The organism is Dyadobacter beijingensis DSM 21582, from assembly GCF_000382205.1.
GTDB classification, from domain to species: Bacteria; Bacteroidota; Bacteroidia; order Cytophagales; family Spirosomataceae; genus Dyadobacter; species Dyadobacter beijingensis.
In genome coordinates this window covers 461,374-519,044 of sequence record NZ_KB907786.1, presented here as the reverse complement: position 1 = coordinate 519,044, position 57,671 = coordinate 461,374, and the positions used below count along the sequence as shown (strand labels likewise).

The 57,671-nt window shown below is 51.3% G+C and carries 57 protein-coding genes (2 of these 57 only partly in view); 30 read left to right on the top strand and 27 right to left on the bottom strand.

Annotated features, from left to right (window positions below):
* The 4 genes from H144_RS0102220 to H144_RS0102205 form a co-directional block, all read right to left on the bottom strand.
* Window positions 1–668, bottom strand: partial view of a PQQ-dependent sugar dehydrogenase gene (locus tag H144_RS0102220; RefSeq protein WP_019940398.1) — the 5' portion only. 589 nt of this gene lie to the left of the window's left edge; 668 of the gene's 1,257 nt are visible here — the first part of the coding sequence; its start codon is at window positions 666–668; the stop codon falls past the left edge of the window.
* 88 nt (window positions 669–756) lie between these two features.
* A complete protein-coding gene (locus tag H144_RS0102215) occupies window positions 757–1,194 on the bottom strand; it encodes a DUF6841 family protein (protein WP_019940397.1) in 438 nt (145 codons plus the stop codon).
* A gap of 59 nt (window positions 1,195–1,253) precedes the next feature.
* Window positions 1,254–1,808 carry a DUF2911 domain-containing protein gene (locus H144_RS0102210; protein ID WP_019940396.1) on the bottom strand — a complete coding sequence of 185 codons (555 nt, stop codon included), beginning with the start codon at window positions 1,806–1,808 and terminating at the stop codon, window positions 1,254–1,256.
* Window positions 1,809–1,893: 85 nt separating this feature from the next.
* Window positions 1,894–3,447, bottom strand: a complete 1,554-nt coding sequence (locus H144_RS0102205) for a serine hydrolase domain-containing protein (protein WP_310588725.1) — start codon at window positions 3,445–3,447, stop codon at window positions 1,894–1,896.
* A 144-nt stretch (window positions 3,448–3,591) separates the two neighbouring features.
* Here H144_RS0102205 and H144_RS0102200 point away from each other — a divergent pair, with 144 nt between their 5' ends.
* Entirely contained in the window at window positions 3,592–4,749 is a 1,158-nt protein-coding gene (locus H144_RS0102200; RefSeq protein WP_026350349.1) for a DEAD/DEAH box helicase, read from the top strand.
* Window positions 4,750–4,752: 3 nt separating this feature from the next.
* Here H144_RS0102200 and H144_RS0102195 read toward each other — a convergent pair whose 3' ends face one another.
* From H144_RS0102195 to H144_RS0102175, 5 genes are all read right to left on the bottom strand, one after another.
* Window positions 4,753–5,868 (bottom strand): sialidase family protein, encoded by a 1,116-nt coding sequence (locus tag H144_RS0102195; protein WP_026350348.1) that lies wholly within the window; start codon window positions 5,866–5,868, stop codon window positions 4,753–4,755.
* Window positions 5,869–5,925: 57 nt separating this feature from the next.
* Window positions 5,926–6,933, bottom strand: coding sequence for an NAD(P)H-dependent glycerol-3-phosphate dehydrogenase (locus H144_RS0102190; protein WP_019940392.1), 1,008 nt, complete (start codon window positions 6,931–6,933; stop codon window positions 5,926–5,928).
* 133 nt (window positions 6,934–7,066) lie between these two features.
* The gene (locus H144_RS0102185; RefSeq protein WP_019940391.1) at window positions 7,067–8,500 is read right to left on the bottom strand and encodes an efflux RND transporter periplasmic adaptor subunit; all 1,434 of its coding nucleotides are present in this window, start codon (window positions 8,498–8,500) and stop codon (window positions 7,067–7,069) included.
* 50 nt (window positions 8,501–8,550) lie between these two features.
* A complete protein-coding gene (locus H144_RS0102180) occupies window positions 8,551–10,044 on the bottom strand; it encodes a TolC family protein (RefSeq protein WP_019940390.1) in 1,494 nt (497 codons plus the stop codon).
* A 116-nt stretch (window positions 10,045–10,160) separates the two neighbouring features.
* Complete coding sequence (locus H144_RS0102175) at window positions 10,161–11,396, bottom strand: spore maturation protein (protein WP_019940389.1); 1,236 nt, start codon at window positions 11,394–11,396, stop codon at window positions 10,161–10,163.
* 136 nt (window positions 11,397–11,532) lie between these two features.
* Between H144_RS0102175 and H144_RS0102170 the strand changes: the two genes are divergently transcribed.
* Window positions 11,533–12,009, top strand: a complete 477-nt coding sequence (locus H144_RS0102170) for a hypothetical protein (protein ID WP_019940388.1) — start codon at window positions 11,533–11,535, stop codon at window positions 12,007–12,009.
* A gap of 55 nt (window positions 12,010–12,064) precedes the next feature.
* On the opposite strand, the gene H144_RS0102165 is transcribed toward H144_RS0102170, so the two are convergent.
* The 7 genes from H144_RS0102165 to H144_RS0102135 all read right to left on the bottom strand — a co-directional run bounded on the left by H144_RS0102165 (window position 12,065) and on the right by H144_RS0102135 (window position 18,807).
* Window positions 12,065–12,577, bottom strand: a complete 513-nt coding sequence (locus H144_RS0102165; protein ID WP_019940387.1) for a hypothetical protein — start codon at window positions 12,575–12,577, stop codon at window positions 12,065–12,067.
* Window positions 12,578–12,728: 151 nt separating this feature from the next.
* A complete protein-coding gene (locus H144_RS0102160) occupies window positions 12,729–13,448 on the bottom strand; it encodes a Spi family protease inhibitor (RefSeq protein WP_019940386.1) in 720 nt (239 codons plus the stop codon).
* Between the two features lie 26 nt (window positions 13,449–13,474).
* Entirely contained in the window at window positions 13,475–15,061 is a 1,587-nt protein-coding gene (locus H144_RS0102155; protein WP_019940385.1) for a T9SS type A sorting domain-containing protein, read from the bottom strand.
* Between the two features lie 19 nt (window positions 15,062–15,080).
* Window positions 15,081–15,812 (bottom strand): hypothetical protein, encoded by a 732-nt coding sequence (locus tag H144_RS0102150; protein WP_019940384.1) that lies wholly within the window; start codon window positions 15,810–15,812, stop codon window positions 15,081–15,083.
* A gap of 92 nt (window positions 15,813–15,904) precedes the next feature.
* Entirely contained in the window at window positions 15,905–16,486 is a 582-nt protein-coding gene (locus tag H144_RS0102145; protein ID WP_019940383.1) for a Crp/Fnr family transcriptional regulator, read from the bottom strand.
* Window positions 16,487–16,617: 131 nt separating this feature from the next.
* Window positions 16,618–17,541, bottom strand: a complete 924-nt coding sequence (locus H144_RS0102140) for a sugar phosphate isomerase/epimerase family protein (protein WP_019940382.1) — start codon at window positions 17,539–17,541, stop codon at window positions 16,618–16,620.
* Between the two features lie 6 nt (window positions 17,542–17,547).
* Window positions 17,548–18,807, bottom strand: a complete 1,260-nt coding sequence (locus H144_RS0102135) for a Gfo/Idh/MocA family protein (RefSeq protein ID WP_019940381.1) — start codon at window positions 18,805–18,807, stop codon at window positions 17,548–17,550.
* A 255-nt stretch (window positions 18,808–19,062) separates the two neighbouring features.
* Between H144_RS0102135 and H144_RS0102130 the strand changes: the two genes are divergently transcribed.
* A complete protein-coding gene (locus H144_RS0102130; protein WP_019940380.1) occupies window positions 19,063–20,658 on the top strand; it encodes a Na+/H+ antiporter in 1,596 nt (531 codons plus the stop codon).
* Window positions 20,659–20,682: 24 nt separating this feature from the next.
* Here the strand turns inward: H144_RS0102130 and H144_RS0102125 are convergent, their stop codons facing one another.
* Window positions 20,683–22,209 (bottom strand): S8 family serine peptidase, encoded by a 1,527-nt coding sequence (locus H144_RS0102125; RefSeq protein ID WP_026350346.1) that lies wholly within the window; start codon window positions 22,207–22,209, stop codon window positions 20,683–20,685.
* Window positions 22,210–22,375: 166 nt separating this feature from the next.
* Here H144_RS0102125 and H144_RS0102120 point away from each other — a divergent pair, with 166 nt between their 5' ends.
* From H144_RS0102120 to H144_RS0102070, 11 genes are all read left to right on the top strand, one after another.
* The gene (locus H144_RS0102120) at window positions 22,376–23,668 is read left to right on the top strand and encodes an aminopeptidase P N-terminal domain-containing protein (RefSeq protein ID WP_019940378.1); all 1,293 of its coding nucleotides are present in this window, start codon (window positions 22,376–22,378) and stop codon (window positions 23,666–23,668) included.
* A gap of 57 nt (window positions 23,669–23,725) precedes the next feature.
* Window positions 23,726–24,121, top strand: coding sequence for a DUF5618 family protein (locus H144_RS0102115; RefSeq protein ID WP_019940377.1), 396 nt, complete (start codon window positions 23,726–23,728; stop codon window positions 24,119–24,121).
* Between the two features lie 78 nt (window positions 24,122–24,199).
* Window positions 24,200–24,829 carry an MgtC/SapB family protein gene (locus H144_RS0102110; RefSeq protein ID WP_019940376.1) on the top strand — a complete coding sequence of 210 codons (630 nt, stop codon included), beginning with the start codon at window positions 24,200–24,202 and terminating at the stop codon, window positions 24,827–24,829.
* Between the two features lie 200 nt (window positions 24,830–25,029).
* Window positions 25,030–25,953, top strand: a complete 924-nt coding sequence (locus H144_RS0102105) for an EboA domain-containing protein (protein WP_019940375.1) — start codon at window positions 25,030–25,032, stop codon at window positions 25,951–25,953.
* Window positions 25,954–25,957: 4 nt separating this feature from the next.
* Window positions 25,958–26,986 (top strand): TatD family hydrolase, encoded by a 1,029-nt coding sequence (locus H144_RS0102100; RefSeq protein ID WP_019940374.1) that lies wholly within the window; start codon window positions 25,958–25,960, stop codon window positions 26,984–26,986.
* Window position 26,987: 1 nt separating this feature from the next.
* Window positions 26,988–27,857: a UbiA-like protein EboC gene (gene eboC, locus H144_RS0102095; protein WP_019940373.1), complete on the top strand. Its 870-nt coding sequence runs from the start codon at window positions 26,988–26,990 to the stop codon at window positions 27,855–27,857.
* 165 nt (window positions 27,858–28,022) lie between these two features.
* Window positions 28,023–29,183 (top strand): 3-dehydroquinate synthase, encoded by a 1,161-nt coding sequence (locus H144_RS0102090; RefSeq protein ID WP_019940372.1) that lies wholly within the window; start codon window positions 28,023–28,025, stop codon window positions 29,181–29,183.
* The gene (gene eboE / locus H144_RS0102085; protein ID WP_019940371.1) at window positions 29,180–30,382 is read left to right on the top strand and encodes a metabolite traffic protein EboE; all 1,203 of its coding nucleotides are present in this window, start codon (window positions 29,180–29,182) and stop codon (window positions 30,380–30,382) included. Before H144_RS0102090 ends, eboE begins: the two co-directional genes overlap by 4 nt.
* The gene (locus H144_RS0102080) at window positions 30,375–31,739 is read left to right on the top strand and encodes an alkaline phosphatase family protein (protein WP_019940370.1); all 1,365 of its coding nucleotides are present in this window, start codon (window positions 30,375–30,377) and stop codon (window positions 31,737–31,739) included. The genes eboE and H144_RS0102080 overlap by 8 nt, the downstream gene beginning before the upstream one ends.
* Before the next feature lie 63 nt (window positions 31,740–31,802).
* The gene (locus H144_RS0102075; RefSeq protein WP_019940369.1) at window positions 31,803–32,993 is read left to right on the top strand and encodes a PQQ-dependent sugar dehydrogenase; all 1,191 of its coding nucleotides are present in this window, start codon (window positions 31,803–31,805) and stop codon (window positions 32,991–32,993) included.
* Window positions 32,994–32,996: 3 nt separating this feature from the next.
* Window positions 32,997–34,253 (top strand): saccharopine dehydrogenase family protein, encoded by a 1,257-nt coding sequence (locus H144_RS0102070; RefSeq protein ID WP_262485415.1) that lies wholly within the window; start codon window positions 32,997–32,999, stop codon window positions 34,251–34,253.
* Between the two features lie 36 nt (window positions 34,254–34,289).
* Here the strand turns inward: H144_RS0102070 and folB are convergent, their stop codons facing one another.
* From folB to H144_RS0102055, 3 genes are all read right to left on the bottom strand, one after another.
* Window positions 34,290–34,640 (bottom strand): dihydroneopterin aldolase, encoded by a 351-nt coding sequence (gene folB / locus H144_RS0102065; protein ID WP_019940367.1) that lies wholly within the window; start codon window positions 34,638–34,640, stop codon window positions 34,290–34,292.
* A 9-nt stretch (window positions 34,641–34,649) separates the two neighbouring features.
* A complete protein-coding gene (locus H144_RS31320; protein WP_019940366.1) occupies window positions 34,650–35,696 on the bottom strand; it encodes a DivIVA domain-containing protein in 1,047 nt (348 codons plus the stop codon).
* Window positions 35,697–35,803: 107 nt separating this feature from the next.
* Window positions 35,804–36,703, bottom strand: coding sequence for a WD40 repeat domain-containing protein (locus H144_RS0102055; RefSeq protein ID WP_026350345.1), 900 nt, complete (start codon window positions 36,701–36,703; stop codon window positions 35,804–35,806).
* Between the two features lie 31 nt (window positions 36,704–36,734).
* On the opposite strand from H144_RS0102055, the gene H144_RS0102050 reads away from it, so the two are divergent.
* The gene (locus tag H144_RS0102050; protein ID WP_019940364.1) at window positions 36,735–37,364 is read left to right on the top strand and encodes a 4'-phosphopantetheinyl transferase family protein; all 630 of its coding nucleotides are present in this window, start codon (window positions 36,735–36,737) and stop codon (window positions 37,362–37,364) included.
* A gap of 2 nt (window positions 37,365–37,366) precedes the next feature.
* On the opposite strand, the gene H144_RS0102045 is transcribed toward H144_RS0102050, so the two are convergent.
* The gene (locus H144_RS0102045) at window positions 37,367–38,215 is read right to left on the bottom strand and encodes a transglutaminase-like domain-containing protein (protein ID WP_019940363.1); all 849 of its coding nucleotides are present in this window, start codon (window positions 38,213–38,215) and stop codon (window positions 37,367–37,369) included.
* A gap of 146 nt (window positions 38,216–38,361) precedes the next feature.
* Between H144_RS0102045 and galE the strand changes: the two genes are divergently transcribed.
* Genes galE through H144_RS0102010 form a run of 7 tightly spaced genes read left to right on the top strand, consistent with a single transcriptional unit; the run spans window position 38,362 to window position 45,480 of the window.
* A complete protein-coding gene (gene galE / locus H144_RS0102040; RefSeq protein ID WP_019940362.1) occupies window positions 38,362–39,381 on the top strand; it encodes a UDP-glucose 4-epimerase GalE in 1,020 nt (339 codons plus the stop codon).
* The gene (rfbB, locus tag H144_RS0102035) at window positions 39,378–40,433 is read left to right on the top strand and encodes a dTDP-glucose 4,6-dehydratase (RefSeq protein ID WP_019940361.1); all 1,056 of its coding nucleotides are present in this window, start codon (window positions 39,378–39,380) and stop codon (window positions 40,431–40,433) included. Before galE ends, rfbB begins: the two co-directional genes overlap by 4 nt.
* A gap of 35 nt (window positions 40,434–40,468) precedes the next feature.
* Window positions 40,469–41,335 carry a glucose-1-phosphate thymidylyltransferase RfbA gene (rfbA, locus tag H144_RS0102030; protein WP_019940360.1) on the top strand — a complete coding sequence of 289 codons (867 nt, stop codon included), beginning with the start codon at window positions 40,469–40,471 and terminating at the stop codon, window positions 41,333–41,335.
* A gap of 39 nt (window positions 41,336–41,374) precedes the next feature.
* The gene (locus tag H144_RS0102025) at window positions 41,375–42,016 is read left to right on the top strand and encodes an O-methyltransferase (protein ID WP_019940359.1); all 642 of its coding nucleotides are present in this window, start codon (window positions 41,375–41,377) and stop codon (window positions 42,014–42,016) included.
* Window positions 42,017–42,048: 32 nt separating this feature from the next.
* Entirely contained in the window at window positions 42,049–44,553 is a 2,505-nt protein-coding gene (locus H144_RS0102020; protein ID WP_019940358.1) for a LysM peptidoglycan-binding domain-containing protein, read from the top strand.
* An 11-nt stretch (window positions 44,554–44,564) separates the two neighbouring features.
* Window positions 44,565–45,164, top strand: coding sequence for a DUF3109 family protein (locus H144_RS0102015; protein WP_026350344.1), 600 nt, complete (start codon window positions 44,565–44,567; stop codon window positions 45,162–45,164).
* Window positions 45,148–45,480 carry an MGMT family protein gene (locus tag H144_RS0102010; RefSeq protein ID WP_019940356.1) on the top strand — a complete coding sequence of 111 codons (333 nt, stop codon included), beginning with the start codon at window positions 45,148–45,150 and terminating at the stop codon, window positions 45,478–45,480. Before H144_RS0102015 ends, H144_RS0102010 begins: the two co-directional genes overlap by 17 nt.
* A 50-nt stretch (window positions 45,481–45,530) precedes the next feature.
* On the opposite strand, the gene H144_RS0102005 is transcribed toward H144_RS0102010, so the two are convergent.
* The 3 genes from H144_RS0102005 to H144_RS0101995 form a co-directional block, all read right to left on the bottom strand.
* Window positions 45,531–45,929, bottom strand: a complete 399-nt coding sequence (locus H144_RS0102005) for a hypothetical protein (RefSeq protein WP_051100033.1) — start codon at window positions 45,927–45,929, stop codon at window positions 45,531–45,533.
* Window positions 45,930–46,179: 250 nt separating this feature from the next.
* Window positions 46,180–46,752 (bottom strand): Cif family virulence factor, encoded by a 573-nt coding sequence (locus H144_RS0102000; protein ID WP_019940354.1) that lies wholly within the window; start codon window positions 46,750–46,752, stop codon window positions 46,180–46,182.
* 198 nt (window positions 46,753–46,950) lie between these two features.
* Window positions 46,951–48,417 carry a sodium:solute symporter gene (locus H144_RS0101995; protein WP_019940353.1) on the bottom strand — a complete coding sequence of 489 codons (1,467 nt, stop codon included), beginning with the start codon at window positions 48,415–48,417 and terminating at the stop codon, window positions 46,951–46,953.
* Window positions 48,418–48,523: 106 nt separating this feature from the next.
* On the opposite strand from H144_RS0101995, the gene H144_RS0101990 reads away from it, so the two are divergent.
* From H144_RS0101990 to H144_RS0101980, 3 genes are all read left to right on the top strand, one after another.
* A complete protein-coding gene (locus H144_RS0101990) occupies window positions 48,524–48,799 on the top strand; it encodes an ATP-dependent Clp protease adaptor ClpS (protein WP_019940352.1) in 276 nt (91 codons plus the stop codon).
* A gap of 79 nt (window positions 48,800–48,878) precedes the next feature.
* Complete coding sequence (recR, locus tag H144_RS0101985; protein ID WP_019940351.1) at window positions 48,879–49,493, top strand: recombination mediator RecR; 615 nt, start codon at window positions 48,879–48,881, stop codon at window positions 49,491–49,493.
* A gap of 23 nt (window positions 49,494–49,516) precedes the next feature.
* A complete protein-coding gene (locus H144_RS0101980) occupies window positions 49,517–50,230 on the top strand; it encodes a superoxide dismutase (RefSeq protein ID WP_026350343.1) in 714 nt (237 codons plus the stop codon).
* A gap of 133 nt (window positions 50,231–50,363) precedes the next feature.
* On the opposite strand, the gene H144_RS0101975 is transcribed toward H144_RS0101980, so the two are convergent.
* On the bottom strand, window positions 50,364–51,827 hold the full coding sequence (locus H144_RS0101975; protein WP_019940349.1) for a tetratricopeptide repeat protein: 1,464 nt from the start codon (window positions 51,825–51,827) through the stop codon (window positions 50,364–50,366).
* A 20-nt stretch (window positions 51,828–51,847) separates the two neighbouring features.
* Between H144_RS0101975 and H144_RS0101970 the strand changes: the two genes are divergently transcribed.
* On the top strand, window positions 51,848–52,381 hold the full coding sequence (locus H144_RS0101970) for a redoxin family protein (protein ID WP_033402349.1): 534 nt from the start codon (window positions 51,848–51,850) through the stop codon (window positions 52,379–52,381).
* A gap of 56 nt (window positions 52,382–52,437) precedes the next feature.
* Here H144_RS0101970 and azu read toward each other — a convergent pair whose 3' ends face one another.
* Window positions 52,438–52,935, bottom strand: coding sequence for an azurin (gene azu / locus H144_RS0101965; RefSeq protein ID WP_019940347.1), 498 nt, complete (start codon window positions 52,933–52,935; stop codon window positions 52,438–52,440).
* A 96-nt stretch (window positions 52,936–53,031) separates the two neighbouring features.
* The gene (locus H144_RS0101960; protein ID WP_229207828.1) at window positions 53,032–53,538 is read right to left on the bottom strand and encodes a hypothetical protein; all 507 of its coding nucleotides are present in this window, start codon (window positions 53,536–53,538) and stop codon (window positions 53,032–53,034) included.
* Window positions 53,539–53,737: 199 nt separating this feature from the next.
* Here H144_RS0101960 and sucD point away from each other — a divergent pair, with 199 nt between their 5' ends.
* From sucD to H144_RS0101940, 4 genes are all read left to right on the top strand, one after another.
* Window positions 53,738–54,616: a succinate--CoA ligase subunit alpha gene (gene sucD / locus H144_RS0101955; protein ID WP_019940345.1), complete on the top strand. Its 879-nt coding sequence runs from the start codon at window positions 53,738–53,740 to the stop codon at window positions 54,614–54,616.
* Between the two features lie 56 nt (window positions 54,617–54,672).
* Entirely contained in the window at window positions 54,673–55,854 is a 1,182-nt protein-coding gene (locus H144_RS0101950) for a DUF4271 domain-containing protein (protein ID WP_019940344.1), read from the top strand.
* Window positions 55,855–55,895: 41 nt separating this feature from the next.
* On the top strand, window positions 55,896–56,678 hold the full coding sequence (locus H144_RS0101945; RefSeq protein ID WP_019940343.1) for a uroporphyrinogen-III synthase: 783 nt from the start codon (window positions 55,896–55,898) through the stop codon (window positions 56,676–56,678).
* A gap of 138 nt (window positions 56,679–56,816) precedes the next feature.
* On the top strand, window positions 56,817–57,671 hold the 5' portion of the coding sequence (locus tag H144_RS0101940) for a PorP/SprF family type IX secretion system membrane protein (RefSeq protein ID WP_169409361.1). It continues 123 nt past the right edge of the window; 855 of the gene's 978 nt are visible here — the first part of the coding sequence; it begins with the start codon at window positions 56,817–56,819; the stop codon falls past the right edge of the window.

Below are 57,671 nucleotides of genomic sequence, written 5' to 3'. Positions count from 1 at the left end.
ATATTGGCCCTGCGCTTCTCTTCATCGATCCCGTGATCGGCCACATTGCTTGCCGAACCCACGGAAATGTAAATCTTGCTGCCATCCGCATTCGCCAGCAGGTTGCGCGTCCAGTGGTTGTTATACCCTCCCGCCGGCAAGTCCACGATTTTCGCGCCTTTGGAAGTGATTTTGGTTTCGCCGGTTTTGTAGGGATAACGGTACAGGCCATCGGTATTGGCCACATAGAAGTAGTTTTTCAATATCAGCATCCCGAGCGGCTTGTTGAGCTTTTCGATGAAAATCTCCCGCATTTCAGGCGTGCCGTCCTTGTTCACGTCGCGCAGGAGCGTGATCCTGTCCGCACTTTTTTTGGTTGCCGATTCGGCCACGAAAATGTCGCCATTCGGAGCGACGTACGTCCAGCGGGGGTTATCGAGCTTGTCGGCAAACTTGCTGACGGTGAATCCTTCCGGCGCCGTGGGCATTTTGCCGTCGGGCCAGCCGGCCTCCTCGGGCCTGTTTTCCACAGATTCAGTGGCAAATGGAGCAGGTAATGTGAGGCTATCGGTAGCAGTAGCCACGGAATCGGGACCGCTTTGCGCCGCTTCTTCTTTTTCCTTCTTATTACTATCGCAGCCGGAGCCGATGGCCAGCATGCTGAGGATGATCAGGTGGTGTTTGTTCATATTGATGAATATTAATGTAAAAAAGCTGGTCGGGAGCGCTACACTCCGGACCAGCTTTCACAATAATAATGCCAATATGCCGGGGCGGTTACACGAGCCCCCGTTCCTTCAAAACCGCCTGCTCGTCGCCCGTGACGTACGCGAACACCTTCAAGGCACCATCGCGGTGCTGCAAGAAATAGATCACGCTGAACTCGATGGAATCCTCCCCGCCATCCTTTTGATAAAACGACTCCCAGTAAACTTCAACCATGTAATGCAGCTCATTCAGCTCGCTGATATCGATCTGCCTGATCTCCATTTTGGTAATCCCGATGGACCGGTAAAAATCGTAGCCTTTCGGGACCTTATCAAGAAAACCCTGGTCGTTTTTACCACCTATAATGCCCGTCGGACTCGCTTCCACAAAGTAATCGGCAAAAGCTGTCGCCGTTTCCTCCGCTACGGGATTGCCTGCAAGGCCTTCGGTGAAGCGCTTTTCATATGCTTCAAAAAACTGTTCGATCTGATCATTGATATCTGCCATTGTGATAAACGCATTGGTTCAGACAGCCATGTGGGAAAGAACTGTGCCAATTTGGTGTATTAGAACGAAACAGGTACTTCCACGACCGTCGTTTCCCAGCCCAGGAACATTTTCGCAGCGGTATCGGAGACCTTTTCAAATACAATTGAGAAATTCTCGATCGGCGCATCCGATTTTTTTACCGGCGCCATTACGCGCAGCACGTCATTCGCCTCCTTATATTTGAATGCACCCCAGTAATCCACATCAGAGCTGAGAATGATCGTCCATTCCTTTTCATTTGGAATAGCAAACAGCGAGTAAGTACCGGCTTTCACCTTTTTGCCCCCGAACGTGGCATCCTGGTAAAATTTGATCTCCGTCGATTCATCCGCACCGAGGCGCCATACTTTGCCGAAAGGCTCTTTTTTGCCAAAGATCTCACGTCCGTTCAGGAACGGACGGCTGTAAGAAACTTTAACCAATGCTTTCTCGCCATCCTTGCGGTCATGCGCGAAATGGTCCGGGAAATAGGCGATGTCGCGCGGGCTTTTATCCAGTCCCCGGAACTTCTGTGCATACGTACCAAACGCGATGACCGTCATCAAAAGGGCCAGGAAGATGTTTTTTTTCATAAAAGTGGTTCGTTGTTAGAGTTTTGAATGCTAATGATATAAAAAAACAGCCGCGATTCGTAGTCCCGGCTGACAGACTTTGCGATCACGCAATCACTTTCCCGCTCAGCACCGGCCGCGGGTCTTTCGTGTTGCCGATAATCGCGAGACTTCTTTTGAATTCGACCTGCACATTGTCCCCTTCGAATTTGCACCGTACCGTTTCATAATGCGCTGTTTCGATGAAGCGCCAGGTCATTTCGAATGTCGTATCGTCGATCCAGGCGCCGTTGGCGGCGATTTTAGTCTTTTTTTCGCCGGGAACAGGCGTTAGTACCAGTTTGAGCGGCATGGTAGAGAGGTCCGTCAAACCGATTTTCCAGTTGCCCAAACCATTTACCACGAGGTGTTCGCCCTTATCGTCCGTCACGCGGAAGAGGCACCAGCCTTTGTCGAACTCGAAAGATACTTTATTGATCTTCAATTCATTTTCAGCAAGTTTAAAGCTTTTACCATTCATTTTGGTCGCCAGCTCAGAGGCCGGCTTTCCGGGTGTGAGCGGCAATGCGAGCGAGCCGAGTTTCTTCTGCATTTGCGCCTGCACGTCCTTATCGGCCGGTACGCCGGTGGCCTTTACAGTCGGCAGAATGTGGTTCCAGACGTGGTTGAGAATGGCCTGCATATCGCCGGTTTCGCTCGTAATGGCTACCACCATATCCTCTTTGGGCATCACAATGCAGTATTGCCCGAAAGCGCCGTCGCCGCGATAGGCGCCGTTGCGGCACCGCCAGAACTGGTAACCGTAGCCTTGCTGCCAGTCGTCGTCTTCCGGCTTGCGGTTGCTGCCTTTGGACATGATATGCGAGCGCGTCGCCTCCTCTACCCACGCCGCAGGCAGGATACGTTTGCCGTTATACTCGCCTTTTTGCAAATAGAGCTGGCCGAATTTGGCAATGTCCTCCGTTTTGACCCGCAAGCCCCAGCCGCCGGTATTAATACCTTTCGGATCGACCTCCCAATCCACATCTTCGATGGCCAATGGCTGGAAAAGGCGCGGTTTCAGGTATTCGAGCAGGGTCTGGCCCGTCAGTTTCTGGATAATGGCCGAAAGCATGTAGGTAGCCCCGCTGTTATAGACGAAGAATGTCCCCGGTTCGTGCTCTACCGGCTGCGCCAGGAATGCTTTTACCCAGTTGTCCGCACCCGATTCGCGCAGTTTGCCGGTCGTATCCTTGTCGTGGCCGGTGGACATGCTGAGCAGGTCGCGCACGCGCATCGCCGCGAGGTTGGGACTAATGGTGGCAGGTTTATCCTCCGGGAAAAACGACACCACTTTGTCATCCACTTTCAGCTTTCCTTCGGCCACGGCGAAACCGATGCCCGACGATGTGAAACTTTTGCTCAGTGAATACAATGTATGCTTCAAATCGGGCGCATAAGGTGCCCACCAACCTTCCGCCACCACTTTTCCCTGGCGGAGGACCATCAGGCTGTGGAGGTTCAGGCGGTCGTTTTCGATCGCATTCGCGAAGTCGAGAATGCCTTTCGCCGACATACCCTGCGACTCGGGCGAGCTGCGCGGCAACTGCCCGTAGCTGATCGACGACGCCCATACCGAGGCCGGAATGGCGCTGATCACACCCAGTTGTAAGGCACCCAAACCTAATTGTTGAAGGAATTCCCTGCGTTTGTACGACATGATTGTATAGAAATGCTGGTGACTGAAAATTTCTCGCTCGCGGCCGCGACAGTAGCTTTTGCACAGGTAGTCCTATCTTTGCACCGATCATTAACCAAAAACCGCATGACGGAGACCGTAACTTCCTTTCAATCGCTCGGACTGTCCGAACCATTACTAAAAACCATTGCTGAACAGAATTATACTCAACCCTATCCCATTCAGCAAGCGGCCATTCCGGCCATTTTGAAAGGAAATGACGTGCTGGGCATTGCCAAAACCGGCTCCGGCAAGACGGCGGGCTTCGTATTGCCGATCCTGGAATCGTTCCAGAACCGGGCGCATGCCAAAAACCGGCATATCACGGCGCTCGTACTCGTGCCGACGCGCGAGCTGGCAATGCAGATCGGCGCTGTTTTTCAGACATTTGGAGAAAAATTACCGCGGAAGGTCAAAACCCTGGCGGTATTCGGCGGGGTGTCCATTAATCCGCAGATGATCTCGCTGCAAAATGTGGAAATCCTCGTGGCGACGCCCGGCCGACTGCTCGAACTCATTTCTTTCAAAGCGCTCAGTCTTTCCGAAACCCGCATTCTCGTGCTCGACGAGGCGGATAAGATGCTGAATATGGGTTTCGCCGACGAAATGCGTGACATATTTTACCTGCTTCCCAAAAACCGCCAGAGCATTCTGTTCTCGGCTACCTTAGGTGATGAGGTGGACCAAATTAATAAAAACCAGCTCCGAAACCCGGTCAGAATCGAAATTGAAGAAGAAGAGCTTGACATTGAACTCATTAAACAAACCGGGTACTATGTTGACCCTGATCGCAAGGGCCCGTTGTTGAGATATCTGATTAAAAGTAGGGAAATGAAACAAGTGCTGGTATTCGTTTCGGCGACGCGCACGGCCGATAACCTCGTAGAAAAGTTGCGAAAAAACGGCATTGATGCCACGGCCATGCATAGCAAAAAAAGCCAGGGTGCGCGCACCGAGGCTTTGAATAAGTTCAAATCGGGAAAATTGAATGTCATGGTCGCGACGGACCTGGCCTCTCGCGGGATCGATATTCAGTTTCTGCCGTTTGTGATCAATTTCGAATTACCGAGGTCTCCGAAAGACTACGTGCACCGCATTGGCCGCACCGGCCGGGCCGAAAATCCGGGCGAGGCCATTTCGCTGATCTGCCCCGAAGACGTCCATCATTTCAACATCATCCAGAAAAAGATGGGCAAACGCGTTGAAATGATGGAGTCTTACGATATCGAGCTGCGGGGCTTTTGAGTGTTATTTCTTGTTTTTCGCCGCCAGATCGACGATATCTTTCTTGCTACCCGTCCAGAATGCAATTTTGCGGCGGTTAAATGTGTAGGTAACGGCCACCGAATCGCCCCAGCTGATCACGGCCGGGTAAGAATATTCGTCCTCTTTTTTGCCGGTAGCAATATCGATTTTATCCGTCCAGTTCTGGCCGTCGTCGTATGATAGGATCAGCGACAGCGGCGAGCGGGAGCCCCAGTTATGATCGTCCGGGTTGTAGGCGAGTACCAATGTGCCGTCCGGCAGCCTGGTCAGGTCGATACCGCTGTTCGGGTTGGGCAATGCAGTCTTTTTAATTTCAGACCATGTTTTACCGTTGTCTTTGGAGTCGCTGCGCCCGATGACGCCGCCCGTCGTGCGCACGAGCATATGCACCTGCCCCGGCTCGGATTCCCACAAGGTAGGCTGGATCGCGCCCTTCCCTTTGATCTCCATCGTATCGATCTTGAAATACGGGCTGGCCGTCCAGGTCTTACCTTTATCGGTACTACGGTCTACAAACACTTCCCAGCGGTTCACCTCGTTGGAGGCCCCCGCGAGCCAGTCGCCGTTCGATAGCTCGATCAGTTTATCTTTTACCGGTCCGCGGCCGCCCTTGTCACCCTTCACGAGCTCATAAGCCTCCGACCATGTTTCACCATTGTCGGCAGAAGTTTTCACCCAGGTTTCCCATTGCGCGATCTCTTTCCCTACTTTGAAATACAATATCACCTTTCCATCGGCGGTTTTTTGCAAAACCGGGTTCCAGTGCGCATCCTCGCGGATTTTGGCTACTTCAATAGGCGCGCTCCAATGGCCGGGCCTGCCTTTCGAGAGCCAGATGCCCACGTCGGGGTTCTTTTCTTCGGTACCGCCAAACCATGCTACGAGAAACTGTCCGTCGTCGAGCTTTACCAATGTGGATGCGTGACATTGCGGGAACGGGCGCTGGTCGCCGAACACAAATTCCTTGTCGTTCGCGAGCGAGTCGGCCTGCTTGTTTTCAGCCGTTTCCGTCTTTTTAGAGCCGCAGGACGTCATCACAATGGACCCCAGCAGTAGTGAGGCCGCGAGCCGGATAGTTTGCTTTCTGTTTGTTAACATGGATTAAAAAAAGGTTGAACGTTTTGCAAAATACCCGCAGGAACGGAAAAAGGGCTACTATTTGAGCAACTTCTTCAACTCGTTCATCACCGCGGCAGGTGCCTGCTCTTCGTACAGAATGCTGTACACCGCGCTGGTAATGGGTAAATTGACGTGATAAGTCTTGTTGAGCTCGTGGATACTCTTCGTGGCATAATACCCCTCCGCGATCATCTTCATTTCGAGCTGGGCCGCCTTGACGCTGTACCCGCGGCCGACCATATTTCCGAACAGCCGGTTGCGGCTGAATTGCGAATAGGCTGTTACGAGCAAATCACCCAGGTAGGCGGAGGAACTGAGGTTTCGTTCGCGCGGGTCGAGGGCCGTCACGAGGCTGCCGATCTCCTGCATGGCGTTGGATACGAGTACCGCCTGAAAATTATCTCCATACCCAAGCCCGTGCGTGATCCCGCACGCGAGCGCGACGATATTTTTCATGATCGCCGCATACTCCACGCCGTAGAGGTCGTCGAGCGCATTGGCCGTGACGTAACGGCAGGTCATCAGCTGGGCAAAATCTTCGGCCGCGGGGCATTCCGTAGACGCGATGGTGAGGTAGGATTGTTTTTCCAAAGCCACTTCCTCGGCGTGGCAAGGTCCCGCGATCACGCAGGTATCCTTCATTTCAATGCCGAATGCTTCGGCGGCCCAGTCGGTTACGAGGGCGTTTTTCTCGGGTACCATTCCTTTAATGGCCGATACAATGCGTTTTCCCTGCAAATGCTTCGCCGAAAGATGCTGCAACGATTCCTGGATGAATGCGGCGGGCACTGCCAGGATCACATAATCGGCACCTTTGACGGCGTCTGCCGTTTTTTCAAAAACCTTCACCTTTTTCGGGGAAAGCACGACGTCGCTGAGATAGCTCGGATTGTGGTTGAACTTGCGGATGTGGTCGATATCCTTCTGGTTACGAAGCCACCAACGGATCTGGACGTTGTTTTGTTCGCAAAGGATCTTGATGAGCGCGGTAGCCCAGCTGCCGCCGCCGATCACAGCGATTTTGATATGATTGAATAAACTCATTCGGAGGTAATGTCAGAATTTAGCGGAAATATGGGGCCAAAATCGATGAAAATAAAAAATCCTTGCAGCAAAGCCGCAAGGATTTTCCTTTTTAACCTAAACTAAATCGAACTTATTACTTTTTTACAACGCATCAGTTCGGGTTTTCATTTGATTTTTTCGAATCTTTTTTCGGTTCTTCCTTCTTTTTTTCCACCAGGTCACCGTTGTTCAGGTTTTTGGATACAGCTATATACGGCCCTGAGATAATCTTGTCACCGGCTTTCAGTCCGGAGAGTATTTCAATGTTTTCAAAGTCGCTGATACCGGTCTTCACTTCCTTCATTTCCGCTTTGCCGTTCACATCGATGAATACCACTTCCTTGATCACTTCCTGTTTTTTGGGCTTCTTATCGTCGTCCTCGTTCGCCGGTGCATTGTTATTGCTGCCGTCGCCCGAGCCGGGAATTACCTGCGCCGTGCCTCCGCGCGTGGTTACCGCCGCGATCGGCACGGATACCACGCCGTTTTTACGCTCCGTAATGACTTCCACCGAGGCCGTCATACCGGGTTTGAACGGATAGGACTTTTTGGAGCGCGCGCTCATGAGGTCTTTGAATGACTCGTTCAGGATTTTCACTTTGACCTGAAACTCCGTCACCGCATCCGCCGATGTGCTCGCCGCCGCGGTCGATGAGGACGATAGCGAGGCAAGGCCCGCCGCGGTGTTGGCAATCTCCTTCACCACACCTTTGAACTTGCGGCCCGACGAGCTGTAAGCATCCACGTCGATCTCCGCCGTATCGCCGATCGATACCCGCACAATGTCGTTTTCATTCACATTCACCCGCACTTCCATGTCGGCCAGGTTGGCAATGCGCATCATTTCCGTACCGGCCATCTGCGAAGTACCTACCACGCGTTCGCCGGCTTCTACATTCAGCAGGGAAACAATGCCGCTCACCGGCGCGTAGATATTGGTTTTACGCAGGTTTTCCGCCGCATCCCGCATACTTGCCTCTGCACTTTTGATGTTGAAAAGCGCCGCTGCCACATTGGCTTTTGCCGATTCCACGTCCTGCTGCGCCACGCCAAAGCTCGACGCGAACGATTCGAAATCGGCCGATGAAATGACTTTATCGGCAAAAAGTTTCTTGTTTCGGTCGTAATTGGCTTTCGCCTGCACGAGGCGCGCCTCGGCCTGTGCCACCATCGCCTTGGTCTGCTCGTAGTTGGCCTTGCTCGAATTGACCGAAGCCTGCGCACGGGCCATGAGCGATTCATAGTTGTCCGGGCGGATTTTCAGCAGCAGCTGGCCCTTCACCACCGAATCGCCTTCGGCGACGTTCAATGCGATGATCTCCCCGGAAACGTCGGGGCTGAGCTTCACTTCCACTTCGGGCTGCACCTTGCCCGACGCGCTCACGCGCTCGATAATGTCCGATTTCTTGACTACCGCATACTCCACTTCCGTTGTCTTGGGTTTACCGATGAGGCCTGCCTGTTTTGCCCCAAACAAACCAACCAAGAGCAACACCACCACACCTCCCGTTATCCACCAGATCTGCTTCGAAGATTTACGTGCCATATTTTTTTGATTACGATTTTTAAGATTGGTTGCTGATAAAACGGAGAATTTTAGAAATCAGAAAGTGGGCGGTTCATATAGAAATCCAGGATTTTGGTCCTGAAAACATAATCGTACTTGGTTTGCACCAGGTTACCATTGGCCCTGTCGAGGTTTGCTTTCGCGATATTGTACTCCACGGAGTTGATCGCGCCGACGTCGAAACGTACCTGCGATACGCGGAATGTTTCCGTCAATGCGCGCACCTGGTTCACGGTGGCGGAGTAGCGTTTGGCGGCATTCGTCATGTCGATGTAGGCTTGCTCCACGTTTTTGCGGATCGTCAGCTGCACTTGCTGGGCCTGGTATTCGTAGGTTTTCTGCTGCAATTTGGCATTGGCCACATTGTATTTCGTCCTGAAATTGTTGAAGATCGGGATCGAGAGGTTCAGGTTGATGGCCGAGTTACGGTTAAAATCGAGCTGGTTAAAATAGCGGAAACTCTGTATGGAGCCGTTCGGCGCGGTAATGCGCTGTACAATGGGCACCTGTTTGTTGTCAACAATCACATACTCGGTCGTGGAAGGGACGTCGATCGTGGTGTTGCCGGAGCCGTCGCCCACGAATCGTTCTTTCGGTGCCGCGCTCGAATAGGCCGTGTAAACGCCACCGTTCAGTGTCAAGGTAGGCATTCCTGCTCCTTTCGCCAGATCGACATTGATTTTCGAAGCTTCAATGCGCAGGTTGGCCGCTTTCATTTGCGGCAGGTTGTTCAATGCGGTTTCATAAATTTCCTGGATGCTCGCATCGTATGCCTGTAAGGTCGGGTCTTTCACGGGGATCTTCACGACGTTGATCACCTCGCTGCCAGGCATGTTCATGTATTGTTTTAAATTCAGCTTGGCCGTTTCCAGGTTATTCTGGGCATTTACGAGTGCCAGTTCATCGTTTGCCAGCTGCGATTTCAAATCGAGGAGATTGCTTTCTGCCAATGTCCCTGCTTCCACCAGCTTGGCGGTACGGTCCACCTGCAAATTGGAAGCATCCACCTGACGCTGGGCGACGATAATCAGCTCTTCGTTACTCACAACCTGCAAATAGGATAGCGCGACGTTGAGCATAATGTCATTGCGCGACGCTTCCAGGTCTTTCGCGCTCGCCTGATAATTGGCGTTATTGAATTTGATATTATTACTGATCTGAAAACCGCTGAAAAGCGTCACCTGGCCACCGAGCTGGTAGTTGTTCGAGCTCACATTCTGCTGAACGAACTGGTTGGTGAAGGGATCGATGTTACGGCCGGACCGGAAACCCTGGCTGGCGCTGAAACTGATACTCGGCCACCGCTGCCATTTCGACTGCTCGTAAGTGTTGCCGTTGGTTTGAACGGTGATCTCCGATTGCTTGACCTGCGGGTTAGTTTCAAGGGCGATCCGGATGCAGTCTTCCAGCGAATAGGTGTTGGCCGGCTGGTCTACATTTTTTTGCGCGCAAACGGTTCCGGGCACGGTTACACCCCAAAACAAAGCCAAAACCAGTGCGGAATAGCGTAAAGAATGAAACATAAGCGGTTTAGAGTTAGATGATCAATATTAGTGGTTACCTCAAAATGCGACCATCCATTTGGTACGGACGGTTGCATTTCCGTGGTAAAGGGCGATTTCCGGCATATGCCTTCTAATCAGTGAAAAAACAGGTAGCCAAGCCATATTCCGGCGATGACACCGATCAAATCAGCGATCAGGCCTGCTACAATGGCATACCGCGTGTTCTTGATACCGACCGAACCGAAGTAGAGTGCGACGATATATAAGGTGGTATCGGCCGAGCCCTGGAAAATACAAACGAGCCTTCCGATGAATGAATCGGGCCCGAATTGCTTCATCGCGTCGATCATGAGCGCCCGGGCGCCGCTGCCGCTCAGTGGTTTCATCAGTGCAACGGGCAATGCGTCGGTGAAGTCGGTATTGAAGCCGGTGGTCGCAAAAAGCCATTTCAAGCCGTCGATCAGGTAGTCCATCGCGCCGCAGCTGCGGAATGCGCTGATCGCCACGAGCAATCCCACTAGATAAGGTATAATGGTCACGGAAGTAGTGAAGCCGCCTTTTGCCCCTTCGATAAATGCTTCGAATACATTGACTTTTTTATACATCCCCCAACCCAAAAACATCGCCACCACACCCAACAGCACCGAGTTGCCCGCCAGGATCGATACCGTTTCGATCTGCTCCTTCGGCAAGCCGGATAAATACCACAATATCAATGCGATCATTGCCGTCACGCTCCCGAGGCCAAGCATCACGGTGCGGTTGAACAGGTTGATCTTTTGCCATGCAGCCGTGATGATCATACTTACAACGGTGGTCACATACGTTCCCACCACGCACGGGATGAAAACGTCCGACGGGCTTTCCGCGCCCAGGATTGCGCGCTGGGCGATGATGGACAGCGGTATGATCTGCAAACCGGAAGTATGCAGGACGAGGAACATGATCTGGGCATTGGAGGCGGTATCCTTGTTGGGGTTGAGCTCTTGCAGGCTTTGCATGGCCTTCAGGCCGAATGGCGTCGCGGCATTATCAAGCCCCAGGAAGTTGGCGGAAAAGTTCATGATCATCTGGCCGTTGGCCGGGTGATCTTTCGGGACTTCGGGAAAAAGTTTGTTGAAAAACGGGCCGATAAAACGGGCGATCACGTGGATAATGCCTGCTTTTTCACCGACATTGAGAATACCCAGGAAGAACGTCATCACGCCCGTGAGCGGCAGTGCGATGTCCATCACGGCCGTTTCCGCCATTTTGAGCATCCCTTCCGTAATGGCTTTGAAAGTTTGCACATCGCCTGTAAAAATGAATTGCACGAATGCAATCAGAAAGGCAATCACAAAAAAGGAAACGAAAATATAGTTTAAAGCCATGTCTGTTTAAGGGGTGCAAAAGGCAGGTTTGGTAATAATTTCTTGATCATACATTGAGTAAAATATTTCTTTTAATGCAAATAACAAAGGTATATTGCAAACAGGTAGCCCTATCAACAAACCTCAACGATTTTCCATGAAGCATTACAGCTTTTTACTTCTTTTAGCATTATTGTGCTGCAATAAACCTGAAAAAAGCAGCGAAACCACGTCGGGCAGCGACGATTCCGGCAAAGCCATCAACGACACGATCCCGCTCACACGCGACAAAGTCGAAAACAGCCCCGTCGCGAGTTACAGCGAAAAGGTCAAAGACGACCTCAATGACTGGCGCCTGGCCGTGGACATTTACGAGACAAAGGAGACCTTCAAATTCCTGATGAAGATCGAATACATGGTACAGGAAGCCGAAGACACGCTCACGATCCCCAACTTCGGCATTATGCCCAAAGTGGAAGTCCGCAAAGGTCCGGCCAAGGAATCCTGCGTGGTCGGCTTTTTGGATAAGCAGGGGGAATTCAAGGAATACAAGCTGATTGCATTGAAAGACAAGCAGTTGAAGATTTCAACTTTAAAATACTACGCCCGGGCGCGGTATAAGGTGAGTAAATAAATTTCCGGATGCCGCGAGCAATCCACTGCGGCATCCGGAAATAGCCCATGTGCCGCTAGTTGAATTTCATGCGATAGATATACCGGATTGTGTCCAGATCTTCCCGGTAGGATGTGCTTTTCATGATGTTACTAATCATCAAACGCGTTGTAACACCCCGGCCTGAATCCCTTTCGAGCACTACCAGGATGCCTGTACTATCACTGATAGTTAACCATTGACTTTCCTGATAATGTTTCTCATCGTACCCCACACCACCAGGCGCCGCTTGAAAGGATAGCGTTTCATTCTCGTTCACATCATAGAACTTGAACCGATAGAAATAAGATTGGTCCAGAAAGACGCTGTCGTAATTGTTAATCGAATCTGTCGGTATCCAGGTAATGCGTACCAACCTTTTTTCCGCGGCTCGTTCAACGGGTATAGCTCTTCCTTGCGTTATATCTATCAGCGCAGTCATGATGTAGCGGCCGTCTGCATTGTTTAAAGCGAAGTTGTGATCATGAAGAGGCCCTACGCAGCCTTTGAGGAACAACCAATAGGTTAAGAATAAACCAAGCTTTGCCATACTAGTTGGGGATAATAATATATGCTTTCATATTACCGCTGTTATATATCATCCGTTTTGCCAGGCTCCATCCATGTCTGACAACCTGAACCTGACATCGGTATTCCAAAAGCCGGGATTATGGTGTTGTAAGTTGCACCCGTTGCTTTTCCTATGTCACGGAGCAGATGTGCAAGATTGCCGCACCACAGGGAAAAGTGCCTGACTTGGTACAATTAGGGACCGTGATCCCGGCCGGGCAATGCGCATTATATGCTTCCCATTGCCCCCACCGTGCCAGATTATGCGTCAAATGCTGCACCGTCACATTCGGTGGAATGGGATGCGTTACAAAGTATTCGCAACTCGCCTCCGGCGTCCACACTGGTTGGTCTGTCGTATGGAAACCTGCCCCTTCACCCGCCTCAAATTGCCGCCATTCGTTGATGATATTAATGTGTGCTTCTGTGTTCTGCCTCACGCCGGCTGCATTTTCGGCGATCAAATCCTTCCAGAGCTGAATGCCGGGGTTGTCCGTACCCAGGTCGAATGTGCCGCTTTCGGAAAAGGCGAGAACGGGTTTCATGCGCTTGTCGGCGGAAAGCAGCAGGAACCCCAGGTCGTTTTTGCAGGTAATCACAAAAAATATCAGACGGCCCTGCCTGTCGGCGAAAGTTTTCATGCCCTCAGCCTCCTTCGGAATGGCTTCCGTCGTCCGCGCGTTGCGCTGCGATTTTCCTATCAATGCGAGGGCTTCGCTTTGGGTGATCAGGAATTTGTCTTTGGAAAGACGCGACTGGTCGGAACCGACGTTCACGTCTTTATCTTTCGAGCAGGCGAAAACGCACAGAAATAGTGCGCACAGCAATGCGTAGCGTTTTAAATGCTTCATAAATAGTGTGTTTAAATGGTTGAAAATCACTCCAATACTACGCGAACTTCATCCCAAGAACCGTCCCGATTCAACAGCATCAGGTAGTAAGTTCCCCGTGGCAAATCGCTGACGGGTATTTCAATCGTTCTATTCTGTTCAAATGCCGCAGTGCCGTATAATTCGGCTATTTGGATAACCCTCACTTCCTTAGCGCCGACCTCGCTTAGCAATCGGGCTACCTGCGGCAATTGATCCGTTGCCCGCCCTTTGTCAAATTGAATTTTCACCTGATCTTTCGCCGGGTTGGGGAATACCTTGTAAATCGGCATTCCTTTCGCGCAGTTATCCACGCAAATGGTGATTCCTTTTTGCACAGAACCGAAGCAGTTGCTGACGGTAATGTCGATGCCGTAACAGTTGTTGACGTAAGAATTGAAATAGGCAGTCCCGCCATTTGCATTGAGGATCGTGTTACCAGGGTCGCTCGACGTCCATATCCCAAACTGCGTCCCCGGCTCGGCCGTGTAGGCGCTCAACAAGACGCCCGCGCCGTTACACATAAAATCCGGCGAACCACCACCGTTGGCCGTTACGAGCAGCGAAGCGGGCTGCGGGGCGCTTCGTTTGACATTGATGGGGTTGCTGTTTGCTGTCGTCATCGCGCATACAGACGATGTCGCCGAAACCATTACGGTCCCATCCGAGACACCGGTAATCTGTGCGGAATTGGTGTTACCAGGAGAATTTGCAGTAATTCCCCCCGTAGATGTCCAGTTGTAGCTTGTTGCATTGCTCGCACTGGCGGTGATTGTTTGGGGGTTGCAAAGCAAAATGTCCGGTGAATTAATCACTGGCTTCGTCGGCAGGGGCCTCGTGATCGTGATGGAAATTTTGGTTCTGAAATTATTACTATCATTCCGTTTCGCCTCCACTTTAATCGTGCCTCCCTGGTTAACGTGCGTGGTGACCGTTACAGATGGTACATTAGAGGTTGCTGGCCCGGTCCAACCGTTGGGATAGAAGAAGTAGTAAGTGACTGGTGCATTCGGATCGGTTGCAACCCCTGGGATGGAGATCGTCTTCTGCGCCGCGCCGCACGCATAGAGAAGCGTGTTGTTATTGCTAAGGGTCGAGCCATTAAAAGTGATCGTCGTTGGGTCGCTGATGTATTTCACCTCAATAGGTTGCGCTTCGTTCACACCGTTTGACCGGATGCTGGTGATGACTTTGGTCTGTTTTGAACCACCCATCGGCGTCCAGGTATAGGTAACCTTCAAACGAAGTGTTTTTGTCGGAACTCCACTGCTATAATTGACGGTGTTGTTCCACCTTGCACTAAAATTTTCCACCGTTTTTGAACTCACGGCAGTCCCGCCCACGATTATCCATTCGTAAGTTACAGCAGCATTTTGCGGTACGCTACTGTTTTGAAGATCGACAACAATCTTTGGAAAGTAGTAGTACTCGTTATGATAGGTGCCTCCGCTCGGTTCCAACCCATAAAAATCAATCCCATCGAAAATAGAGCTCGCCTTTGTCCCCTGAATGTAAACTATCGGGTCAACCAACGCGAATGCACAATGAGATGCGAAAAGCAGGAAGAAGCACGCAATAACTTTGAAAGGTTTCATAATAATAGGTTGTATAATGTTAGAAATTGTAGCCTAAATTGATCGTGTACAATGGTATCGGAACCACCCCGAGTGAAGTGGTTGCACTATATGAGATTCGCCTTTCATTGAAATGGCTGCTAGCTATGTCTTTGGAATAGGTAAGCAGAAAGTGACTCTCGATAGACAGGCTAATGCGATGATTTAAAGCAAGCCTGGCACCTGTGAAGGCACCAAGCCAAACCAAGTCATGCCTTAATTTGAGAACCTGAGTCCCTCTCATGGAAACACCGTTCTCGTCTTCAAAAAGTTGATCATGCAATGTCACCTTACTTAGGCTAAAATGCGTAGCGAGATCGCAGCCGGTAAACAGACTCGTTCGCCCGCTCGTGTACTGCCATTCGTGCCCAAGGGCAAACATGGGTTCCCAAAAAACGTTGTCAACCTTACCGTGTGAGCTATTCACGGTATCGGGAATCGTACTCTGTTGGATGTGATTCACATAGGGGCTTGCAAGAAAACGCCATGCTCTGTTTTTTGGCAGCGTTCCGTAATTCAGCTTCAACAAAAAAGGATATGTGGCCCTTCCGTTCGCATTCTGGACTAGGATTGAATGAACATTGACATTCAACTCCCAACGATGCCTTTTCACATCCTGATCAATATATTCTTTCACTTTCGCTACGGCGGCGACAGGCTGGCCTCTTGCCATTCCACGAGCCAAAATCAGGGCGAAAAACCCACATGTAAGTGCGTGTATAATCTGTTTCATAACTAAGTGTGCTTTTGAATACAAATAAAACTACTCTTTACGACACCCATTCTGGGAAAACCCAGGATCGGACCTGTAAAAAGGAAGGAAATTCAGCGCCGGGCTTTGAGTTTGCTGACGTAGTTCTCCGAAATGCCCAGGTAGGAGGCGATGTACTTCTGCGGGACGCGGCGGAATAGGTCGCCGGAGCGGGTGCGAAATGCTTCGAGCCGCTCCGGGGCGGAGAGTGTGCGGAGTTCGCGGAGCTGCTGCATGTGCGACAGGCAGAAGTGTTCGGCGATCATCCGGCCGATGCTGTTCGTCTCAGGGTAATGCTCGTAAAGACTGTAGAGATCTGTGCGGGAGATGTAGATGACCTCGGATGCTTCCAGGGTTTCGATGCACTCGCGGGCCGGTGTTTGCCGGAGGAAGCTTTCGGCGCTGATAAAGAATTCGTTAGGGGCTGCAAACCATTCCGTAAAGTCGAGTAAGCCGCCGTGACCGTCGTCTATGGCATGAAAACCCCTGACCAGGCCGCTGCCCAGAAACCAGAGTTTATCGCAGCAATCGCCTTCCGATAGCAGCAACTTACCTTTCGGGACGCGGATGATTTTCGTGTATTTCAAAAAACCGGCGAGTACGCATTCGGGCACGGGCAAGACGCTTTTCAGCGAATCGATCACTTCGTGGTACATATGATATAGTGTGTTACAATGTGCTGATGTTACCGCAAGTTGAAAATTTCCAACCACATTTCTATGCTACAAAACAGGCACAAAAAAAGCCCGGAAGAACCGGGCTTTATGACGATTTGTAACAACCGTAATTACGCATTGAAAACCAAATCCATCTTCTCACGGATGGTCAATAAACGTTTGCGGTCGCCGCCTGAAACTTCGGCGGATGCCCAGCCGGAATAGCCGATTTTCTGCAATGCCTTATTCACTTCGGCCCAGTTACAGTCGCCTTCCATGAATTCCACATCGAAGCCTTTCCAGAGGCCCAGGTCGTTTTGTTTTTTAAAGCTGAATTCCTTCAAATCCAGTTTGAGAATGCGCTTGTTCAATGCTTCGATCCACGAAACGGGCCAGCTGTAACGGAGCACGTTGCCCACGTCGAAATACCAGCCTACCATCGGGTGCTTGAACTCGTCGACGTAGCGCGCTGCTTCCAGCGGGCTGAGCAAAAACTGGTTCCAAACGTTCTCGAACGCGATTTTGACGCCTGTTTTTTCACACACAGGTAACAGCTTCCGGATTTCCGCCTGCGAGCGCTCGTACGCTTCCGCGTAGGTGACGTTCGCATTCACGACGCCCGGCACTACGAGAACGGTCGTCCCGCCGTACTGTTTCGTATCGTACAATGCCTTTTCGATGGACTTGACGCATTCTTCGCGCTTTTTTGGGTCCGGGTCCGACAATGGGAGCTTCCAGTGCATGGAGTTGACCGTCCCGGGCAGTTCGAGACCGGTTTTATCGCGGGCGGCCAGCACTTCCTTCATATCCAGCTTGTCGGGCGAGTCGAGTTCGACGCCGTCGTAGCCGAGGTCTTTCAGGAGTTTGAATTTATCCATGATCGACAAATCCTCTTTAACCATACCCCATTTCAAGCTTTTTTTCACCATCGGGCGTGCCGCCGCAGGCATAGCAGTCGCTTCGGTCCCTGCGGCAGCAGCCGGCATGACCGAAGAAGCCACCGCCACGGCAGATGCTGCCATGGCGGTGTTTTTCAGAAAATCTCTTCTTTGCATGAGGTATCAGGAGAATGCAGTGATACCTGGCTTGGCCACCTCTACAACCGGTGGCTTCATGTCGAAACTGTAAGTATCGGGCCCCAGCTTCTCGGTGGAGTTTAATGCCTCATTCCAGGTGACGCGCTTGCCGGTATAGGCTGCCATTCTACCCATGATGGCGGTCAGTGTGCTGTGCGCCATGAACTCGCCGTCGTTGATGAGCTTGCCGCTCCGGATCGACGCAAACAGTTCGTTGTGCTCTGTCTGGTACATATCGTTTTGCGGGCCATCGTATTTCCAGGGATTAGCACCGGTGATTTCGTGTACGTTACGTGCACAGTTCACCATTGCCTGGCCCTTGGTACCTAATGTTTGTACGAGGTAGCTGTTTTCGCAGTTGGCCTGCTGGCGTGAGTGGTGGAAGCCTTTCACGCCGTTGTCGTAATCGTAAACGACCGAGAAGTGGTCGAAAATGTTACCGAACAATGAGTCGGTACGCACCTGGCGACCGCCCGTTCCTACTACCGAAACCGGCAGTTTACCGCCCATTGCCCAGGCCATCATGTCGATGCTGTGCACGGCCTGCTCCACGATGTGGTCACCGGCGAGCCAGGTGTAGTAAGTCCAGTTGCGGAGTACGTATTCCGCGTCCGTCCAGCCGGATACCCGTGGGAACGACCACAATGTACCCGTATCATAAGTATTATAGATTGCCGTGATGTCGCCCACCGCGCCGTCGAGGATACGTGCGAAGCTCGCGCGTTTCGGCTCGTGGTAGCGCCAGCAGAAGCCCGACATCAGGGATACATTCTTTTGTTTGGCCAATTTGGCAGCGTCCAGTACCTTGCGAACGCCGGGGGCGTCAACCGCTACGGGTTTTTCGCAGAAAACGTGCTTGCCGGCATTGATAGCGGCAGTCAGGTGCTCGGGACGGAAATGGGGAGGCGTTGCCAGGAGCACTACATCCACACCTGATTCCAGCACTTTCTTGTAAGCGTCGAAACCAATGAACTTGCGTCCTTCATCCACTTTCACTTTTGGACCGTGCACTTTGGTCAGGTTTTCGAGCGACGCGTCCATTTTGTCTTTGAAAATGTCGCCCATAGCCCACAGCACCACGTTAGGGTCTGCTTTCAAAGCCTGGTTGGCTGCACCGGAACCACGGCCGCCGCAACCGATCAACCCTACTTTCAGGGTATCTGCGTTCACGCCTGCGTAGGCGCGGTTAGGGTTCAGGATCGCGAAGGTTGGCAGCGCGCTGCCCGCCAGTGCTACTCCCGCCATTTTCAAGACATCTCTCCGAGAAGTACTCATTGCAATTAAAGGATTAGGTGATGGAATGACTGTTTTTATCGATTTTTGGATTTCTAATACCAGTGATTCAGGTTCTTAAAGGCATTAAAGATAAACAAAACCGCTATTTTTTCTGCTAATATAAACCAAAATTTCCATTTGCGTGCTCGACCACACACAAAAGTTATTACATGTTAAAGTTACAATTTATATACTTTTATATCTTCTTTCTACGGATTTTTAAATATGGTTCTTGAAAATATACTGCTCATTATCTCGCTGCTTTTTGTCGTATCCATGCTAACGATGCTGAGCGAAAAAGTGGGCATCTCCTACCCGATTTTCCTTGTCATCGCGGGCCTGCTGATCAGTTTTATTCCCGGCATGCCGCATTTCCAGCTCGAACCCGACTGGGTATTCCTGATATTCCTGCCGCCCCTGCTCTACGAAGCCGCCTGGAACACTTCCTGGAAAGAATTCTGGGCCGCGCGCAGGCCGATCGGGTTGCTTTCCATCGGGCTGGTAGTGTTCACGGCAACAGCCGTCGCCTACATTTCCCACGCGATTATCCCCGGCTTCACATTAGCGATGGGCTTTGTCCTGGGCGGCATTATCTCCCCGCCCGACGCCGTTGCGGCGACCTCCGTACTGCATGGGATCAAAGTCCCGAAACGTGTGGTAACCATCCTCGAAGGCGAGAGCCTGGTAAACGACGCTTCGTCGCTGATCGTATTCCGCGTGGCACTGGCGACCATCGAAACGGGCAATTTTGTTTTGTGGAAGGCCGGTGTCGATTTTCTGATGGTGGCTGTCATGGGGGTCATTATCGGCCTTGCGATTGCCCATGTACTGTATGTTGTGCACCGCTTTTTCCCGACCACGCCAAGCATCGACACTGCGCTGACATTCATTTCGCCCTATTTGATGTACATTACCGCCGAGCATTTCCACTATTCGGGCGTGCTGGCGGTCGTGAGCGGCGGGCTGTTCCTGAGCTTCCGGGCGCACGAGCTCTTTACCTATCAGTCGCGGATGCAGACGAATTACGTTTGGCAAACGGTCGTTTTCCTGCTCAACGGCATTGTTTTCATCCTCATCGGCCTCCAACTGCCCGAAGTGATCACCGGCCTGAACGACTACACCGTGGCAGAGCTGATCTCCTATGCGGTCATTATCAGCCTCGTCACAATCCTTATCCGCATTATCTGGGTTTACCCTGCTACCTACATTCCCAGGATGTTCGCTTCGGTGCGACGGAAGGAGCCGCAGCAGCCGAAATGGCAGCCCGTATTCATCGTCGCCTGGGCCGGTATGCGCGGCGTGGTGTCGCTGGCATCGGCATTGGCCATTCCGCTGCTGGTCAACGGCAGCCCATTCCCGCACCGCGACCTGTTCCTCTTCATCACATTCGTCGTGATACTCTTTACGCTCGTTTTCCAGGGATTAAGCCTTCCATATTTGATCAAATGGCTGAAAATAGAAGACGACGGCAACAATGCCGACCAAGAGAATGCGCTGATCAACTCCCGCCTCGCGACCGTGAGCCTGGACTACATGAAATCCAACTACGACGGCGAAATACAGGATTTCGAACCATTCCGGCTATTAAAAGACCGCTATGAGAAAATCATCGAAATGGCCGACTACAAACTGCTGCATTCGGAAGATAATGCGTCGATCGGCTATGTGCGGAAATACCGCGCGATGCTGCTGGAGATTATTGAAGTAAAAAGAGAGGAGATTGTTAAGCTAAGGCAGGAAAGAGCCTGCTCCGACGCATTGATCCGTGCCAAAGAACATGAGCTGGACCTGGAAGAAGCAAGGCTCCGAAGATCACCATAACCGGGAATGCATTCACCGAATGCCTCAATCCCATTCAACTTCCACCACATAATCACGGAGGTCGATGGTGGTAAATTTCTCGTTATTCTGGCGTTTGAGCGACACTTTGCCGTTCTGCACTTTTGCCACCTGCTGCGCGATCACGTCCTTTTCGTTTTTCTTGCGGTAGATCGCCACCATCGAATCCTGGCTCGTCACATCCACTTCGCAGGTGCGGCCTTTGGCGGTAATGAGTTTGGAATTGTTGGGCAAATAAGGCGCCTTCGCGAGCGCCAGCGCACGGGACGCCTGCGGTACGCCGTAGCCTACAAAATTGTTTCCGTAAGGATACAAGTGCGATGATTTCTCAATGAGCGAGATCAGCTCTTTGTTCGAAAGCTGGGGATTCGCTTGGAGCAGGCATGCCGCGAAACCGGTGATCACCGGTGCCGAAAGCGACGTTCCGTATAGTGAGAAGCAGGAAACATTCGGCTTCACGTAAGACAGAAACTCCGGCCCTACGCTGCTGTAACCAATGCGGTTCCAAAGCTTGCCGTTGGTAGCGCCTACCGAAAGTACGCCCTTCGCGTCAGCCGGTGCCGACACGATGCCCCAGCTCTTGTCGTCCCCCTCGTTGCCTGCGGAAACGATGATCATAATGCCTTTTTTATCGGAAGCGATCTGTGCCGCCTTCGAAATAGCGCTCGTTTTACCGTCCATTTGCGACGGGGTGTAATTTTCTTTTGGATCGGAGAAACCTTTGGCATAACCCAGCGAAGTATTGATCAGACGCACGCCCAGACTGTCCATCCACTCCATCGCCGCAATCCAGTTATCTTCCTCGCCCCGGTACTCGCGCATCGAATAGTCGGTGCGGGCGAGGTAAAACTTGGCATTGGTAGCCATGCCATACTGCATCTGGTCCTGGTAATCGATACCCGAAATAGCGGCAAGCACTTCGGTGCCGTGCATATCGGAGAATGACTCGGCGGTGCTGAACAGCAGGTCGCCGGCGCGGCCGGGCTTCACATAATCGCGGATACCGAGTATTCTTTTATTGGTAAAAACCTGTGAAAGCGAGAGCGAAGAATCCGCCCCGTAGAAACCGGCGTCGATCACGCCGATAGTAACGTCCTTCGCGGTGATATTTTCTTTCAAAAATGCATTAGCCTGTACCTGCGACATCACCGGCGCCATTTGCGCTTTTTCGATCGGCTGTGTTTTGGCTACATAAAAACCGGGATCGATCATCACGACGTCCGCCACGAAATCCAGCCCGCGCACTTTCATCGCCTGCTCGCTCGTGAGGTTCGCGGAGACGGCATTCAGCCATTTGGAACGATTGATGATTTTAACGGATTGCCCCTGCAATGCCGATTCATATGCTTTGTTGACGGGCAAATCGGTTTCATCGGAAATTGCCAGACCCAGTTTCTGACGGTTTTCGAGCGTCAGCGGGGATACGGCCGGACCGGCTGTCAGATCTTTGTTTTTCAGATAAATCCAATATTTCGGGCTTGCTGACAACACCATCGGCACCAACGCAAACGCAAGCAAAAGCAACCTTCTCATCAAGGATATTAGTTAGGTATTTGTAATCAATTTGGTATAATGAAACTATTAATCCTGCATTTCCGCCGCCATTTACGCATTTTGCATCACTGCGGAAGTTTAGAATTTTTGAACAAGATAAACGTAATTTTACAAATTAAATTACCTGATCCGAAAAAATACAGACATGCGATATTCCCCCATCGACCAAAAGCTTTTTATTGAAAACAGACGCCGTTTAACGACCCTACTGAAACCGAAATCGCTGGTGATTCTTAATGCCAACGACATTATGCCGACCAATGCGGACGGCACGATGGGCTTCAAGCAAAACAGCGACCTGTTTTACCTCACGGGCGTCGATCAGGAGGAAACGGTGCTGCTTATTTTCCCCGATCATCCCGATCCCAGGTTCCGGGAGGTGCTTTTCCTCCGCGAAACCAATGAGCTGATCGCCGTTTGGGAAGGTGAAAAACTGAGCAAGGAACAAGCCCGTGCCCTCACCGGCATTCAGAGCATTTACTGGACGCACCAGTTCGAAACGGTGTTCGGCAACATCGTTTTCGAGGCGGAAAATGTGTATCTCAATACGAATGAACACACCCGCAACGACTCGCAGGTGCAATCGCGCGACGCACGGTATATTCAGGATTTCAAGAACCGCTACCCGATCCATACCCTCGTGCGCCTGGCTCCGCTCATGCACCAGCTGCGCGCCGTGAAGCAACCGGAGGAAATTGCACTGCTGCAAAGAGCCTGCGACATTACCAAACTCGGCTTCGAACGCGTGCTGAAATTCGTCAAACCAGGCGTACACGAATTCGAGATCGAAGCCGAGCTGCTCCACGAGTTCGTCCGCAACCGTTCGAAAGGCTTTTCCTACCAGCCGATCATTGCCTCCGGCGCGAATGCCTGCGTGCTGCATTACATTCAGAACGACCAGGTTTGCAAGGACGGCGACATCATCCTGCTCGACGTGGCCGCCGAATACGCCAACTATGGCGCCGACCTCACCCGAAGCATTCCCGTGAACGGCCGCTTCACCAAGCGCCAGCGCGAGGTATATGACGCCGTACTCCGCGTTTTCAAAGCGGCAAAAGGCCTGCTCGTACCCGGCAACATCTGGGACGAATACCATCAGGAAATCGGCCGGATCATGGAAAGCGAGCTCATTGGCCTGGGCCTGATCACAAAAGAAGATATTGAAAAGCAGGACCCCGACTGGCCCGCCTACAAAAAATACTTTCCCCACGGCACCTCCCATTTCCTCGGCCTGGACATCCACGACGTCGGCAACAAATACCGCCGCTTCGAACCCGGCATGGTCTTCACCTGCGAGCCGGGGATTTACATCCGTGAAGAAGGCCTGGGTATTCGTCTGGAGAACGATATCCTGATCACGGAGAATGGAAATACAGACCTGATGGCCGGTATTCCGCTGGAAGCGGAGGCGATCGAGGAGTGGATGAATGGTAAGTGATTCTTTGTAAATTTGTTGGGTAGTATTATTATCCAACAAATTATACACACTTAAAATATGGCTAAACAACTCTCCGCGCAAGAAGCAGTAACTGAGGCGAAACGCTACCTGAACAACGCAAAGGAAATCCTGCGCGACAAAGGCGCTAAGGAAGATGGCTTTTATCAGGACTCCAAGTACGTGAAAATGGCCGGGCATACCGCTTATTCCGGCGTGCTTTTTGCGCTGGACCACTATTTCGGCAAGAAAACGAAGGGCCGGAAGGATGTGGACTGGTACAAGTCGAATCTGGCGCAGCAGGATCGGAAAATGCTGCAAACGTTCGTATCCGTTTATGAACTACTGCACCTCGTGATGGCCTATGACGGAGTAGGAGATGCCGACGTCGTAAAGGTCGGATTTCAACGGGCTGAGATCATCATAGACTGGGTGGAGTTGCGCTCTGCCGCCTGAGTCATTTGCTTACCCCCACCCACAAAGCCGGGAGATTCAGCCTCTGCCCGGCTTTATGATGAATACAAACCACATTGAATGGAACTGCTTCCCGAAGATATTTTCAAACTCCTCGTTTCCTTCACCCTCGGTGCGATTATCGGTGCGGAGCGCGAATACCGGAGCAAATCGGCCGGGCTACGGACGCTGATACTGATTGCGATGGGGTCGACCCTGTTTACGATCCTTTCTATTAAGATCAGTTCCGATGCGGGGCGTATCGCGGCGAATATCGTGACGGGGATCGGTTTCATCGGCGCGGGGATCATTTTTCGGGAGAATAACCGGGTCGTAGGGATTACCACCGCGGCGATCGTATGGGTGACTGCGGCCGTGGGAATGGGTATCGGGGCCGGGTTCTACGAGGTGACGATCATGTGCTTCGTCATTTCCGGCATGACGCTCGTGGTGCTCGCGCCCGTCCAGAAGTTTATCCGCCGCAAAAGCCAGATTCGCAATTACCGGATCATGTGCGTGTACCAGAAGCGCACCTTGAAAACCTACGAAAATCTGTTCAAAGACTTCGACCTGAAAATCCTCCGTGGCGAGCAAAGCCGTATCGGTACGCACATTACCGGTAACTGGACCTTGCAGGGCTCGGAAAAAATGCACGAAAAACTGACCCATCACCTGCTTAACGATACCGATATCCTCGAACTTGACTTTTAACCATCAGTTACAAATGATATTAGTTTTTCATTAAAACTGACATCAATCATGCGGCTTCGGGAGCCAAAAAGCCGCTTTTCAACGTTATAAATGGCCGGCCGGAAACTTTATACCGCTAAACAGGCATTATACCAATAACCCAGCGTTCAGAAAGATTTGTGTGGTGATGCACCGCGTGAATAGGAGCACAGACAACCGTTATGTCCGACATCATTAAACAGAAAATTTGGGAGATCATCGCATCGCACACATCCCCGGCCGAGGTCGAATGGTTGCAGCAAAAAAGCGTATCCACGCCGGGCGTATCCACGCCGGGCGTATCCACGCCGGGCGTATCCACGCCGGGCGCATCCACGCGCGGATCTTCCGCCCCCATTGAACTCATGACCGCCTTCGTGGCAGCCCCCAGGTTCTTATCCAAAAAAATCATCAATACCTCCGAAGCCGAACAGGCTGCATTGAACCTCGAAATCCCCGGATTTTCGGTGAATGGATGGTCGCTCGTGCGCCTGAGCCGCGTGTGGCTGCTCACCCAGCTTGACCCTTCGGATAAGGAAGATTATACTAAAAGCATTGAAACGCTGTTCGATACGGCAGAAATGAATGAGCTGGTGGCACTGTATTCGGCATTACCGCTCCTGTCCTACCCCGATCAATGGCTTTTCCGCGCGACGGACGCCGTGCGGTCGAATATGGGTTTCGTGTTCGACGCCATTGCATTGCATAACCCGTTCCCTGAGCAATATTTCAGCGAGCTCGCCTGGAACCAGCTGGTGCTCAAAACGATATTCAACGATAAACCCATCCATTTCATCGAAGGGCTGGAAAACCGTATGAATGAAAAACTTGCCGTAACGCTCTCCGACTTCGCGCACGAGCGCTGGGCGGCCGGGCGCAGCGTACCGGCGCAGGTGTGGCGCCTCACAGGCAAGTACCTGAACCCCGCATTGCTCGCCGATATGCAGCATCTGTTTGATTCGGAAAAAGAGGAAGACCGCCAGGCAGCCGCATTGGCCTGTGGCGAAGCGACACTCCCCGCCGCCAACTACCTGTTGGCGAAATACACCGATCTGGAAAAATCCGTAAAATCCGGCGCATTGACCTGGGCCGACCTCGAACACTGATATTATGTGCCTTAACCATAACGAATTAGCCCAAAACCCTTCGCATTTCGAAGACAGCGAAGAGGCTACCCAGGCGCCCGCTCACCGCGACATTGCCTGGAACGACTATAAAGACCTGATCAAGGGAATGCGTTTTTTCGACCCGCATATCCACATGGTTTCCCGCACGACGGACGATTACCAGGCCATGAACCAGGCCGGCATCGTGGCACTCATCGAGCCCGCGTTCTGGGTAGGCCAGCCGCGGACGGGGTTATCGACATTCAAGGATTATTACAGCAGCCTGGTAGGGTGGGAACGCTTCCGTTCCTCGCAGTTTGGCATCAAACACTACTGCACCATGGGCCTGAATTCGCGCGAGGCCAACAACGAGCCGCTCGCCGAGCAGGTGATGGAGATTTTACCGTTATATATTTATAAAGAAGGCGTGGTAGGCGTCGGCGAGATCGGCTTTGACGACCAGACGCCCGCCGAGGAAAAGTATTACCGCCTGCAACTCGAACTCGCCAAAGAGGCGAAGTTGCCCGTGCAGATCCACACCCCGCACCGCGATAAAAAGAAAGGTACCGAGCGCAGTATGGCGATTGCATTGGAGCATGGCATCGACCCGTCGTGGGTGATTGTGGACCATAACAATGAAGAAACCGTGAAAAGCGTGCTCGACCAGGGTTTCTGGGCGGCATTCACCATCTATCCCTTCACCAAAATGGGCAATGAGAGAATGGTGAAAGTGGTGGAACAATACGGCCCCGAGCGCATCATGATCAACTCCGCCGCCGACTGGGGTATTTCCGATCCGCTCGCGATCCCTAAAACGGCTGCATTGATGAAAATGCGGGGCATTTCGGACGAAACCATCCGCCTCGTGACTTACCAGAATGCGATCGACGCATTCGGTAAGAGCGGACAGATCGACGTGACCGATTTCGAATCCGGTTATGCGGTCGATCAGACGGAGAAATTTCATGGTAACAGCATTCTCAGAGGCGGCCAGCAGCCTGCACCGGTGAAAGACTTTTTAGTGATCAATTAAAGTGAGCGCTCTCAAACCCTATTTGCAGCTGACGCGCCCGGCCAACCTCGTTACCGCCATTGCGGACATTCTGGCCGGTATGGCCATCGCGCAGTTTACCTTCTCGGATTTTTCACCCGCATTGCTCGTACTTTCTACGCTAGGCCTTTACGGCGGCGGTGTGGTGATGAACGACGTTTTCGATGCCAGACTCGACGCCGTCGAGCGACCAGAGCGGCCTATTCCCAGCGGTAAAGTGCCACTCGCGCAAGCGGCCACGATGGGCATTTCGCTTCTGTTACTAGGCATTATCGCAGCCGGTGCATTCAACCTGCAGAGCGGCATGATCGCCATCGTGGTGGCGATGCTGACCGTTTTATACAACCGTTTTGCCAAACACCATGTATTCTTCGGCCCGCTCGTGATGGGCATGTGCCGGGGCGGTAACCTCATCCTCGGGATGAGCGTATTGCCCGAATCGTTCCAGCAATGGGCATTCATCGCCATTTTCCCGATCATGTACATCGGCGCGATCACGCTCATCAGCCAGGACGAGGTGCATGGCGGGAAGAAACGTACCTTATATATAGCCGCATTCCTTTACCTGGCCGTGCTTGCGGCGCAGCTCACGATCGCGCAGGGAAAGGGTAATCTGCTGTTTACCATCCCATTTGTAATGCTGCATGCCTGGTTTATTTTCCGGCCGCTGTGGAATGCGGTGCAGAACCCGATCGGTCCGCTGATCGGCAAGGCGGTGAAAGCGGGCGTGATCTCGCTGATCGTCATGAATGCTTCCTGGTGCGCGGCATTCGGGCTGCTCCCTATCGCCCTTGCGGTGCTGGCATTGCTGCCGCTTTCGATGTATCTGGCGAAGGCGTTTGCCGTTACTTAACAGAAGAATGGAGGAGGGAAGAAAGGGAGGATCGCCCGTGGTTTCGGTCTAATAATTAAATTGGACGATGACGGGACGGGGAAAACCTGTTAATTTTAGTCTTTATATCAATGATTTTGAGCTTCATATTCAATACCCACTTTTGCTAGTGTAATGCAGAATTCAATGCAAACTATAAAACAACGTTTCCAGGTGGAATACAACTATGCTGTATTTTTCACCCAAAACCTCTTTGACACCCAGAACCCGTTACTGAAAGATTTTTTTCAAGAATATACCGAACAGGGCTTTCAACGCAAAGCGCTGGTGATCGTGGACGAGGGATTTGAACAGACACAGCCGGATTTGAAAAACAATATCCGCGCCTATTTCGCACAAAATGTAGCGCACATCCAGCTCTCGCCGGAAATCATCACGGTACCGGGCGGTGAGGCTTGCAAAAATGATCCGTCGCAATTTGATAAGCTCGTAGAAGCCGTCGATGTGTTCGGTATCGACCGCCATTCTTTTGTTATAGGGATCGGTGGCGGCGCCGTGCTCGACCTTGTGGGTTACGCCGCAGCCGTTTCACACCGCGGTATCAAGCTGATCCGCATTCCGACGACCGTTTTGGCACAAAACGATTCGGGCGTTGGGGTGAAAAACAGCATCAATTTTCACGGTAAAAAGAACTTCCTAGGCACATTCGCACCGCCGGTGGCTGTTTTCAACGACCTTACCTTCCTGCGCACACTCGACGACCGCGACTGGCGCGGCGGCCTGGCCGAAGCCGTAAAAGTGGCACTGATCAAAGACCAGGCATTTTTCGAATGGATTGAAGAACACGCGACGGCATTGGCAGCCCGCGACGAGGAGGCGATGGCCTACCTCATCCACCGCTGCGCCGAAATGCATACCGACCACATTGCCGGCGGCGATCCGTTTGAATTCGGTTCTTCCCGACCTTTGGATTTCGGTCACTGGGCAGCGCATAAGCTCGAATTCCTGACGAATTTCGAAGTGCGTCACGGCGAAGCGGTAGCGATCGGCATCGCGCTCGACTGCGTGTATGCCCATAAAACAGGCATGCTGGCGGAAAGCGACCTCCACCGCATTATAGATGTGTTGACGAAAGTCGGTTTTGAATTATACCATGCCAAACTGGCTGAAAACGACAAAATCAACCTCCGCAACGGCTTGCAGGAATTCCGCGAGCATTTGGGCGGCCGGTTGACGATCATGCTGCTGGAAAAGATTGGAAAAGGAGTGGAAGTGCATGAACTGGATGCCGACATCATCGCCCAGTCGGTGGATTACCTCGAAAGTTCAAAAATTATCCCTGCATGATTACGCCTTACGGACACCTTACCTATTGCAGCAATATCCATCCCGGTGAAAAATGGGAAGACCATTTCCGGTCGCTGCGCGAAAGTATTCCTTACATCCGCGAGCAACTGGCTCCCGGAAAGCCATTCGGGCTTGGCTTGCGCGTCGCTAACGAAGCATCGATCGAGCTGAGCAAGCCGGAGGTTTTGGATGAATTCAAAACCTGGCTGGCCGGACACGGCATTTACGTATTTGTGATCAACGGCTTTCCTTACGGCGGTTTTCACAACACCCGCGTGAAGGACGACGTGCATACGCCCGACTGGACGACGCAGGACCGCCTCGATTACACGAAACGTCTTTTCAATATCCTCGCTGCATTGCTGCCCGCCGATATGCACGGTGGTGTTTCCACACCGCCATTGTCGTACAGATTGTGGTGGAAAACCGAAGCCGACAAGCAGCACGCTACCGAAAGAGCAACCGGTCATATTCTCGAACTCCTCGATGAACTGATCCGCATTGAAAAGGAAACGGGCAAATTCCTGCATTTGGACATCGAGCCCGAACCGGACGGCATTCTCGACAACACCGGGGATTTTGTAACCTGGTACACCAACGTTTTGCTGCCCAAAGGCACTATTTATTTAGTGGAAAAATACGGGATCGACGGAGATGCGGCGCAGGCGCTGATACTGAAACACATTCAGCTATGCTACGACATTTGCCATGCAGCTGTTGGTTTCGAGAAACCGGAAGACATACTCGATTCGTTGAACGAATATGGCATTCAGGTCGGCCGCATTCAGGTGAGTTCGGCTTTGAAAGTGAATTATACCAGTGAGAAAGAGGTAAAACGCAAGGCCATCGAAACGTTTGACGAGCCCGTGTACCTCCACCAGGTAGTGGCCCGCCACGACGACGGCCATTTTACGCACTACCCCGATTTGAAAGAAGCCTTGACCGACTGGGACGAAACCCACGAAGAATGGCGCGTGCATTTCCACGTTCCGCTGTTTGTGAACACCTACGGCGTGCTCGATTCCACTCAAGGTGATATTGTGCAAACATTGGCATTGCAAAAAGAGGCACCGTTTTCCGCTTACTTGGAAGTGGAAACCTACACCTGGGGCGTACTGCCCGAAGATATGCAGAAACCCATCGGCGAATCCATCGTCCGCGAACTGGAATGGGTGAAGAAAGTACTGAATTATGAATAAGACCGTAGTTATCGATATTGTAGGACTGAGCGCCAACCTGATCGGCGAGCATACGCCGTTTCTGGACGCTTATGTCAAAAAGCGGCACTTGACGCCCATTAAACCGGTGCTGCCGGCCGTTACGACCTCTTCCCAAAGTACTTATGTGACGGGAAAATGGCCTGCGGAGAACGGGATCGTCGGCAATGGCTGGTACGACCGGGATGATTCCGAAGTAAAGTTCTGGAAGCAATCGAACAAGCTCGTGCAGGGCGATAAGATTTGGGATAATGCACGTAAAGCAGACCCGGATTTTACCGTTTCGAAGATGTTCTGGTGGTATAATATGTACTCTACCGCCGACTGGTCGGTGACGCCGCGCCCGCAATACCATGCCGACGGCGTGAAAGCGCCCGATTGCTACACCTACCCGCCCGAGCTGCGTGACGAACTGCAAGCTGAGTTAGGCCAATTCCCGCTGTTTAACTTTTGGGGGCCAAACGCAAATATCAAATCGACCCGCTGGATCGCCGATGCGTCCATGTCTGTCGAAAAACGGCATGACCCCACGCTTACGCTCATCTACCTGCCGCATTTGGACTATTGCTTGCAGAAATTCGGGCCGGATTTTTCCAAGATCAGCAAGGAGCTGAATGAAATCGATGAAGTCGTGAAAGACCTCATTCAGTTTTATGAAGCGCGCAATGCGAAAATCATCCTGCTGTCGGAATACGGTATCAATGCCGTCAGCAACCCGATCCATATCAACCGCATTCTTCGTAACGAGGGCCTGATTTCCGTGCGCGTGGAGCGCTGGTACGAGCTGCTGGATGCGGGCGTTTCCAAAGCATTCGCCGTTTCCGATCACCAGATCGCCCACGTTTATTTAAATGACCCTTCCGTGAAAGAGCGGGTGATGCAGGTTTTGAAAAAAACACCGGGCATCGACCTGGTGCTCGATAAAGAATCGCAGAAAGAATACCATATCGATCACGAACGCTCGGGAGATATTGTGGTGGTGGCGAAACCGGATAGCTGGTTTACCTACTACTACTGGCTCGACGACGCCAAAGCGCCGGATTACGCGCATCTGGTAGACATTCACCGCAAGCCGGGCTATGATCCCGTGGAGATGTTTATGGACCCGAAAAATCCATTGATCAAACTACGTGCAGGTTATAAACTGGCACGTAAGCTGCTTGGATTCAGATATTTGATGGACGTCATTCCACTGGATGCCACACTCGTCAAAGGCTCGCACGGGGGTATTAACATTCCCAAAGAATATTACCCGGTCATCATCACCGACGAAGCCGCCGGAAAACCCGAGCTGGAAGCGGTAGATGTATACGACGTGATCTGGAAACACCTGATTTAAAATCATTTCCAAAATTAAATTGGCTTTCGTGACGTTGTCTTAGAAACTTACTACTACGACCTCATGAAAGCTATCATTCGCCTGACGCTCGTCCCTATCGCGATCGCCATTGCCGTTTTGGCCTGCAAATCCGACGATCCGCAAACACCGGAAGATCCCGAGCTCCCGGAAAATACCATCGATTCCAAAGACGTTTTCCCCGCACTGACATTCAGCCAGCCGGTAGACCTCGTACAGGCGCCCGGCGATAGCAGCCATTTCTTCGTCGTGGAGCAGGGCGGCGCGATTAAGGTGTTTTCCAATGCGGCGAATGTCTCCACAAGCGCCACTTTCCTCGACATTAAAAGCAAAGTACGCGCCGGCGGCGAGCGAGGCTTGCTGGGCGTCGCATTTCACCCCGATTTCAAAACCAATGGCTATTTCTTTGTCAACTACACCGCCGGAACACCGCTGAAAAGTGTCATAGCACGGTACAAAGCCACGAGCGCAACACAAGCAGATGCGAGCAGCGAAGCGGTTTTACTGACATTCAACCAGCCTTACGATAACCACAACGGCGGTTCGATGCAGTTCGGGAAAGATGGTTTGCTGTACATCGCCACCGGTGACGGCGGCAGCGGCGGAGATCCGCAGAACAATGCACAAAACCTGAAAAGCCATTTGGGCAAAATCCTGCGCGTGGACGTGAATGGAACGACGAAAGGGAATTACAGCATTCCGGCCGATAACCCCTACGCCACCGGCACCACGGGAAATTTACCCGAAATATATGCGTATGGCCTTCGTAATCCGTGGCGGATCAGCTTCGATACGGGCAGCGACAAGCTCTTTGCGGGCGATGTGGGCCAGAACGAGCGGGAAGAGATCGATATTATCGTCAAAGGCGGCAACTATGGCTGGCGGCTGAAAGAGGGCATCGATTGCTACAACCCTTCCTCGAACTGCAATGCCGACGGCCTGATCGACCCTGTGCACGACTATAACCAGGACAATGGCGACCGCTCCATTACCGGCGGCTATGTGTACCGCGGCACGGCATTGCCCGAGCTGGCCGGCAAGTACATTTACGGCGATTACATCAGCGGCCGCATCTGGGCGCTCGAACTAGACGGCAACACCCGCAAAAGCAACACACTGATCATGGAAGGCAAAGGCGCAATCTCATCTTTCGGCCAGGATATCAAGGGGGAAATCTACTATCTGAACTACGGCGAGGGCAAAGTGATGAAGGTGGTTAACGGAAATTTAAATTGAAAAATTAACGGGTCGTCCTATCTTTGCCGGAAATTTAAACCTATTAAAATGTCCAAGGTTCTTATCATTGGCGCAGGCGGTGTCGGTAGTGTTGTGGCACACAAATGCGCATTGAACAGCAATGTTTTCACCGAGATCATGCTCGCCAGCCGTACTAAGGCGAAATGTGATAAAATAGCAGCCGAAATCAAGGAAATGCACGGCGTGGAGATCCAGACTGCACAGGTAGACGCCGATATCGTGGCCGAAACCGTGCTGCTCATCAAACGTTTCCAACCCAAAGTGCTCATCAACGTGGCATTGCCTTACCAGGACCTGACGATCATGGATGCCTGCCTCGAAACCGGCGTGCATTACCTCGATACCGCCAATTACGAACCAAAAGACGTTGCGAAATTTGAATATAGCTGGCAATGGGCTTACCAGGAGCGCTTCAAGGAGGCAGGACTGATGGCCGTCCTCGGCTGCGGCTTCGACCCCGGCGCTACCCAGGTGTTTACTGCATTCGCCGCGAAGCACCAGTTCGACGAAATGCATTATCTGGACATTATCGACTGTAACGCAGGCGACCACGGAAAGGCATTCGCGACGAACTTTAACCCTGAGATCAACATCCGCGAGATCACCCAGCCGGGCCGCTATTGGGAAAACGGAGAATGGGTCGAAATCCCCGCGATGTCTATCCATAAACCGATCGATTACCCGGGCATCGGCCCCAAAGAGAGCTACGTGCTATACCACGAAGAACTCGAATCATTGGTTAAGAACTTCCCTACCCTGAAACGCGCACGTTTCTGGATGACGTTCGGCCAGGCTTACATCACCCACCTGAATGTGCTGGAAAATGTAGGTATGACGAGCATCAAGCCGATCAAATTCAACGGCATCGACATCGTGCCATTGGAATTCCTGAAAGCGGTATTGCCTGCTCCCGATACTTTGGGCGAGAACTATTCCGGACAGACTTCCATCGGCTGCCAGATCAAAGGAATCAAAGACGGCGAGGAGAAAACTTACTACGTGTGGAACAACTGCGACCACGCCGAATGCTACCGCGAGGTACGCGCGCAGGCAGTGAGCTACACCACCGGCGTTCCCGCGATGATCGGCGCCATGCTGATGCTGACCAATGACGAATGGATGAAGCCGGGCGTTTACAATGTAGAAGAGCTGAATCCCGATCCGTTCATGGAGCTGCTGAACGTTCACGGTTTGCCGTGGCACGAAGCGGTGAACATCGAGCTTCCCCACGAATATTAATACATGAAAAAGGCGGTTTTAAAACCGCCTTTTTCATTATCCTTCCATCGTAATGACCGCCCGGGTGCAGACACCCCCTATCGGCGGGTTGAATTTCGAGACTTTCACAGTCACCTTCTCGACCGTCGGGTAATGCTCCCGGATTTTCTCGATGACATTAAAACCAATGTGTTCCAATAATTTGGCCGGCTCCTTCATGACCTTGGCCGTGAGCTGGTAAATGGTTTCGTAATTGACGGTCTCGCTCAGCTTATCGTGCTGGGCGGCACGGAAAAAGTCCGTGGTAATGGTAATATCCAGGGCGTATTTGTTGCCGATGCGCTGCTCTTCGGGGTAGTAGCCGTGGTATGCAAAAAATTCGAGTCCTTCGAGACTGATCGTTCCCAATGGTGGTGATTAGATTTGGTCAAAAAATGAACCGCCGCCTGATTTTTTCGGCTGGCTGTTTTCTCTCGGCCGGTTGATACCTCCCGAAGAATCCCTGGCCTTCTCCGCCACCTTGTGCATTTCCGCGAGCACCTCTTCGGCTTCCTCGGCGGCTGTTTTCAGGGTTTGCCGGGGTCTGTTGTAAGCTACCGGCTCTTCGCGCACAGGTTCCGGCTCGGGTACTGGTGCCGGCTCTGGTTCGGGAACGGCCGTCGCAAATGGCGCCACTTCCTGGATTTCCTCTTCCGGCTCTTCCCCCGGCAATTCGGGATCGACTTCGAAAACGGGTTCCGGTTCAGGTTCCTGCTCCGGTTCCGGCTCGGCTACTTCGAACACCACTTCCGGCTTGTCGTCCTGCAAAACCACCTCGGCGGTCGGTTCCGCAGGTTCCTCTTCCACCTCGATTTTGACCGGCTGCTGGAAAGTGATTTTCTTCGGAATTTCTATTTCCGCGATATGCTTTTTAATGTCCTCCATCTTGTTGAGGACCGATTCCTTGTCGTATTTCTGTTCGAAGCGCTCCACCGTTTCCAATGCGCTGTTCGCGAGCGAGCTCAGCTGCACGATAAGATTGTCGCGGAAGTTTTCGATGGCCCGGAAATCGCGTTCCTGCACCTTCACTTCCTGGGCAAAATCCTCTTTGAATTTGGAAAGCCGGTCTTCGGTTTGCTTAATGATCTGGCTCGTACGCTGCTCGGCTTCCGCCACGAGGTCGTTGGCAGCAACGCGCGACTCTTCGATCCTTTTTTCCGCGTTTTCGTTCGCTTCTTTCTCGATTAACTTACTGGTATCTTCTGCGGCTTTTAAGGTTCTGAATAAGGTTGATTCGATATCTTTCAACTTCGCCAATTCCTTTTCCGCGTATTCCAGCTGCATCTTCAGCAAGTTGTTTTCGCTTGAATACCGCTCCCATTCCTGAGACAACGAATTCAGGAAAGCATCTACTTCGTCCGGGTCATAACCTCTGAAAATCTTTTCAAAAGTGTGCTTGCGTATCTCAATAGCGGATATTTTCATGATGCATTCTATGCTTTGATGCCTGGTAAAAAACGGTCGTGTAAGTTAAAGATATAAGATTCATTTTTCAAAGTATTTACCAACATTACCATATTATAAGTATTGGCTCATACTACCTCCCAAACCGAGATCATCCGGTCGTCGCTGCAAGAAATCAATTGATTCTCAAAGCCCGTCCAGAGCAGCTTGTTGACCGACGTTCCATGCCCCGCATGACGCGACCGGTCGATGATTTTTTTCAGCTTAAATGTGGCCGCATCCCATAATTTGATGGATTTGTCCATGCTGCAAGTAGCGAAGAGGGAGCGATCGGGACTGAATGTAATGTCGTTGATCGCGTACATGTGCGCGGGGATGTCGGAGACGATGCCGTATGCATCATTGACGTCCCAGATTTTCAGGTGCGCGTCCCGGCCGGTGGTGAACAGGTATTTACCGTCCGGTGAATACTTAACGGAAAAGACGGAGTTTGTATGCGCCTGGATCGTCTTTTTTAATTTAAATCCATCCAGATCAAAGATATGGACGTTGCAATCGCTGTCGCCGGTCGCAAATTCGTTCGTCCCGACATTCACGGCGATGCTCCGGATACTTTTGCCGGCGATCTTGATATGCTTCTGCACGGAAAAGCTTGGAATGTCCAAGATCACCACCACGCCGTCGCCCAAAGCGATCAATGCCTTGTCGCCTGCGAAACGGATATCGAAAATGTTGGTACTCGTAATCTTGGAGGTTTTTTCAATCACATTGTCCTGCGTATGCAATAGCTGGATGCCCTCGAAATTCTGGCCGATCCAGAGCGTATCGCTGCTTTCGTGCAATGCGAGCGCGTATACGGAAGTGCCCGCGCGGGCGACGAGTTTTCCGAGATCCGGTTTTTGCAGGTCCCACTGAATGACAAAGCCGTCGGCGCCGGCAGAGTAAAAGCCGTGCCCGGTTTGGTCAGAAATAATTGTATAAACACTGTCCCTATGACCGGAAAAAGTATCTACTTTGCGAATATTCATCTGTTCAATTTTGTAGCAAACACCAATTAACATGCCCCTCGTTCATTCCGAAAAGATAGAAGACAGCAGCACATTACTGCTCTGGAAGCTGACGGAATCCGAAGAGCAGCTCCAAAGTGCTCTGGGTAATGGATTTAACCAGGAGGAGCTGGACAGAATATCCCATCCGCAAAAAAAACGCGAATGGCTGGCCAGCCGGATGCTCATCAAAACGCTCGCCGAGCAATTCGGCATTAACTACGTGGGCATTCACAAGGACGAGCACGGCAAGGCATTCCTGATCGACAACGACTCGCACATTTCCATCACCCATACCGCCGAGTTTGTAGCGGTAGCCATTAATCCGGCCGCCGCGGTAGGCATCGATATGGAGAAAACCGACGCGAAATTGCAGCGCACGTCCAAAAAGTACCTGTCTCCGACCGAACACGACCATGCGCAGGACGATATGGACCGCCTTTGCATGTACTGGTGCGCGAAAGAAGCATTATATAAATTGTACGGAAAGAAAAAGATCAGTTTCAGGGATTCGATCTTCATTAGTCCCTTCGATAACCCGGACATTTTCCTCAGAGGCACGCTCACCGACGAAGACATCGTGGTGCCGTCCAACATTCACGTCCGCTGGTTCGACGGCCATTGCCTGGCCATTGCGCTCTGAGCTCAGCTTTCCGGCGCGTCGTCGAGCGTCGACTTCAGTATCTTTTCGATTTCGCGGATCTTGTCCTGCTCGCTCGTTTTTTCGTAGGAGAGGATCAGGTTGCGCAATACCCGCTGCACGATTTCGAGGTTGGTGCAGGGCTGGTAAAAAATGTCTTTGGATTTGATATTCAGCTGCGCAATGTAGTGGTCGATATCGGTTTTCGAAAAGATAATCCCGCGGTTGAATACATTAATATAAAACTGCGTTTTGTCGCTTTTGTATGTCAGTACAAAAAGGTTGGGCAGGTTCACGCCGTACACGGGCATACCCAGCTTCCGGGCGATCAACAGGTAGATTACACACAATGTAATGGGGTTGCCGCGCCGGCTTTCGAGCACCGAATTGATCATCGAGTTCGTAGGCGAATGGAAGTTCTTGGTATTGGCCGCGAAATTCATCACACCGAAGAAAATGCTGTTGATCCGCTTGATCTGGTCCACCGCATTCATTTCCTCCTGAAACTGTATCCAAATGTCGTAATACAGCTGCTCGATCGTCGTTCTGAGCTTTTCAATGGACAGGTCGGGGTAATGGTAAGTCGCGATGATCCACATGCCTTCGAGCAGGTCGAGCCCGCCCCCGTTTTTCCACGCTTGTAACCGTTCAATCATTATTCCGAGCTGCAATTCGTGGATCAGTTCCTCGATTTTGCGCTGCACGATGGGGTTAAAACTTTCTTCCCACTCAGTTTCCAGAAAAGGTATCACAGTCCCTCCCAACGACAATATCTTCCCTTCAACATGCTGACTTACTTCATGATCTTCATCATCAAGCAAGGATATCAATGCCTTGATTTCTTTCTGGTTCATTTTCCTCAAATCTGCGTTTTACAACCAACGGATAAATAAAAACATTTTTTTTTTATGGACGTCAAATTTTCTACTTTTGCCCGGAAAAAATTGCCGCTACAATACCATCTATACCACCATATTCTTTTAAAAAAAGCACATAGCGCATGAAAATTCTCGTAACCGGAGGGGCCGGATTTATCGGTTCCCATACCGTTGTAGAGTTGCACAACGCGGGGTTCGAACCGGTCATTATCGATAACCTGTACAACTCCAATCTCAACGTTTTAGAAGGAATTAAAAAGATCACCGGCAAAGAATTTCCATTCTACGAAATCGACTGCAATGATGCCGACAAGGTAAGGGCCTTGTTCGAAAAGGAAAAGTTCGACGGCGTCATTCATTTTGCTGCGTACAAGGCTGTGGGTGAGTCGGTTGAAAAGCCTTTGAACTACTACGAAAATAACCTGATTTCCCTGCTCGTATTGCTTCGGGCGATGAGGGAATTCCATGTCGATAAATTCGTTTTCTCCTCCTCGTGTACCGTGTACGGCCAGCCCGAAAAGCTGCCCGTGACCGAAAGCACGCCCCGCCTGCCGGCCAACTCGCCGTACGGCAACACCAAAGCCATCGCCGAGGACATTATCCGCGACCATGTGCATTCGAAACCCGATCTGAAAGCGATCTCACTCCGCTATTTCAACCCCATCGGCGCACATGAAACCTCGCTCATCGGCGAGCTGCCCAATGGCGTGCCGAGCAACCTGGTACCGTTTATCACCCAAACCGCGGCCGGGCTGCGTAAGTCGCTGACCGTGTTCGGTGACGACTACAACACCCCCGACGGCACCTGTATCCGCGACTTCATCCACGTGGTGGACCTCGCGAAGGCGCACGTGAAGGCGCTAGACCTGCTCGAATCGCAGACGGATACTAACTATTATGATGTATTTAATGTAGGAACGGGCGAAGGTTACACCGTTTTGCAATTGATTAATACTTTTGAGGAGGTAAACGGCGTAAAACTTAACTACACCATCGGGCCACGCCGGGAAGGGGACGTCGAGCAGATCTACGCGCAGTCCGATAAAGTAAATAATGTAATGAAATGGCATGCCGAGAAGTCCATGGCCGACGCATTGCGCGACGCATGGAACTGGCAACTAAAACTAACAGCTGAAAAATGAAAAAAATCCTGATTACGGGCGGAGCGGGTTTCATAGGCTCACACGTTGTGCGCCGGTTCGTCAACTTTCACCCGGAATATCATATTTATAACCTCGACGCGCTTACTTACGCAGGAAACCTGGAAAACCTGCGCGATATCGAAAACGCGCCGAACTACACTTTTGTCAAAGGCGATATCGTCGACGCCGCATTTATTGACAAGCTGTTTACCGAAAACGACTTCCACGGCGTGGTACACCTCGCGGCGGAAAGCCACGTGGACCGTTCCATTACCGACCCGATGTCATTCGTCATGACGAACGTAGTGGGCACGGTAAACCTCTTGAATGCGGCTAAAAAAGCTTGGAAAGACGATTTCAGCGACCGCCGTTTCTATCACGTTTCGACGGACGAAGTGTATGGTGAGCTGCACGATCCGGGCACATTCTTCGTGGAAACGACCAGCTATGACCCGCGGTCGCCCTATTCGGCTTCGAAAGCGTCGTCCGACCATTTTGTAAGGGCTTATCACAATACTTACAAACTGCCGGTGGTGATCTCCAACTGCTCGAACAACTACGGCCCGAACCATTTCCCCGAAAAGCTGATCCCGCTGATGATCCACAATATCATCCAGCAAAAACCACTTCCGGTATATGGAAAAGGCGAAAATATCCGCGACTGGCTGTTCGTGGAGGACCACGCGATCGCGATCGACGTGATTTTCCACAAGGGCGCCAATGGCGATACCTATAATATCGGCGGCCACAACGAGTGGAAAAACATCGACCTCGTACATTTGCTTTGCGAGATCATGGACCGCAAGCTCGGCCGCGGCGAAGGCGAAAGCGTGCAGCTGATCACCTACGTAACCGACCGTGCCGGCCATGACCTGCGTTACGCGATCGATGCGACGAAATTATCGGAAGAACTGGGCTGGAAACCTTCATTGCAATTCGCGGAAGGCCTGGAAAGAACCGTCGACTGGTACCTGACCAACCAGGACTGGCTGAACAATGTGACTTCCGGCAATTACCAGAAATATTATGACGAAATGTATCAGGATCGTTAATCCTGCCATTTCTTTACTCAATTGACATTCCATCTATGAAAGGCATTATTCTGGCCGGAGGCTCCGGTACGAGATTACACCCGCTTACATTGGCCGTCAGCAAGCAGCTCATGCCTGTGTATGACAAGCCGATGATATATTACCCGCTGTCGATCCTTATGCTGGCGGGTATCCGTGAGATCCTGATCATCTCGACGCCCCACGACCTGCCGCATTTCGAAAAACTGCTCGGCGACGGCAGCCGTCTTGGCTGCCAGTTCAGTTACGCGGTGCAGCCCAGCCCGGACGGTCTCGCGCAGGCATTCATTATCGGCGAAGAGTTTATCGGCGACGATAAGGTGGCATTGATCCTCGGCGACAATATTTTCTACGGATCGGGCCTTTCGACATTGCTTCAATCCAACAACGACCCCGACGGCGGCGTGATCTTCGCCTACCAGGTACACGATCCCGAACGTTACGGCGTTGTGGAATTTGATAAATCCAATAATGTGATCTCCATCGAGGAAAAACCGGTTGAACCGAAGTCCAATTACGCGGTGCCGGGTTTGTACTTCTACGACAACGACGTGGTGGAAATCGCGAAAACCATCCCTCCCTCGCCACGCGGCGAGCTGGAAATCACGGACGTGAACCGCGTTTATCTCGAAAGGGGCAAACTCAAAGTAGGCGTTCTGAACCGCGGCACGGCATGGCTCGATACCGGTACATTCCAGTCGCTCATGCAGGCGGGCCAGTTTGTACAGGTGATCGAAGAGCGCCAGGGCCTAAAAGTGGGCTGCATTGAGGAGATCGCATACCGTATGGGCTTTATTAATGCAGAACAATTGCGTGAAATCGCCCGCCCGCTGTTGAAAAGCGGCTACGGCACTTATCTGGAACGCATTGTAGCAAATGCCTGACAGGCCTTTGCTTCGGGATTAGCACATTATCATATTCGAATGAAGTTTTTGGTAGAGGAAATCGAAGAATATTCCGCCGCGCACACGGAAGACGAGAATGCATTGCTGAAATCCCTCAACAGGGAAACCCATGCCAACGTTCTCAGTCCCCGTATGCTCTCCGGGCATATGCAGGGCAGGTTCCTTTCGATGATTTCCAGGATGATCCGCCCGGACCGTATCCTGGAAATCGGCACGTATACGGGTTACTCCGGTATTTGCTTCTGCGAAGGCCTTACCCCCACCGGCAAGCTCATTACCATCGATGTCAACGAGGAACTGGAAAGCTTTACGAGGCGCTATTTCGATCAGACGCCGTACAAGGACCAGATCGATTACCGGATCGGCAATGCGCTGGATATTATCCCCACGCTGACAGACACGTTCGACATCGTGTTCATTGATGCGGATAAAATCAATTATTCTTCTTATTTTAACCTCTGTCTCGATAAAGTACGCCAGGGCGGTTTCCTGATCGCGGATAATGTGCTCTGGAGCGGCAAGGTCGTTCAGCAACTCAAAAAGGTTGACAAAGACACGCAGGCATTACTGGATTTCAACCGCATGGTCCACGAAGACCCGCGCGTTTCCAATATCCTGCTACCGATCCGCGATGGATTGATGATTCTTCAAAAATTATAGTACTCAATAGTCAGGCGAGCATTTACTTTTTTATGGCCAGAACTTCCATTAACAACATCCTATCTTTTGTTATAGTCCTGCTGTTGACCGGCAATGCAGTTTTTGCACAGGCACCCGAAATCCCGTCCAGTGTTTCGTTCGGCGGTATCACCGTCAAGTTCGACCGGGGCGCGCAGGACATTATCGAGGAGGACGTCAGAAGCCTGATGTCGAACCGGAAGTTTTGGGAAGAAAAAATGAACCGCGCCATCCTGCATTTCCCAATCGTGGAGGGCATTTTGATGGACGAAGAAGTGCCTATCGATTTTAAATACCTCGCTGTTCAGGAAAGCTCCTTCCGCCCGGACGTGGTTTCAAGTTCCAATGCCGTCGGTTACTGGCAGTTCAAACCTGAAACCGCCCGTGAACTGAACCTCCGTGTGGATAATGATGTAGATGAACGAAAAAACATCAGTTCCTCGACCCATGCCGCTGCATGGTACCTGAAAAAGAACAACCAGCAGTTCAACAACTGGGTGACCACGCTCTACTCCTACTACCAGGGCGCGGGAGGTGTGAAAAAAGTGGTTCCTGCGAGCTGGGCCTACGCCCGTGAGGTAACGCTGAACAGCAAAACCGACCGCTATATGCTCCGCTTTTTTGCCCACAAAATCGCGCTGGAAGCGGGTATCGAACGCTATAAATCGCCGAATGCATTCGTGCTGATGGAGTCGGATTATGGCAAAGGGAAGTCGCTGGACGAAGTTGCCCGTGAGCTGGGCGTTCCGGCTGCCGAATTGAAAGACCATAATAAATGGCTGAACGACGATAAAATCCCTGGCGACCGCGAATACCTCATTACGTTACCCGTCCCGGTGGATCAGGTGGCTTCGGTACGCGAAAAACTGTCATTGCCGCCACGCCAGACGGCCGTAGCATCCGTGTACGAAGATACCGGCTATCCCGTGCTGAAAAAATCGGCGGAGCAGCTATCGGAACCGAATTCGCCTACCTTGTACGAAATCAACGGCCTGCCGGGTATCGAAGCCCGTGCCGGCGACAAGCCGAAGACATTGGCCAAAGCCGCAGGCGTCCGTGCGCCGCGTTTTATGCGCTACAATGACCTGCTGGCCGATATGCAGCTCGTTCCCGGGCAGGTTTACTACCTGGCCCGCAAGCACAAAAAGGCTTCCACGCCCTTTCACACAGCACGCCCCGGCGATACCTGGCTGAGCGTATCGCAGCAATATGGTATCCGTCTGGTAAGCCTTTTGAAATATAACCGCACGACGAGCCGCAATTACCCCATTCAAACCGGGCAGGTATTGTTCCTGACCGAAAAACGCCCGCGTAAGCAGCCGATCGAAATCATCGCGCCACCGCAGCCAGCTACGCCGGTGAAGAAAGACTCCGTGATCGCTGTCGTTCCGGGAAAAGCACCGGCAGCGGCCACTACTTCGCCAGCCGCGTCGAATGCCAACATTCCAGCCAATGCATCCGGCCGCAAGAAATACACCCCTGTTTTGGTTGAAAAAAGCGAAAACGGCACGAGGGAAACCGAAACTGCTAATACACCAGCTTCCGAGGCGCCGGGCGCCCCGGCGGTTACTGCACCAGCTGCAGCTGTCTCCAAACCAGCCGGCACTGGCCTGTACAAGCCATCTGCCCCGGCAGCCAACAATTCTGGCAACGACCGCGTGGTGATCATTACCCAGGACGATGCCAACTCGGCATTCAAATCGGGTGAAGAAGAGAAACCGGCTCCGAAATCCGGCACGCCAAGCAAAGTAGTAACCCCGAACAACACCCGCACCACGGAGTCGTCCGGCTCCGTATACACCCGTATGCGCGCCGAAAGAGCCGCAGAAACCGAGGTACCTGCCAAGAAAGATGCCGAACCGGGCAGTTGGAGCAGCGCCGGAGAAAAAGAAGTGGCCACTGCTCCCGCCGCAAGCGTTCCTGCCGCCACAAGCTACCACACCGTACAATCCGGCGAAACGTATTTCAGCATTGCTAACAAATACGGCCTCTCCCTACGCGAATTGCTGACATTGAACAACCGCAATGCACAAAGCCGCCTTGTTTCCGGCCAGCGGTTGCTCGTTTCAAGATCGGCGGATGAAGCGGCTCCGGCAAAAGTAGCTGTAACACGCACAGCACCGGCCGCGGCATTCAAAACGCCGGAGGAGATCAAGGAAGAAACGCGGCTCGCGGCCACACCGGGCAGCGAATTCCATACTGTTCAGAGCGGTCAGACTTATTACAGCATTTCGAAGGCGTACGGGCTGACGATCAGGGAATTGTTCGAACTCAATAACCTGACTGAATCCGACCGCCTGAAATCGGGCCAGAAACTGCGCGTGAAAAAAGGAGAGGGAGGCGAAACGGCTTCTGAAAACCAGTCATCCGGCGTGCAAACGCACACGGTGGCACCGGGCGAAACATTGTTCCGCATTGCGCAAACCTACCATACCAATGTGGACGATATCAAGAAATTAAACAATATGTCCGGAAATAGTGTTATGGTGGGACAAAAACTCAAAATACCTCAGCAATAAGCTGTTCCATTATGATCCTCATTGAAAATACGTGTATTAGCGACGACATCGAAGACCAGGAATTTGTCTGTAATCTAGACAAATGCAAGGGCGCATGTTGTGTGGAGGGAGATTCCGGCGCCCCGCTGGACGAGGACGAGCTCGCGATTCTCGATGAGATCTATCCCGAAGTAGAACCTTACCTGACCGAAGCCGGCAAAAAAGTGATTGCTGCCGAAGGTACATGGACCAAAGACTGGGACGGCGACTACGTGACGCCCATTATCAATGGCCGCGAATGCGCTTACGCCATTTACGACCAGAAGGGCATTCTCAAATGCGGGATCGAGGAAGCGTATAACGACGGCAAGATCAGCTACAAAAAACCGATTTCCTGTCACCTCTACCCGATCCGCGTCACCAAATACGAACAATACCACGCGCTCAACTACGACCGCTGGGAAATATGCAGCCCGGCATGCAGCCTCGGCCAGCAGCTGAAAGTACCCGTTTACAAATTCCTGAAAGACCCGCTCATCCGCGCCTATGGCGAGGATTGGTACCGCCAGCTTTCAGACGAAATCGACGAACGACAAGCCGCACGCACTCGGGAACATGAAGAAGGGAAATGACTTTTTCAATGACGTTTACGATGTGGTAAGGCAAATACCCGCGGGGCGCGCCACTTCCTACGGAGCCATTGCCGCTTATCTGGGCAACAAACGCGGCGCGCGGCAGGTCGGCTGGGCGATGGGCAGCAGCTATCACGAGCACGGCATTCCCGCCCATCGCGTGGTAAACAAAGCCGGTGAACTAAGCGCAAGCCAGCTTTTTGAAACCCCTACCACCATGCAGGAAAGGCTCGAAAGTGAGGGCATAAAGGTAGAAAACAACCGCATCGTCAACTGGGAGCAATGCTTCTGGGACCCGGAAAAGGAATTACATTAAAACAAAAAATCCCGGCCTTCTACAGACCGGGATTTTTTGTTAATGCATTTTTATTGCAGCGAGATCATCTTGGCATTGGTGCTCTCGATATTGACCTCCTTCACAAGTTTGTCTTTTTTGTGCGATAGTTCGAAGTAATATTTACCGTCGTTCATTTCATCGAGATTGAACACGCGGCGGTACTTGGTATCGCGGTCGTTGAACACTTCCGAGTAATAGATCTTACCGGCTTTGTCTTTCAGTACTACACGCAGCCTTTCATTTTCTTTCTTATCCACCGACAAACGTACTTTGTTGGTATCGCTGATTTTGTACAGCGCGGCGTCGAAACTGAGAACTTTCGCAGTCTCTTTTTCTTCTTTGTTTTTCTTTTTGTCGGCTGCAACTGAATTGAACGACAAGGTTAGCGCCAAAGCGCAAGACAGGATTGAAACAATGGAGATTTTCATGGCTATGATGTTTTGAAAGTGATGTACCGTACAATCGCACAGTTGACTCTATATAAAAAAAGGATGTGCCAAAACTGATTGTAATAAATCAATCGTGGACACATCCTGGTCAAAAACTACTGATAATGAATGGTTTACATATATTTTCAAAAAACTTTCATCTTCTTTTCCGCGAGCGTTCTGTTGTTCAGAACCGAACATTTGTGCCTGAAACCGAACGCCTTAACGCGGGCGTGCCGGTTGCACGGGGTTAGATTTTTCCTTTGTTTTCATTCGCGATTTTCTGGATCATCGGCAGTCTGCTGGCCGGTATCGGGTGCCGGTAATCCCAGAATGCCGAAACACAAACGATCTTCCATTGCCCGCCGATCTTTTCGAGCAGCCTTACCTCCTTGCTGTGGTGAAAGTTCTTTTCGGTTTTATCGCTGTTGAACTGGTCCCAGGTAAGGTAGGCCACGTCGTCGTCATAAAACTTGAAAATCATATTTTTTCTTTCCACAATCGGGTGGCTGGATACCGGTTCGGGGTTGGCAGCAATGTATTTGTTGATCTGCTTATTAATGTCCGCCCAGCCTACGTTCGAATCGAATGTACCGTCATCATTGCTCCAAGCCTGAAAGGCATAGTCTGTCTGCGCGTAATTCGATTTCCAGGCATTATAATCCCGGGCGAAAAATGACTTGGTTTCATTCTCTATGACTGCTTTAATGGCTTGTTTTTCCTGTTCGAGGTTTGCCTGACGGGCAGCCTCCTCTTCTTTGGCCTTGTCCTTGCACGAAACACACAATACAATGCCCAATAAAATGACTGACAGTGTTTTCATATGGCAAAAGTTTAGTTTGTTAAATAAATAACCGAACTCAATCTTTCAACAAAACATCCATCAGGTGGCATGTCGGGGCACGCCTGATTTTATCAGAAAGTTAATATTTTTTTGGATATATACAAGAAAAAGCCCCGGAAATAGGTAACCATTTCCGGGGCTTTGCATATTAGGGCAATTTGGGAAAATCCGGACGCACTAAGCCTGCGGTACATACCGTTTTCCGTTGCGATCATGGAGGAGCCAAAGCCCTATAAACGTAATCAAACCATTGATTATCAGCCTTTCAAAACCGAATTTATAGCCATTGAACCACTCGGCCGAATGATCGTTGATCACGTAGGTAATAATCGGCGCGAGAATGCAGACGAAAGGCACGTAGCGGTCCAGCACCGGCCGTTTCAGGAATGCGCCGAACGAGAATAGTCCGAGCAAAGGCCCGTAGGTATAGCCCGCCAGATCGAACACGGCCGTGATAACTTCCTTATTGTTCATCCGGTTGAAAATGAGAATGACCAGGTAAAATACGATGGAGAAACCTACGTGCACCCAGAATTTAATGGAAGAACGCTTTTCCTCCGGCCGCTTTTCGATTTCCATGAAGTCGATACAAAACGCGGTCGTCAACGCCGTAAGGGCCGAATCGGAGCTTGCGTAAGTGGCTGCCGTAATGCCCAGCAGGAAGGTAATGCCTACCACCAGACCGAGGTGGTTGAGCGCGAGCATCGGGTAGAAATCGTCCGTTTTAGGGGTTGTCGGGATCCCCTGCGCCTCCGCATATACGTAAAGCAATGCGCCGAGCGACAGGAACAGGAAGTTCACGATCACGAGCACCACCACAAACCAGAACATGTTCTTCTGCGCTTCGCCGATGTTCTTGCAGGTAAGGTTTTTCTGCATTAGATCCTGGTCCAGGCCGGTCATCACAATGGCGATGAACACGCCGGCGAAAAACTGTTTGAAGAAGTTTTTAGGATCGTTGGTATCCCAGTAGAAGATCTGAGAATAGCCGCTTTTTTGCACGGCAGTCCAGATGCCACCCAAACCATCCAGCTTTAATTCACTGGAAACCAGTATAATGGTAAGCACAACGGCCGTAATGAGGAAGAATGTCTGCAGCGTGTCCGTGACGATGATCGTCTTCACCCCGCCTTTGAATGTGTAGATCCAGATCAGGAATATAGTAATGGCCACCGCTACTTCGAAGGGTATACCCAGCGGCTTGAACAAGGCGAGCTGCAACACCTGCGCGGCCACGTACAGGCGTACGGCCGAGCCCACCGTGCGCGAGAGCAGGAAGAAGCCGGAGCCGGTTTTGTACGACCAAAAACCAAAGCGTTGTTCGAGGTAGGAATAGATGGAAATGAGGTTCAGCCGGTAGTAAAGCGGCATCAGCACCGTACCGATCACGAGGTAACCCAGAATGTACCCGATGACCACCTGGAAGTATGAAAACTGGATATTCGCCACCGCTCCCGGCACCGACACGAACGTGACGCCCGACAGCGAAGTACCGATCATCCCGAACGCCACCAGGTACCACGGAGACTGCCGGTTAGCGGTAAAAAAGGTATTCGTATCCGCTCCCCTGGACGTAAAAATGGACACCGTTATCAGCATTCCAAAGTAAACTACCAGTATCAGCAGGGAGATGTAAGGGTTCATTAAAGTGGGTATTTGGGGATTCAGGAGTGGATTAAAAGGCGCTTAAAAGCTTCGGATAGTCTCCGTTTTTAATTAGATTTGCTAATCAAACAGAAATTTGATTGTTATGCAAGCGCTCACAGACACAGAGCTTGAAATTCTGGAAGAAACCGTAGATACGGACATTAAAAAGCTGGTAATCTACAATGACGACGTCAATACATTCGACTGGGTGATCGATACGCTGATCGAAGTTTGCGGTCATTCCAACGAGCAGGCGGAACAATGCACGATCATCATCCATTATAAAGGCAAATGCTCGGTGAAGGAAGGTTCTTTCGAAGAGCTTGCCGGAATGCGCAACGAGATCTGCCGCCGGGGCATTTCTGCGGAAGTACATTGATATTCCGCCGCTTGGCAGCATTGCCGCATCAACAAACGGGCCTCGAAGCACCACCGGGCCCATCACTCAGCATCTTCCCATGAACTACCCCTCACGTCTTATTGAGGAAGCCGTCGCCGAAATATCCCGCCTTCCGGGAATAGGCAAAAAAACAGCATTACGCCTGGCATTACATTTGCTGAAAAGGGACGAGGAGCAAACGCGCTCGCTGTCCGATGCATTGGTGAACATGCGTACCAAAACCACCTATTGTACCCGCTGCCACAACATCGCCGACGACGTGCTTTGCAACATTTGCAGCAATAACAAGCGCGACCAGACGACCATTTGCGTCGTGGTAGACACGCGCGACGTACTGGCGATCGAATCGACGAACCAGTACCGGGGGTTGTACCATGTGCTGGGCGGCATTATTTCACCGCTGGAAGGCATCGGGCCTTCGGACCTGGAAATCGATTCGTTGATGGGCCGTATCGGCGAACGCGAGGCCGAAGAGGCGGTCCAGGAAGTGATACTGGCATTGAGCCCTACGATGGAAGGTGACACCACGGCTTTTTACCTGCAAAAAAAGTTGAAAGCCACCGGCGTTAAAATAAGCACTATCGCAAGAGGTATCCCCATCGGCGGAGACCTCGAATATGCGGACGAGATTACGCTCGGCCGCAGCATCGTAAGCCGGGTGGCTTATGATTAACACTAAACACTTGTTGTACTATCATGAATAGGACTGATTTCTTAAAGACACTTGCAGGCAGTGCATTGACTGTTAGCGCATTGGCGGAACAATCAATGGCCGCAGGTACATCCACGACCATATTAGCAGAAACGGCGCCATTCAAGCAGGCGCCCCTTCCTTACGACTTCGGCGCACTGGAGCCCAGCATCGATAAAATGACGATGGAAATCCACTACGGCAAACACCACGCGACCTACGTCAAAAACCTCAACGACGCCGTAAAAGGAACAGAATGGGAAAAGAAATCCCTCGAAGATATTATCAAAGGAATCAGCAAGGCGCCGACGGCCATCCGTAACAATGGCGGCGGGCATTGGAACCATACATTCTTTTGGGAAGTAATGGGGCCGAAGAAAAGCGCAGCGCCCACCGGCGCCGTGGCAGACGCCATCAATGGGCAGTTCGGTTCATTTGAAAAATTCAAAGAAGAGTTTGGCAAGGCCGCTACAACGCGGTTCGGTTCGGGCTGGGCGTGGCTGGTTGCCAAAGGCGGTAAACTGGCGGTAGGCTCTACCCCCAACCAGGATAACCCATTAATGGACGTCTCCGATTTCAAAGGCACGCCTATCCTTGCCCTCGACGTATGGGAGCACGCCTACTACCTGCACTACCAAAACAAACGTCCGGATTACATCAAGGCATTCTGGGATGTGATAAACTGGGATAAAGTGGCTGAGAATTTGAAAAAGGCTTAATGTCACGCTGAGCGCAGTCGAAGCGCATGTACGATGCGTTTACCTTATGGACTGCCTTCGACTTCGCTCAGGTTGACATTTCGTTTTTTCTCAATTCTTCCAATTCCTTCCTCCCTTTACTCCCCTTCTTCCATTAGTTACAATACGCCCCAATGACCTTATAAGCCTGCTGATACCCCAGCTCACCGGCCTTACTTAAATCCAGGCAGCCGTCATTGATCTCACCCAGGCTGTTTTTTACGATGCCTCTCAAATAATACGCCTCCGGATAGTCGGAGCGCAGCTTAATGGAGCTGGTAAAATCCAGCACGGCGCCCATTTGATCGCCCGATGCCGAGCGGATCATGGCGCGTGAAAAATAGGCGTTCGAATAAGTCGGGTTGAGTTCCACGGCGGTGGTCAGGTCGGCAAGCGCTCCTTTGAATTCCCCCACTTTCGATTTCGCGATCGCGCGTACGTAATACGCTTCCGCGCGCTCGTTCGTGAGGTTATCGATTTTGATATTCGTCTGCACCTGGTCGCGCAGCTCGTCGAGTTTCTCTTTAGTGATTTTACCGGTGTACGCATTCTTTTTAGGATCGCCGGTGTATGGATTTTTCACTTCGGTAGCCTTGGAAAGATCGGCAATGGCGCCGCGCGGATCATTCAGCTTGCCTTTCGCAAAACCACGTCCGTAATAGGCATTGTAGTTTTCCGGATCGAGCTGAATGGTTTTGTCAAAATCAATGATGGCGCCCTGGTAATCTTCCAGCTTGGTTTTAGCCAAACCTCTGTTGTTGTAATACTCACTTTCATTCGGACTCAGCTCAATGGCACGGGTAAAATCGGCTGCTGCGCCCTGGTAATCGCCCAGTTCGAGCTTGGCAAGGCCCCTTCCCGCGTAAGCGCCCGTTCGCTTGGGGCTCAGCTCGATCACACGCGTGAAATCGGCCAGGCTGCCGGCATATTCGGCCAGGTCCTGCTTGCAATTGCCCCGTGCGTACAATGCGGCGAGCTCGTCGGGGTTCAGGGCCAATGCGTGGTCGAGATCTGTGAGCGCATTACGGTGATTTTTTAGTTTGGCATAACTCACACCGCGGTTATAGTAGGCTTTGGGCTCTTCCGGGTTGATTTCAATGGATTTGGAATAGTCGTCGATCGCCGATCGGTAATCTTCCTGCAAGCTTTTGCTTACGCCCCGGCTCTGGTAGTATAATGCTTCTTTGGGGTTCAGTTCGATCGCCTTGTCGTAATCGAGCATGGCGCCGCGGTAATCTTTGAGGTTGGCCTTGGCAAGTCCGCGGTTGAAATAGCTGGGCGCGTGCTCCGGGTTCATCGAGATGACGGTCGTGTAAGCCTGCATAGCGCCATTGAAATCGCCTGTACCGGCTTTGGTATTACCGTCTTCGAAATACTCGGCAGCAGAACGTTGGGCAAATGCGGGGCAATGGAGTGTAAGCGCAAGGAGAAATAAAATGCCAGTAAATTGAAGTCTCATGAACGTAAACCTTTTCCTCAAATCGATGTTTTTTAAATAGTGTATAAAAGTATTCAAATTCCGAGTCAGCATCAAAAAAAGAAAAGCCCTATTTTTGGAATGGCTCATATCCACATCCATTCACCAGAACTTGACCAATTATGTCATCAACCACCCGGAAAATATCCCTCTTTTTGTTGCTCGCTATGGCGGGTGCGGCGGTTTATTTTGTGTTTTTCAAATCGCCCGTGCAGGACAGCCCGCAGCTGACGGAAGCGCCCGCAGCGCCGGAGTCGGTGTATCTTCCGCTAACCGACCTTACCGGCAAGGAGGTAGCGATGGACGAAAACAAGATCGCTTTTGTGAACGTGTGGGCCACCTGGTGCGGGCCCTGCAATATGGAAATGCCGAGCATTCAGACGCTTTACGACAAATACAAAGACCACGCAAAAGTCGCATTCTACATTATCTCCGACGAAGACGCCGAGACGGTAAACCCGTTCATCGCTCGCAAAGGCTATAACCTGCCATTTTACCAATACGCAGGCCCCTACCCCGGCGCGCTCGACGGCAATGCGATCCCCCGGACGTACATTATATATAAAGGCAAGATCCTCACCCAGGAAATCGGCGCATCACAATGGGACCGGCCCGAGGTGATCGAACTGATCGAGAAGCAGTTGGCAGAGATATAAAAACAGAAAAGGCGCCGCACAAATGCGGCGCCTTTTATATGTAAGCTCAGGATCGACTATTCAACGATGAAGCTACCTTTCATCAATGCGTAGTGGCCTGGGAAGCTGCAAATGAATGTGTAAGTTCCTTTGGCAGGAGCCGTGAATTCAACCGTGTCGCTTTCGCCACCGCCTACCAGCTTGGTATGCGCGATGATGCTCGCTTTCTCTGATGCGGGGATATATTCGGTTTCGCGTGCAGCAGCGGCTTTCGAGCCGAATGCAGCGATATCGGTACCTGGTTTCAAAAGCACCCAGTTGTGTCCCATTGCCGCTTTCGCAAGTTTACCTGAGTGAGTCAGCGTCAATTTCACTTTTTGTCCGGCCTTTACTTTGATCTCTTTCAGGTCGAACTGCATTGCATCACTTCCTTTGATCACGATCGCCTTAGCTTGCTTCACATCGCTTGTAACTTCTTTTGCAGGAGATGTTTTAGCCGAAACAGGGTTCAATGTAACTGCTCCGAAAGCCAGAACTGAGGCAAGAAGCATTACGCCATACTTGGTCGTTTTCATATTATGAGTATTAGTAAACTTGTTTGGTTAAAGATTAACTGGTGCAATTTACGACACGCGTTCTGAAAAATGCAATCCATTAACAATTGTTTGAACTTAAAAGAGGATCTTGTACTGGTCGCGTACCGCCCTGCCTACGCAGATCACCGATAACACCATCATATAGTGGTTGATATCCACAGGGTCCATCGGCAAGGGAAGCTTCCCCGACTTCGTCGAAAGCGCCAGCAGCATCATCGAAAAGAGCGTCCACAGGGCGCTCTTCTGGCGATTGGCGAGCCCCACGCAGGAGATGAGCAATGTTACCAGAATGCAAAATGCCTTGATGATCAGGCCTACGTATTCCACCCGGAACCAGGTAATGCAATAAAAGAGCAGTGCGCCCAGGCCGATCGTCGAAAAAAAGAGGTAAGTACCGCTCTGGTATCGCATGATGAGGCACCAGGAGGCAGTCACAAGACACAGGGCGCCGAGCGTCATTTCCCCCGCGACAAGGATACCGCGGACGGTTTCCAGTCCGTCGACACCGGCATAGAACAGCAGGTCGGTGAGCGCAACGAGCGTAATGCTCCCGAAAAAAATACCCCAGAGCCAGCGGATCAAAACCGGCTGTTGCCTGAAATAGCGCAAGAAGACAAATAAACTGGTGATCGTTAGAACGAGATTAGAAAATATATGCGGATTCAGAAATATGTTCATAAACAGCCATCATGATGTCAAAAAAGCAATTTACAAATTATGCCTACATTTTGCTACTTCGTGCTTTTCGTCCTACTTTTACCGAAAAAACTGATTTACCAACATGAGCGTTTTAGTTAATAAAAACTCCAAGATTATAGTTCAGGGATTTACCGGTTCGGAGGGCTCGTTCCATGCCCAGCAAATGATTGAATACGGTACGAATGTAGTAGGTGGTGTTACGCCTGGCAAAGGTGGGCTTTCTCATTTGGAAAGACCTGTTTTTAATACCGTTGACCTTGCCGTACGCGCTACCGGGGCAGACGTTTCCATCATCTTTGTTCCACCGGCTTTCGCTGCCGACGCGATCATGGAAGCTGCTGATGCTGGTATCGGCGTTATCGTTTGTATCACCGAGGGTATCCCTACCAAGGACATGGTACAGGCGAAAGAATATATCAAAAACAAAAACTGCCGCCTGATCGGCCCTAACTGTCCGGGTATCATCACCGCAGAAGAATGTAAAGTAGGCATTATGCCGGGCTTTATCTTCAAAAAAGGAACGATCGGTCTGGTATCGAAATCAGGTACGCTTACTTATGAAGCAGTTGACCAGCTGACACGCGCCGGATTGGGCCAGACTACGGCGATCGGTATCGGCGGTGACCCGATCATCGGTACTACTACCAAGGAAGCCGTTGAGCTCCTGATGAACGACGACGAAACCGAAGCGATCGTGATGATCGGTGAGATCGGCGGAAGCATGGAAGCGGACGCTGCTGCATACATTAAATCGACGGGCAACAAAAAACCCGTAGTAGGTTTCATCGCCGGCCAGACTGCACCGAAAGGACGCCGTATGGGCCACGCGGGTGCGATCATCGGCGGCGCCGACGATACCGCCGAAGCGAAAATCCGTATCATGAAAGAATCAGGCCTTTTCGTGGCAGAATCACCGGCATTGATCGGCGAAACCATGCTGCTCGCATTGGGTAAGAAATAATCATTGCTAACTGACTTTGATCAAAGGGCTGGGGAAACCCAGCCTTTTTTGTACCGATGAAGTCCATCTTTACCGCTTTTTTTTGGGCTTTTTTCACGGCATTCAGCTTGTTGGGGACGAGTGCGCACAGCGCGGCGAAAGTGAACCCGCCCCGCCAGTTCTTCCCCGTATATAACTACCAGGACGATTGGCTGGTCTATAATGAGCAATACAAGAACTACGTCCCGTTCTCACAGGGCGTAAATGAGGGCACGCACTTCGCAAGCCTTTATATTGATCTGGTCAAAAACCGGCGGTATTCGTTGCTGGTATATTCGGACAACGACAGCTACCTTTTTCTCGAAGGTGCATTGCAAAACCGGATAGACGGAGGCAAATGGCAGGAGCTCAATCTGGACAGTTTATACCGGCTTTATCGCAAGGACGAACTGCTGCTCACGTTATACGGAAGCGCCGGCATTGGTGATAAAACAGTCATTATCTGTAATAAAAAGACGCAGGCCGACTCTCAAAACACGACGCCTGCCCGCTCGGGATTCATTAATATCAAACCGATTTCGTTCTCACCCTTCGGTACATTTGCGGGCATCGCATTGATCATCATCCTGATATTGAATGCGTGGATTTTTAACCTGAACCCGCTTTCATTTATCCGTTTACTAAATCCTATCGAATTTTTTAACAACGACCCGCGCGACCAGCTTTCGAAGATCAACAAGCCTTACAGTAACACCGTGATCTTCTTCGTCGTGATCAGTTCGATGATGATGGGCTTTACGGTGATATACCTATCGATCAACAGGCTTAACCTCTTCTCCGTGAGCACGATACTTTCGGAAAAAGTGAATACGTTACAGATCCTGGGCGACTTTTTTATTCTTTCGCTGATCTTCTTCCTGCTGATCTACGCGAAGTACATTTTTATGGTCCTGACGGGCAATATGCTTAATCTGGACAAGCAGGTCGACATTATTTTCATCAAGATCGTCCAATCTTCGTACCTCTTTTACGCATTGATTTTCCTTGTCATATTCGCATTGTATTCCAATCACATCAACTGGCTGGATGCAAGCAGGCCATACGTTCTTTTACCGTTTCTTTTTTTCTATCTGGCCCGGTTCATCGGACTATATGTTGTAGCCAAGCCGGCCGGCTCGTTGATTAATCTCTATTTATTTTCTTACCTTTGTGTCATCGAAATTATCCCGCTCATCGTGAGTATGAAGTTTGCTTTATAGTCAGGAAAGGTGTTTTGGGAATAAACTAATGAGGATTATACATGAGTGATACCATCAATTTTGATCAGGACAGGCTTAAAAAAGTAACCAGTCTTTTGGTAAGTCAATCCCGACCAGCAGACGAGAATTCACCTTATTATGAATTAGCCAGAAAGTATAATATCAAGGTTGATTTCCGGCCGTTCATACAGGTGGACGGAGTCTCCTACAAAGACTTTCGCAAGCAAAAAGTCAACATCCTGGACCACACGGCCGTCATTTTCACCAGCCGTAACGCGATTGACCATTTCTTCCGTATTTGTAACGAAGGCCGGGTGGAAGTACCCGCTACGATGAAATATTTCTGCATTTCGGAGCAAACGGCCAATTACCTCCAGAAATACATCGTGATCCGTAAGAGAAAGATCTTCACAGGCACCAAAACCGCCGCAGAACTGATCGAGCTCATGCGCAAACACAAAAAGGAGAAGTTCCTTTATCCTTGCTCGGACGTCAGAAAGAACGACATCCCCGAATTCGCGGATACCGAAGAATTCCACTTCACGGAAGCGACGATGTACCAGACCGTATCGTCCGACCTTTCCGACCTCGAAGATGTTTATTACGACATCATCGCGTTTTTCAGTCCGTCGGGGATCAAATCGCTTTTCGAAAACTTCCCGGATTTCAAGCAGAACAACACCCGTATTGCGGCATTCGGGCCCACCACCGCGAAGGCGGTCGAGGACGCAGGATTGTTCCTGGACATCCAGGCACCGCTGCCCAATGCCCCTTCGATGACAGGCGCGCTCGACCTTTATATCCGCAAGGCGAACAACGTATAAATTGCTTTTTAGAGGCACGAAAAGCCCCGGAAAAAATCCGGGGCTTTTTCATGTTTATATCAATTTTTTTAAGCAATATGCGTTATCAATCTAAATCCGAAAGCATATCAGCTTGTTCCTTAAATCTATTCCTGCGGCATGACTTTGACTTTTACTATTCGAAGTACCAGATATATCCGGCCCTTTGCACTTCTGCTTTTTATGCCGCTCTGCGCCATTGCCCAGAAGGACGCGCAGTTCAGCTTATTCTCTCTCAACCAGCTTTACCTTAACCCCGCCGCGGCCGGTTCCGACGGGCTGACCAAGTTCCAGCTCACACACCGGACACAATATGCAGGTTATCAGGGCACTAATATCGACGACACCGGCGGCGCACTTTCGACGCAGCTGTTCTCATTCAGCATGCCGATCAAAAATTTCGGGATCGGTTTTTACGCATTAAACGACAAGAGCGGCCCCCGCACCGATCAGGATTTCAAACTTTCGGCCGCTTACCAGCTCCCGATTGCGGGTGGTAAACTTGGGCTGGGCGTCAGTGCAGGCCTTTTCCGCCAGGCCATCGATTACGGCAAGCTGCGCGCCCGTGACCCGGACGATCCTTTGATCCAGACCGGAACGATTGCGGAAATGAACCCGGATTTCTCCGTAGGCGCCCGCTTCGAGAACGAGACTTTCTACGCAGGCGTTTCCTTGAACCACTTTTTGAAACCAAAATACCAGCTCGGCTCGGAAACCGGTACCAACCCGCTGCCGCGTACATTATATTTCAATGCCGGCGTGAATCTCGAACTGGGTTATCTGCTGGATATCCAGCCGATCGTGCTCGTAAAATCGGATATCAGCACAGTATCGGTGGAGGGCGGCGCGACCGTTACCTACAACAAACGTTACTGGATTGGCGGTACTTACCGGCAGCAGGACACCTACTTCATCATCATGGGCGGAATTTATCTGCTGTCCGATCAATCGCTGCGGCTCTCGGGCGCGTATGAT

Bases quoted from the DNA above. Each gene is read 5' to 3' on its own strand.
- H144_RS0102215 (WP_019940397.1), bottom strand. From the start codon at position 1,194: ATGGCAGATATCAATGATCAGATCGAACAGTTTTTTGAAGCATATGAA.
- H144_RS0102210 (WP_019940396.1), bottom strand. From the start codon at position 1,808: ATGAAAAAAAACATCTTCCTGGCCCTTTTGATGACGGTCATCGCGTTT.
- H144_RS0102200 (WP_026350349.1), top strand. From the start codon at position 3,592: ATGACGGAGACCGTAACTTCCTTTCAATCGCTCGGACTGTCCGAACCA.
- H144_RS0102195 (WP_026350348.1), bottom strand. From the start codon at position 5,868: ATGTTAACAAACAGAAAGCAAACTATCCGGCTCGCGGCCTCACTACTG.
- H144_RS0102190 (WP_019940392.1), bottom strand. From the start codon at position 6,933: ATGAGTTTATTCAATCATATCAAAATCGCTGTGATCGGCGGCGGCAGC.
- H144_RS0102185 (WP_019940391.1), bottom strand. From the start codon at position 8,500: ATGGCACGTAAATCTTCGAAGCAGATCTGGTGGATAACGGGAGGTGTG.
- H144_RS0102180 (WP_019940390.1), bottom strand. From the start codon at position 10,044: ATGTTTCATTCTTTACGCTATTCCGCACTGGTTTTGGCTTTGTTTTGG.
- H144_RS0102175 (WP_019940389.1), bottom strand. From the start codon at position 11,396: ATGGCTTTAAACTATATTTTCGTTTCCTTTTTTGTGATTGCCTTTCTG.
- H144_RS0102170 (WP_019940388.1), top strand. From the start codon at position 11,533: ATGAAGCATTACAGCTTTTTACTTCTTTTAGCATTATTGTGCTGCAAT.
- H144_RS0102165 (WP_019940387.1), bottom strand. From the start codon at position 12,577: ATGGCAAAGCTTGGTTTATTCTTAACCTATTGGTTGTTCCTCAAAGGC.
- H144_RS0102160 (WP_019940386.1), bottom strand. From the start codon at position 13,448: ATGAAGCATTTAAAACGCTACGCATTGCTGTGCGCACTATTTCTGTGC.
- H144_RS0102155 (WP_019940385.1), bottom strand. From the start codon at position 15,061: ATGAAACCTTTCAAAGTTATTGCGTGCTTCTTCCTGCTTTTCGCATCT.
- H144_RS0102150 (WP_019940384.1), bottom strand. From the start codon at position 15,812: ATGAAACAGATTATACACGCACTTACATGTGGGTTTTTCGCCCTGATT.
- H144_RS0102145 (WP_019940383.1), bottom strand. From the start codon at position 16,486: ATGTACCACGAAGTGATCGATTCGCTGAAAAGCGTCTTGCCCGTGCCC.
- H144_RS0102140 (WP_019940382.1), bottom strand. From the start codon at position 17,541: ATGCAAAGAAGAGATTTTCTGAAAAACACCGCCATGGCAGCATCTGCC.
- H144_RS0102135 (WP_019940381.1), bottom strand. From the start codon at position 18,807: ATGGCGGGAGTAGCACTGGCGGGCAGCGCGCTGCCAACCTTCGCGATC.
- H144_RS0102130 (WP_019940380.1), top strand. From the start codon at position 19,063: ATGGTTCTTGAAAATATACTGCTCATTATCTCGCTGCTTTTTGTCGTA.
- H144_RS0102125 (WP_026350346.1), bottom strand. From the start codon at position 22,209: ATGAGAAGGTTGCTTTTGCTTGCGTTTGCGTTGGTGCCGATGGTGTTG.
- H144_RS0102120 (WP_019940378.1), top strand. From the start codon at position 22,376: ATGCGATATTCCCCCATCGACCAAAAGCTTTTTATTGAAAACAGACGC.
- H144_RS0102115 (WP_019940377.1), top strand. From the start codon at position 23,726: ATGGCTAAACAACTCTCCGCGCAAGAAGCAGTAACTGAGGCGAAACGC.
- H144_RS0102110 (WP_019940376.1), top strand. From the start codon at position 24,200: ATGGAACTGCTTCCCGAAGATATTTTCAAACTCCTCGTTTCCTTCACC.
- H144_RS0102105 (WP_019940375.1), top strand. From the start codon at position 25,030: ATGTCCGACATCATTAAACAGAAAATTTGGGAGATCATCGCATCGCAC.
- H144_RS0102100 (WP_019940374.1), top strand. From the start codon at position 25,958: ATGTGCCTTAACCATAACGAATTAGCCCAAAACCCTTCGCATTTCGAA.
- H144_RS0102090 (WP_019940372.1), top strand. From the start codon at position 28,023: ATGCAAACTATAAAACAACGTTTCCAGGTGGAATACAACTATGCTGTA.
- eboE (WP_019940371.1), top strand. From the start codon at position 29,180: ATGATTACGCCTTACGGACACCTTACCTATTGCAGCAATATCCATCCC.
- H144_RS0102080 (WP_019940370.1), top strand. From the start codon at position 30,375: ATGAATAAGACCGTAGTTATCGATATTGTAGGACTGAGCGCCAACCTG.
- H144_RS0102075 (WP_019940369.1), top strand. From the start codon at position 31,803: ATGAAAGCTATCATTCGCCTGACGCTCGTCCCTATCGCGATCGCCATT.
- H144_RS31320 (WP_019940366.1), bottom strand. From the start codon at position 35,696: ATGAAAATATCCGCTATTGAGATACGCAAGCACACTTTTGAAAAGATT.
- H144_RS0102055 (WP_026350345.1), bottom strand. From the start codon at position 36,703: ATGAATATTCGCAAAGTAGATACTTTTTCCGGTCATAGGGACAGTGTT.
- H144_RS0102050 (WP_019940364.1), top strand. From the start codon at position 36,735: ATGCCCCTCGTTCATTCCGAAAAGATAGAAGACAGCAGCACATTACTG.
- H144_RS0102045 (WP_019940363.1), bottom strand. From the start codon at position 38,215: ATGAACCAGAAAGAAATCAAGGCATTGATATCCTTGCTTGATGATGAA.
- galE (WP_019940362.1), top strand. From the start codon at position 38,362: ATGAAAATTCTCGTAACCGGAGGGGCCGGATTTATCGGTTCCCATACC.
- rfbB (WP_019940361.1), top strand. From the start codon at position 39,378: ATGAAAAAAATCCTGATTACGGGCGGAGCGGGTTTCATAGGCTCACAC.
- rfbA (WP_019940360.1), top strand. From the start codon at position 40,469: ATGAAAGGCATTATTCTGGCCGGAGGCTCCGGTACGAGATTACACCCG.
- H144_RS0102025 (WP_019940359.1), top strand. From the start codon at position 41,375: ATGAAGTTTTTGGTAGAGGAAATCGAAGAATATTCCGCCGCGCACACG.
- H144_RS0102020 (WP_019940358.1), top strand. From the start codon at position 42,049: ATGGCCAGAACTTCCATTAACAACATCCTATCTTTTGTTATAGTCCTG.
- H144_RS0102015 (WP_026350344.1), top strand. From the start codon at position 44,565: ATGATCCTCATTGAAAATACGTGTATTAGCGACGACATCGAAGACCAG.
- H144_RS0102010 (WP_019940356.1), top strand. From the start codon at position 45,148: ATGAAGAAGGGAAATGACTTTTTCAATGACGTTTACGATGTGGTAAGG.
- H144_RS0102005 (WP_051100033.1), bottom strand. From the start codon at position 45,929: ATGAAAATCTCCATTGTTTCAATCCTGTCTTGCGCTTTGGCGCTAACC.
- H144_RS0102000 (WP_019940354.1), bottom strand. From the start codon at position 46,752: ATGAAAACACTGTCAGTCATTTTATTGGGCATTGTATTGTGTGTTTCG.
- H144_RS0101995 (WP_019940353.1), bottom strand. From the start codon at position 48,417: ATGAACCCTTACATCTCCCTGCTGATACTGGTAGTTTACTTTGGAATG.
- H144_RS0101990 (WP_019940352.1), top strand. From the start codon at position 48,524: ATGCAAGCGCTCACAGACACAGAGCTTGAAATTCTGGAAGAAACCGTA.
- recR (WP_019940351.1), top strand. From the start codon at position 48,879: ATGAACTACCCCTCACGTCTTATTGAGGAAGCCGTCGCCGAAATATCC.
- H144_RS0101980 (WP_026350343.1), top strand. From the start codon at position 49,517: ATGAATAGGACTGATTTCTTAAAGACACTTGCAGGCAGTGCATTGACT.
- H144_RS0101975 (WP_019940349.1), bottom strand. From the start codon at position 51,827: ATGGATGTGGATATGAGCCATTCCAAAAATAGGGCTTTTCTTTTTTTG.
- H144_RS0101970 (WP_033402349.1), top strand. From the start codon at position 51,848: ATGTCATCAACCACCCGGAAAATATCCCTCTTTTTGTTGCTCGCTATG.
- azu (WP_019940347.1), bottom strand. From the start codon at position 52,935: ATGAAAACGACCAAGTATGGCGTAATGCTTCTTGCCTCAGTTCTGGCT.
- sucD (WP_019940345.1), top strand. From the start codon at position 53,738: ATGAGCGTTTTAGTTAATAAAAACTCCAAGATTATAGTTCAGGGATTT.
- H144_RS0101950 (WP_019940344.1), top strand. From the start codon at position 54,673: ATGAAGTCCATCTTTACCGCTTTTTTTTGGGCTTTTTTCACGGCATTC.
- H144_RS0101945 (WP_019940343.1), top strand. From the start codon at position 55,896: ATGAGTGATACCATCAATTTTGATCAGGACAGGCTTAAAAAAGTAACC.